Here is a 55,722-nt window from a genome sequence, read left to right on the forward strand (position 1 = left end):
ACCCTCGCGACCATGATCGCCGCGGGCGTGCTGGGCCGCCGCGGCCTCACGTCGACCGCCGAGGGAGTCGCCGCTCTCGGCACCGTCATGCTCGTGCTCGACGCGTGGGCCCTGCGGCTCAACGACCCGAGCGGGCTCGGCTCGACCGACGCGGGCATCTACTGGGGCACAGCGCTGCTCATCGTCGGCGCGACCGCCGCGCTGTGGTCGCGATTCTCGACCCTCGGCATGCCCGGTGTCGCCGCCGCGGCGCTGCTGCCGCTCGGCGCTGCGCTCAGCACGGGGCACCTCGTGCGCGAACTCCTGCCGCCCGCGGGCACGGCCGCCGAAACGGCGGCGACGATCGCCGGCGTCATCGTGGCCGCCGCGTCGTGGATGGTCGTTCCGGCGGGCCGCGCCCTGGCGCGCCGTGCCGCGCAGATCGTGTCTCTCGCCGCGGGCGCCCTGTTCTCGGTGGCCGCCCTGGCTCTGCTGATCGATCTCGACCCAGGCGCTCGGTACTCCCCCGCGATCGCCGGGCTGGTTCTCGCCGGTGCAGCGCTCACGCACGTCGCGACGCTCGCCCCCTCCCTCCGCCGTGCCGCCGCGCGCGACGCCCGCCGGCCGCTCGACACCCTCGCGCTCGCGGCGATCGGCTCGGGTGCGGCGCTCGCGGCGGTAGTCGGCGCCGTGATCTCGGCAGCCCGCTTCGAGCAAGACCGGGTGATCGTGAGCGCCCCGCTCATCGCGGCGACGCTCGTCGCCGTGATCGCCGAGCAGGGCTGGCGCCGTGCGGCTGCCGGTTCGCCCTGGCGGGTCGCGAACGCCTCCGCGACGGTCGCGGCGGCCGCCCTCGGGGCGATCGCGGGAGGCTTGGCGATGGTCGTGGCCGTCGCCGCCTTCGTCGAGGCCGCAACCCAGGGCCTCGAGGTGATCCCGCTCGGCATCGGCGACCCCGTCACCTCCGGCGAACGATCGACGGTGGCCGCGATCGGCGCCCTCGCGCTCGCCCTCGGGCTCGTCGCACTGAACTGGGCGACGCTCGGAGTGCTCGTGCGACGGGCGCGCGCGGTCACCCTCATCGCGGGCATCGTGCTCGTCGCGGCGGTTCCGCTGCTGCCCGCCTGGTGGATCGTGATGCTGGTCTTCGGCGTGCTCGCCATCGGCGCCGCCGCCGGGCTGCGCCCGGCCGGTCGCATCGCCGTTCCGGATGCTCGCCGTGCGATCATCGCCCTCCTCATCCCGCTCAGCACGGGTGCCGCGCTCGGCGCCTTCCTCACCGGGTGGGCCGTGCCGCGCGGGTGGGTCGTGGGTCTCGTCATTGCGCTGCTCGCGATCGTGGTCGCCCGCCCCGCCACACCGCTCGTGCCGCTGCGCGCGGGGTTCCTCGCCCTCGCGACCGCTCTCGTGCTCAGCTCGATGCCCGAGCTCGCGGGTGATCTCGCCCGCACCGCACCAGCCCTGCAGCTGAGCCCCGGCAGCGCCGTGCTCGCGGCGGTCGCGATCGTCATCGCGGCGAGCCAGCTCGGGCGGCTCGCCGCTCTCGAACGCTCCGTCGTCGGGGTGGTCGCCCTCGTCGGGGGCGTGATCGCGGCACTCGCCGTCGACCTCCCGGCGCTCGATGAGGCCACCACCCTGGCACTGGTCGTCGCGGCGCTCGCTCTCGTCGCCGTGCGGGGCGGCACAAGCGAGCGGCTGATCGCTCGCGCGCTCATCCCGATCGCGGCCGCTCGCGCGATCGTGCTCGCCGTCGACGGGCGCGCACTCGACCCGGCCGTCGTCGCCGCCATCGCGATCGGTGCCCTCATCGTCATCGCGACCGTCGCCCTGCTCGTCGCGCCCGCGCACGACTCGGCTGGGCGCGCGCTCGACGCCCGCACGCGCTCCGTGCGCGGGACCGTCTCCAGCGGGAGCTTCCCCCGGCTCGTGGGCGATGTCGGCGCTGCGCTCGCGGGCGCCGTGCTCGTGCTCGACACCGCCGTGCGCACCGCCCGGCCCGAGCTGCTCTGGCTGCCGGTGCTCGTGTTCGCCGTGCTTGCGCTCGTCATCAGCATCAGTCGCGACGGGCTCATCGGCTCCGCCTCGCCGCGGCGGTTCATCGGCTGGGTCGCGCTCGGCATCGCCACGATCGCGCTCTGGATCCGCCTCGCCGACGCGGGCGAGACCGCCCCCGACCCCTACGTGCTGCCGCTCGCCGGGGCGATGCTGCTCGTCGTCGCCGCGAGCGCCGTGCTCGGCCGCCGCCGCGCATCCGCACCGCCGCGCTCAGCGGCGCCGCTCACCGGCGCGGCGCTGCTCGTCGCCCTGGTCCCCTCGGCGGTGCAGAGCGTCGAGGGCACGGATGCTCGCGTCATGATCGTCGCGATCGCGGCCGTCGCGCTCACGGTCGTGCCGCTGCTCGCCGAGCGCCGCATCGATGCGCGCCTGCCCGGCATGAGCACGGCGCTGGTCGCAGCAGGGCTCGCGGCCCTCGCCCTGCTCGCTCTCGCCCACACGCTCGACCTGATCGTGGCCGCGGGCGGCAGCGCGCTGGGCGGTGGCGACCTCGTGCGCGCCGCCCTGATCGTGATCGTGCCGAGCGCGGTGGCTGTCGCGGCCCGCGTGCTCGCCGACGGTCGGCTGCGCGATGCGGCGACCGCCGCGATGATCGGCACGGCGGCCCTGTGCGCGGGCGCCCTCGGGCTCGTGGGCGCAGTCGACCCCGTCGAGTTGGTGAGCATCCCCCTCGCGCTGGCCCTGCTGGCGATCGGCACGATGCACTTCGACGCCGCGCCCGCCGCGCGCAGCTGGCCGTGGCTCGGCCCGGGCGTGGCCGTGCTGCTCGTGCCGTCGCTGCTCGCGATCGATGGGGCGGGCGAGCCGCTGTGGCGGGCCGTGGCTCTCGGCATCGCCGCCGCATCCGTGTTCGTCGCCGCACTCTGGAGACGGCTGCAGGCCCCCTTCGTCATCGGCGGCGTGGTGCTGCTCGTGCACCTCCTGGTGCAGAGCTGGCCGCTGCTCGACCTGGTCGGCCGGTCGGTGGAATGGTGGCTGTGGCTCGGGCTCGCCGGCGTGCTCATCATCGCGATCGCGGCGCGCTTCGAGCGTCGGATGAAGAACGTGCGCGATGCGGCGACTCGCATCAGCCAGCTGCGCTGAGCCCTGTCAACCCCCAGCGGGCTGCAGAGCGCCTGTTCTACGGTGGACGGATCTCATCCCCACGAAGGAAGGACGTTCTCCATGGCCACCGTCACCGCCGCGCCCAAGGGCGCCACGACCGCCGCTCTCACGAAGGGCGTCGCTGAACACCTCACCCCCGTCGTCATCGACCTCATGGCGCTCGCCGTCGAAGGTAAGCAGGCGCACTGGCACGTGCGCGGCGTGAACTTCATGCCCGTGCACGAGCTGCTCGACGCCCTCGTCGATCACGCCCGTGAGTTCAGCGACCTCGCCGCTGAGCGCATCGTCACGCTCGGCCAGCCGCTCGACGCGCGCGTCGCGACGATCGGCGCCTCGACGACGGTGCCCGCCGTGAGCGAGGGCTTCCAGTCGACGGATGCGCTCATCGCCCAGGTCATCGCCGGCATCGACGCGACCCTCGTCACGCTGCGCACCGCGATCGACGAGCTCGACGAGATCGACCCCGTGAGCCAAGACCTCGCGATCGCGATCACCGCCGCGCTCGAGAAGGACCGCTGGTTCCTCTTCGCCCACATCGCGAAGTAGTTCGCACGCGGGGCGGCGCCGAGTTAGACCTCGAGCGCCGCTTCCGCGCGCAGGGGCGCATCGGCGTGCGTGACGCGCCCCGCGAGCATCGTCAGCGCCACCGGCATGGTGCGCAGCGACTCCGGCGCGACCGCGAGCGGATCGACATCGAGCGCGACGAGGTCGGCGGGCTCGCCGAGCGCCACGAGGGTGCGGGTCGAGGCCGCGAGCGCCTCGACGACCGTGATCGACTGCTCGGCGTGGAAGGCCGGCCGGCCGTCGCGCGTGCGGCTCGTCGCCGCCGCGATCGCCACCCAGGGGTCGAGCGGCGCGACGGGGGCGTCGGAGCCGAGCACGATGCGCGCTCCCGCGTCGAGGAACGAGCGCAGCGCGAAGGCGCGGCGCGTACGCCCGGGCCAGTAGCGCTCGGCGACGTCGCGGTCGTCGACGGCGTGCTCGGGCTGCACGCTCGCCGTGACCCCGAGGGTCGCGAAGCGGGCGAAGTCGCTGTCGTGCACGAGCTGCGCGTGCTCGATGCGTCCCCCGCGGCCGAGCTTGGCGAACACGTCGAGAGCCAGACGGTTGGCGCCGTCGCCGATCGCGTGCACGGCGAGCTCGAAGCCCGCCTCGCTGCCCCGGGCGAGCAACGGGTGCAGCTCGCAGGGGGGCACGTTGAGGCGGCCGTAGGCCTCGGCGGGAGCATCCGGATACGGGTCGCAGCAGTAGGCGGTTCGGGTGTTGAGCGAGCCGTCGGTGATGACCTTGAGGGGGCCGACGCTCACGGTGCCGGCGAGCGGCTGCCCCGAGCGCAGGCCGAGCTCGATCGCCCGGTCGAGGTGCTGGGGGTAGACGCCGAACTCGACGCGCAGGGCGTCGAAGCCCGCGGCGACGCGGCGGGCCCAGTCGTCGCGGTTCCAGCGCATCTCGAGGTCGACCACGCCGACGACGCCGCGCGCGGCCGCCTCGGCCGCCGCTTCGGCGACCCAGCGGTCGAGCTCGGCATCGGGGGCGCTGTCGAGCCGGGCGGTGATCGCGAAGGCGGCGTCTTCGCGCAGCACGCCGTCGCCGTCGGCTCCCGACGTGACGTCGACCCCGAAGTGCACGAGCGCAGCGCTGTTGAGCCAGACGCAGTGCACGTCGGCGCTGACCAGCACGATCGGCCGATCGGGCGCGACGGAGTCGAGCAGGGCCGCGCTGGGCGCATCCGGCCACAGACCGTCACGGAAGCCGACACCGACGACGACCGCGTCGCGGGCCTCGCCGCGCGCGAGGGCCGACCGCACGATCGCGGCGGCCTCGGCGGCGCTCTCAGCGGGCGCGAGGTCGATGCGGCGACGGTGCTGCGCCCACTGGGTGAGGTGCACGTGCTCGTCCCACAGCCCTGGCATGATGAAGCGGCCCTGCAGGTCGATGTCGTCGGGCACCGCCGCCTCGATGCCGGCCGGCAGAATGCCGACGATGACGCCGTCGTCGATCAGGATGTCGATCGGGTCGTGGCCGCCGAGCGGTCGCGCATTACGAATCGCGCGCGTCATGGTGTCTCCTCATCTCGCGGGCCAGCCCGGGGTGGTTGTAGGGCCCGTCGCCCTCGAGCTCGTCGATGATGCGCTCGATGACCTCGGGCGCCTTGTTCTGGCTGAGCTTGGCGCGAGCGTCGAACCGCGTCACTCGCACGCGCACCCCGACCGTGCCGAGGGCTACCCGTCGAGAATACTCCGGGTCGAGATGCAGGCCCCGGGGGTTGACGACGTGCCGTTCGAAGTGCTCGGTCAGCTCGGCGAGCGCCTGCAGGTTCTGCTCGTCGGTCAGAATCTCGGGGGTGCCCCAGAGGTGCGCCGTCACGTGGTTCCAGGTGGGGATGATGTCGCCCTCGGCGTACCAGCTCGGCGAGATGTAGCCGTGCGGGCCCTGCACGATGATGAGCACCTCGTGCGATCCCAGCCCGTGCGCCTGCTCGTCGGGCCGACCGACGTGCCCGATGAGCACGATCTCGTCGCCCGTCGACGCCTGCTCGTCGAGCAGGAAGGCGTAGTGCGAGGCGACGATGCCGCTGCCGGGCGGGCTCGAGACGATCGTCATCCAGGGGTTGTCACGGATGAGCTGGCGCACCTCATCGGGCTCGGTCATGAGGTAGTGCGGTGTGTGGCGCATCAGACTCCTGCCTGGCAGCTCGGGCACCAGTAGAGCTTGCGCCCTGCGGCGATCTCGAGGGCGATGCTCGTGCGGCAGATGCGGCACGGCAGCCCTTCGCGCTTGTAGACCCAGTGCCGGTCGGCACGATTGCGCAGGGCGGCCCGCTGGCCCTCGTCGTCGAGGCCGTCCATCGTGAGCATCTGGCCCGTCTCGACGCCCACACCCAGCAGGTAGCGCCAGTCGCGCCACAGGTCGCGGATGACGTCGTCGGGCAGCGCGGCGCCCGTGACGTGCGGGTCGAGGCGGGCCCGGAAGAGGATCTCGGCGCGGTAGACGTTGCCGATGCCGCTCACTACCGACTGGTCCATGAGCAGCAGACCGATCGGCACCCGGCGGCCCCGGATGCGCGCGAGCATACGCTCCTCCCCCGCGTCGGCGTCGTCGACGAGCGGATCGGGGCCGAGCGCATCGATCACCCGTTGCACGCCGGCCGCATCGAGCACCTCGCACGCGGTGGGCCCGCGCAGGTCGGCGACCGCTCGGTCGGTCAGCAGGCGCACGCGCACCTGGCCGACGGGCTCGGGCGGGAAGCCGCTGAGGGCAGCGTCGTCGATCACGCTCTCCTTCTCGGCCTCGGCCATGCGCAAGCGCGTGCGGCGGGGAGCCCCGATCGATGAGAGGGATGCCTCGTGCTCGCCAACGACCGTCGTGCGAGCATCCCGTGCCTCATCGGGGTCGGTGCCGGTCATGTTCGTCTGGCCCATGCGACCATTGATCAGGCTCGGGTAATCCCGACCTGCCGCATCCTCTTCCGCTCCCAACGCACTCGGCACTGGGCGCGCGGTCGCTGTTGCGACCGCGCCAGCGAAATCCCACGCGCCGTAGATGCCGAGGTGCACGCGCAGCCACAGGGCGTCGTCGAACTCGAGGAACATCTGCTTGCCGACGGCGCGCGACTCGGTCATCGTGCGGCCGTCGATGATCGCGGCGCCCTCGGCGAAACGGCCCTGCGGCGAACTGACCCGCACGGGCTCGCCGACGAAGTGCCGCGCGAACTGCCGAGCGATGCGATGGACGGAGTGGCCCTCGGGCACCTTAGATGCTTTCGACTTAGACGCGGCGCTCGAAAGTTCCGCTAGTTTTCGCCCCGCTTAGGAGTCCCAGTTGGTGAATCGAAGCGAGCTGTAAGCGTAAGTCCGCAAGTCGCCATCCCCGTCCAAGAACCCGAGGACTATGTCTCGCGCTTCGGTGCCGCCGTCAATGGTGAAGTCCAAGGGAGCATCTGTGTCGATCATCTTCATCACGACTGCGGGCTTGCCGTAGAGAGGAAACCTCTGGTTCTTCATCCTAGGCTTCCACTGAACAAGCTGCCCGGGGACGAATGACTCCCGCGACTCATAGTCTTGGAATACCTCGCGTAGCGCCGTCTCGTAGTTGGGGCTGCTCGAGAACTCTATGTAGTCAGTCTCGTCTCGCCGTCGTTCCGCCTCCATGAGCTGCCAAAACTCGAGAGGCGTCTCAGCGTATTCAGAAGGCTTCTGCGCTTCGCCACTAGATTCGCTCATTCGGACCGCTCACTCCCTTCGAATCAAGATCGTTCATGAACTCCATTGCTGAATCCGCCGCGTCCAGCGCGCGGTATGCGCGACCGAAGTGCTCTGAATCAACCTTTCGAAGCGCAGCCGTGAGGTCTTGCGTTTCAACCTGCCGAAGGTCCATGCGTTGACCATCACCAGAAACAATCTTGTACTGGACGAACACAGGCTTAGATCCCGCGATTCTGACTGACTTCTGCCCGTTTTCTTCTTGAGGGCGCCGGACTAGTCGCGAGGACTCGAGTAGCTCGTCCTCGAGCTTGCGCACGGCACGGTCGAAGAACCAGCGCCCACGCAAAAGCGTCTTCGCATCGCGGAAGTACTCGAAGCGAAGCAGGTCGAGCCTGACCGAGTCCAGATCTGTCTTCGCGATGAGGCCGAGAAGAATGAGGCGCTCTTTCGATTGAACCCCTTCGAGCCGTGCGTAGAGCTGACGCTGAAGCTCCAGTGGCTTCACGTGACCTTGGTCTCGCAGTTGTCGCTTCAGCACACGAGCCATTTGATTCGCAAAGGCTCCAGACCGGAGCAGAAAATCCTCACGAGTTCCGATGGTCCAACGATAACCGCGCCCCGCCACAGGCCACCCGCCCACCGGCAGGCGCACGCCCGGGTCCACCTCATCGTGCATTAGCGCCTGGTGGGCAAGGCTACCGAGAGCCCACACAGTCTCACCGACCTCGATTGTCTTTTGAGCACGCTCGGGAATGTGGACCACGAAGCGCAGGTCGGAGTCTGCGAGCTTCCTCGATTCGCGCGGGAACCACCCGTCGATCGCGCCAACTTCCAAGCTGAAGCCCTGGGACCCAGACCGTCGGACCACCGGGGCCGCGCAAAGAAAGTCGGCCTCATAGCCAAATGGGTCCATGACGAAGCCAACGAGCACATCGTTCATCTTCTGACCCCCTTGTCCAGAAGATACATCGTCGCCGCTTTGACTGGGTCTGGACTTTCCTCAGAGAGTCGGCGGAATCGCTTGGCAATGTCCAGAGCCTCGGCGGAATCGTGTGCGCCGAAAGTGGACAGCCACTCCATGAATCGCCTACGGTCGCCCGGGCCGAGCGTCACCCTCCGGATTCTCGGAGTCGCGGGTAGCGTGCGCATCTTGTGAACGCGTGCTTCCCAGAACCATGCCTGCGCGCTTGTGCAGGCTTCCAGGTCTACTTCATCCAAGAAATGGTGACCCGGCACTCGCGCTTCAACGTAGCCTGCGAACCTACGAAAGGCCTTCCTAACCCATGTCAAGAATGGAACCCAGTACCTGTCGTGCTCGAAACTATGCAGCTGAACGAACAAGCGTCGCTCGTTCCTTCCCGCAGCCTTCTTTAGCGGTATGTATCCCAGCGCAAGTCCGCCTGTATCGAAAGGCGAAACGTGAACGTATCGGCTATCGACTACGTCATCCACCGCAAAGACGGTCACATGCTGACCGAAGTGCGGATGAGGAGCGTTGACGTAGAAGTACACACTGGGGTCAAGATCGAGCAGTCGCTCCGCCTCGACCGTTGAGTCAGTGGAGCCGATAGAGAGGAAATTCCCTGTGAACCTGTGAAAGAGCAGTTCCGGCCAGGCCTCAGCAGTTTTGGGAACGGTGGCAGCCGCGACTGTCTCAATGGCTCGAGCTCCCTGTACCCAGAGTTCTCCTCGAGGCCGACGACTGCTCACATTAGGAATATACAAGCTCCAACTAGCTAGACGATCTCGTGCCCGGCGATCGCGCCGGTGGTCTCGTACTCGGAGAGCTGGGCGATGCGGCGCGCGTGGCGCTCCTCGCCCGGGTACGGCGTGCCGATGAAGAGGTCGATGAACCGCAGCGCCTCATCGACCGAGTGCTGGCGGGCGCCGATGGCGATCACGTTGGCGTCGTTGTGCTCGCGGGCGAGGGTCGCGGTCGCCTCGCTCCAGACGAGGGCGGCACGGATGCCCTGCACCTTGTTGGCCGCGATCTGCTCGCCGTTGCCCGACCCGCCGAAGACGATGCCGAGCGCCTCGAGGCCCGCCGCCTGGTCGCGCGCGACGGCGCGGGCGGCGTTGATGCAGAAGCTCGGGTAGTCGTCGAGCGCGTCGTAGTGCTGCGGCCCGTGGTCGTGCACCTCGTGCCCCTGGGCGGCGACGTGCTCGCGCACCGTCTGGCTGAACTCGAGGCCGGCGTGATCGGTCGCCACGTGGATGCGCATGGGTCGATTCTACGAGGGCAGGACGTTCGCCCCTGTCGTCGAGAGAGCCCCAGTGCCAGGCTGGCGCCACCGATTCGAGAGGAGTCACCACCATGACTCGCACCTACGTCATCACGGGCGCGGCGAGCGGCATCGGAGCCGCCACTGCCGCGCTGCTCACCGGCCAGGGCCACCGCGTCATCGGGGTCGATCTGCACGACGCCGACATCACGGCCGACCTCACCACGCACGAGGGCCGCGCGGCGCTCGTGCGCCACGTCACCGAGCTCAGCGGCGGCCGCATCGACGCGGTCGTCGCCAACGCGGGGCTCGCGACCGAGTCCACCGCCACCGTCGCGGTGAACTACTTCGGTGCGCTCGCGACGCTCGAGGGTCTTCGGCCGCTGCTATCGGGGGCGGATGCTCCGCGCGCAGTGGCCACGGCATCCATGGCCTCGCTCTTCCCGGTCGACGACGAACTCGTCGACGCGTGCCTCGCGCACGACGAGCCGGCCGCGCTGCACCGTGCGCAGCAGCTGCTCGACGAGGGAAAGGGCGGCCTGATCTACGGCTCGACGAAGCGCGCGCTCGTGCGCTGGATCCGCCGCAACGCCGCAACGCCCGAGTGGGCGGGAGCGGGGATTCCGCTCAACGCGGTCGCGCCGGGCATCATCCGCACACCGATGACCGACTCGTTCACCGCCACGGAGGAGTCGTCGAAGGCGATTCTCGAGATGGTGCCGATGCCGCTCAACGGCATCGCCGACCCCGCCGTCGTCGCGAACCTGCTCGGCTTCCTCACGAGCGTCGAGAACTCGCACCTCTGCGGGCAGATCGTGTTCGTCGACGGCGGCAGCGACGTGGTGATCCGGGGCGACAGCACCTTCTAGGCGCTACGCGATGTAGATCTTGCGCAGGGTCTCGAGCACGCGCCACTCGGTCTCTTCCCCGTCGTCGAGACGGCCGACCGAGCCGGCGCGCAGCTCGACCTCAGAGCCGTCGCCGCGGCGCAGGATGGCGTGGCCGCGCAGCACGATGAAGACCTCGTCGACCTCGACGTCGGTGACGGTGCCGGGTGTGATCTCCCACACACCGACCTCCCAGTCGTCGAGCTCGGCGAGCGCGGCGATGCCGGTCGTCGGGTCGCCGTCGACCACCTGGTCGGGGTCGACGGGCTCGTGCTCGAGTTCGAGCTCGAGGGCCTGCAGCACGGTGGCGGCGTCGAGGGGAAGGCTCACGAATCGAACCCTAGACCCACCGCGTCGAGCGTGCGCAAGAACACATTTCTCTTTCCCGAATTGTGATCTGCGCGGTCGAGCGCCCAGCGCACCGACTGCACGGCCGGGTAGGTGGCCGGCTCGGGCGGGAACGGCAGCGGCATGCTGCGCACCATGTCGAGCGAGGTGCGCTCGGTCGTCTCGCCCGCGAGTTGATCGAGCATGACGTTCGCGGCGAAGCGCGTGGCGGCGACACCGAGCCCCGTGAACCCCGCCGAGTAGGCGACGCGCCCCTGGTGGGCGGTGGCGTGGAAGGCGCAGAAGCGGCTGCACGTGTCGATGACGCCGGCCCAGCGGTGGCTGAACCGCACACCCTCGAGCTGCGGGAAGGTCGTGAAGAAGTGGCTCGCGAGAGTCTCGAACGACTCGCGGCGGTCGTCGTACTCCGGGCGGATGCGCCCGCCGAAGTGGTAGATCGCGTCGTATCCACCCCACAGGATGCGGTTGTCGGTACTGAGGCGGTAGTAGTGGAACTGGTTGGCGCTGTCGGCCACGCCCTGCCGACCCTGCCACCCGATCGAGGCGAGCTGGGCATCCGTCAGCGGTTCGGTCATGAGCACGTAGTCGTAGACCGGCACGGTGTGCAGGCGGTAGCGCTTGAGCAGGGAGGGGAACGCGTTGGTCGCGAGCGCCACGCGTGCGGCCCGCACAGTGCCGCCGCCGCGCACGCTGAGCGTGACGGCGTCGCGCTCGGCGCTGAGGTCGCTGACGGGGCTCGACTCGAAGATCTCGACCCCCGCATCGAGGCACGCGCGCATGAGGGCGATCGCGAGCTTTCCGGGATGCACGAGCGCCGTATCCCGCGTCGACCACAGCCCGCCCTCATAGGTCGGCGAGGCGATCTGCGCGCGCATCGCGGCGGCGTCGAAGAACAGTTCGTGCTCGCCGTCGTGCGCGGCCGCGAGCTCGGCCACCTGGTAGGGCTCGGTCGCGACGGCGATGGATCCGACGCGCTCGAAGTCGACCGCCCAGCCCTCGCGCTCAACCGTGGCCTCGATCTCGTCGAGGTTCTGCATGCCGAGCCGGTCGAGCGTGGCGAGCTCGTCGGGGAACCGGGTCTCGCCGTTCTTAGCGCCGTGCGTGAGGGTGGCTTCGACGAAGCCGCCATTGCGGCCGCTCGCGGCCCAGCCGATGCGCTTGCCTTCGAGCAGCACGACGCGGGCGTCGGGGTCGCGCTGCTTCGCGAGCAGCGCCGTCCAGAGGCCCGTGTAGCCGCCACCGACGACGGCGAGGTCGGCCGTCTCACGGCCGGTGAGCGCGGGGCGAACCGGCCGTTCGGGCAGGTCGTCGAGCCAGAACGGCTGCAGCCGCGAACCCTCGAGGCTCTCGGCGATCAGGCGGGCGTCGGGGCGGCTGCGCTCGAAGACGGTCGTGTGCATGCGCTCATGCTCTCACGAGTTGTCCACCTGGACAATACTGGGCCGACCGCCACGACCCCGACCTAGACTGGCGATCGTGCCGCAGACGGAACAAGGACGCACCGAACAGTGGATGCACGCGCTCGACCAGGCGCGCCGCCCCGAGACCGACCCCGCCGAGTGGGCGCGGTTCGCCGCCCGCGTCGAGGCCGAGGCCCCGCGCCTGACGAGCCTGCTCACGCGCATCTACGGCGCCGGCCTGCACCTCGACACCGAGCTCGCCGCGCTCGTCGACCTGCTCGCGACCTCGTGGCAGCAGCGCCCCACCGAGCTGCGGGCGCTCGACGACGCGCGCCTCGCCGACCCCGACTGGTTCCAGTCGAACCAAATGCTCGGGGGCGTCTGCTACGTCGACCGCTACGCCGAGAACCTCGACGGCGTGCGGGCGCGCATCCCGTACTTCAGAGAACTGGGCCTGACCTACCTGCACCTCATGCCGCTCTTCGCGGCGCCGGAGGAGAACAGCGACGGCGGCTATGCCGTGTCGAGCTACCGCGCCGTGAACCCCGCCCTCGGCGACATGGCGCAACTGCAGAGCCTCGCCGCCGAGCTGCGGGCCAACGGCATCGTGCTCGTGCTCGACTTCATCTTCAACCACACGTCGAACGAGCACGAGTGGGCCCGGCGCGCGATCGCCGGTGAGCGGGAGTTCGAGAACTACTACTGGGTCTTCGACGGCCGCGAGCAGCCCGACGCCTTCGAGGCGACGGTGCGCGAGATCTTCCCCGACGACCACCCGGGCAGCTTCGTGCCCTTCCCCCGCCGCGACGGCACCGTGCCGAGCCGGGAGGAGGCCGAGCGGTGGATCTGGGCGACCTTCCACACCTTCCAGTGGGATCTCAACTACTCCAACCCCGCCGTGCTGCGCGCGATGGCGGGCGAGATGCTCTTCCTCGCCAACCAGGGCGTCGACATCCTGCGCATGGACGCGGTCGCCTTCATCTGGAAGCAGCTGGGCACGAGCTGCGAGAACCTGCCCGAGGCGCACCTGCTCATCCAGGCCTTCACGGCGGCCCTGCGCATCGCGGCGCCCGCCGTGATGTTCAAGAGCGAGGCGATCGTGCACCCCGACCAGGTCGTCGAGTACATCTCGGTCGACGAGTGCCGCATCAGCTACAACCCGCTGCAGATGGCCCTCATCTGGAACTCGCTGGCCACGCGGGATGCCCGGCTGCTGCAGCAGGCCCTCGACCGGCGCCACAATCTGCCCGAGGGCACCGCGTGGGTCAACTACGTGCGCAGCCACGACGACATCGGGTGGACCTTCGCCGACGAAGATGCCGCCGAGCTCGGCATCGACGGCTTCGAGCACCGGCGGTTCTTGAACAGCTTCTTCGTCAACCGGTTTCCGGGCAGCTTCGCCCGCGGCATCCCCTTCCAAGACAATCCGAAGACGGGCGACTGCCGCATCTCGGGCACGACGGCCTCGCTCGCGGGCCTCGAGGCGGGCGACGCCGGAGCGATCGGCCGCATCCTGCTCGCCCACTCGATCGTGCTCTCGACCGGCGGCATCCCGCTGCTGTACCTCGGCGACGAGGTCGGCCAGCTCAACGACCCCCACTGGGCCGACGAGCCGGGCCACGCCGACGACAGCCGCTGGGCGCACCGGCCGACCTACCCCGCCGAGCGCTACGCGCAGCGCACCGACGCCTCGACCGACGCCGGCCGCATCTATTCGGGCCTGCAGCACCTCATCGCGGTGCGCCGCGCGACCCCGGAGTTAAGCGGGGGCACCCTCATCGGCTTCGACACCAAAAACCCGCACGTGCTGGGCTACCAGCGGCCGGGGCCCCAGGGGCCGGTGGTCTGCTTCGCCAACGTCGCCGACGAGCCCCAGACCATCGACGCGCTGACACTCTCAGGCCTGCCCGCCACCATGACCGACCTGCTGACGGATGCCCGCCACGACCTGCGCGCCGGCCTCACCCTGCCCGCCCACGGAGTGGTCTGGCTGCGCGGCTGAACACAGGGCCATACGTGCTGGCACCTGCCGGTTCTGTGGACTGTGCCGAAACGAAGCTCGGCCCAACGCAGGCAGACAAGATCTTCGCGCGCCATGAAATTTGGGACAGGTCAATCACGACCTAGTCCAGAGGGCCGACAGCACCGATCTCGTCGAGCCCCAGCCGCTTGAGGCGCCGATTGGCGATCACCAGTCCAATGACGGCCAAGACGGCCACGATGGCGCACGTCCAGGCGACTACAGGCTGTGTCCTCACTGTGATGATCATCACTGTGCTCGATAGGCCTGCAACGACAAGAAGAGTTCGCGCCACAACCAATGTGACTCTCGCCGCCGCTTTCGACACTGTGGCTTCCTTCTCCATGAACTAGCAATCACAACGAGATTCCGTGGTTTCAATTCTTGTCTATGCATTCTCACGCTGTATGGGGAAGCGCAACGGGTCATGCAAGGCATGAGCCTGTTGCTTTGGCCCCGGGCTCAGAGATTAGCCCTCAGACGAAGCCGCACTACGCTGAAAGCGCATGGCCACGAGCCGCGCATCCCGAATCCCGTGCTCATCAGCACACTGCCCCAAGGAGGCTGCCGCCGTGCCCGCAGAGAACCTGACCCGCGTCGAAGCGCACGAGCGCAGGGCCCTCGTCGAGACCGAGAGCTACGACGTCTCGCTCGACCTGACCACGGGTGACGAGGTGTTCCGGTCGACGTCGACCGTGACCTTCTCGGCCACCGCGGGCGCGAGCACGTTCATCGACGCCGTCACCCGCACGGTGCACAGCGTCACGCTCAACGGGGTCGCGCTCGACGCGGCCGCCGTGGCCGACGGCACGCGCATCCAGCTCGACGGACTCGCCGAGCACAACGTGCTCACGGTCGTCGCCGACCACGAATACACGAACTCCGGCGAGGGCCTGCACCGCTTCGTCGACCCCGTCGACGGCGAGGTCTACCTCTACTCGCAGTTCGAAGTGCCCGACAGCCGCCGCGTGTTCGCGGTCTTCGAGCAGCCCGACCTCAAGGCGACGTTCCGCTTCACCGTGACCGCCCCCGCCAGCTGGATCGTCGTCTCCAACTCCCCCGTCAAGAGCCGCACCGAGAACGGCGACGCCGCCACGACTGTCTTCCAGACCACCAAGCGCATCTCGAGCTACATCACCGCGATCATCGCGGGGCCCTACCAGAGCGTGCACAGCGAGCTGACGAGCAGCGACGGCCGCAGCATCCCGCTCGGCATCTACGCCCGCGCGAGCCTCTTCGAGTACCTCGACGCCGACTACATCTTCGACATCACGCGCAAGGGCTTCGAGTACTTCGAGTCGAAGTTCGGCGTCGCCTACCCCTTCGAGAAGTACGACCAGCTCTTCGTGCCCGAGTTCAACGCCGGGGCCATGGAGAACGCCGGTGCCGTCACCTTCACCGAGGTCTACGTGTTCCGCAGCAAGGTGACCGACGCCGTCAAGGAGCGCCGCGTCGTCACGATCTTGCACGAGCTCGCCCACATGTGGTTCGGCGACCTCGTGACGATGAAGTGGTGGAACGACCTGTGGCTCAACGAGTCGTTCGCCGAGTGGGCGTCGACGATCGCCACGGCTGAGGCCACCGAGTGGCACGAGGCGTGGACGACCTTCCAGGCCATGGAGAAGAGTTGGGCCTACCGGCAAGACCAGCTGCCCAGCACGCACCCCGTCGTCGCGACCATCAACGACCTCGAAGACGTGCAGGTCAACTTCGACGGCATCACCTACGCCAAGGGCGGCAGCGTGCTCAAGCAGCTCGTCGCGTGGGTGGGCCAAGACGCCTTCTTCGCGGGCGTCGGCCAGTACTTCCAGAAGCACGCCTGGGGCAACACCGAGCTCACCGACCTGCTGAGCGAGCTCGAGGCCACGAGCGGCCGCGAGCTGTCGACGTGGTCGCAGCTGTGGCTCGAGACCGCGGGCGTCAACACCCTGCGCCCCGAGCTGACGGTCGACGAGGCCGGCGTCATCACGAGCTTCGCGGTGCTGCAGAGCGCGCACCCCGACTACCCGACGATCCGGCCGCACCGCATGGCCGTCGGGTTCTATGACCTCGTGGATGGTGCGCTCACGCGCACGCACCGCCTCGAGCTCGACGTCGACGGCACCCGCACCGAGGTGCCCGAGCTGGTTGGGATGCCGCGCCCGTCGCTCATCCTGCTCAACGACGACGACCTCGCCTACGCAAAGATCCGCCTCGACGACGACTCGCTCGCCGTCGCCATTGAGCACCTGTCGAAGATCGAGAACCCGCTCGCCCGCTCGCTCGTGTGGGGCTCGGCGTGGGATTCGACGCGCGACGCCGAGACCGCCGCACGCGACTACGTGCGCCTCGTGCTCGGCAACATCGCGACCGAGACCGAGTCGACCACCGTGCGCACGACCCTCACGCAGCTGCTGACCGTGGCCCGCATGTACGTCGAGCCCACCGCGCGCCCGGGCATCATCGCCGAGATCGGCGACGCCTTGTGGTCGCTCGCGCAGAGCGCCGAGGCGGGCAGCGACAGCCAGTTCCAGTTCGTGAAGTTCTTCGCCAATGTCGCGAGCACGCCCGCCCACGTCGAGACGCTGCGCGGGCTGCGCGACGGCTCGATCACGCTGCCCGGCGTCACGATCGACACCGACCTCGAGTGGGAGCTGCTGGAGGGGCTGGCGCTCAACGGCGCCGCATCCCACAGCGAGATCGAGACCGCGCTGGAGCGCGACAACACGTCGAATGGCCAGCAGGCGGCCGCGCGCAGCGCCGCCGCCCTGCCGAGCGCCGACGACAAGCGCGCCGCCTTCGACTCGCTCGTCGCGCGCGACGATCTGCCGAACGTCGTCGTGCGCATGACGACCATGGGCTACACGCACGTCAACGACCCGGCCTCGCTCGAGGGGCTCGTGCAGCCGTACTTCGACGCGCTCACCGAGGTGTGGTCGAGCCGCACGCACGCGATCGCCGAGTACATCGTGCTGGGCCTGTACCCGGCGCCGCTGGCCTCGCAGGAGCTCGTGGATGCGACGCGCGGGTGGCTCGACGCGAACACCGACGCGGCCCCCGCGCTGCGGCGCCTCGTCACCGAGAATCTCGCGGGCGTCGAGCGCGCGCTCGCCGCGCAGGCGCGCGACCGGGTCTAGCCGATGATGCTGACGACCGGCACCGACGACGGCACGGGCGTCGACTGGGCTGCCGCCTGGCGCGGCATCACCGACTTCCTGACCACCTACGAGGCGCCGTTCCGCATCGTCGGCGTCATCGTCGGCGCGGTGGTGCTGCGATGGGTGCTCGTCGTCGTGATCCGCCGGGTCGTCGACCGCGTCGTCTCGGGCGTGAAGAAGGCGCAGAACGTCGACGACACGGTCGAGCTCAGCGCCTCGCCGTTGCACGCCGTGCGCGTCGTGCAGCGCACGCGCACGATGGGCACGGTGCTCAACAACCTCGTCACCTGGGCGATCGTCGCGGTGGCGATCGTGCTCGTGCTGGGCGAGCTGGACTTCTCGGTCACGGCACTCATCGCCTCCGCGGGCATCCTCGGCGCCGCCCTCGGTTTCGGTGCCCAGAACGTCGTGAAAGACATGCTCAACGGTCTCTTCATGGTGTTCGAAGACCAGCTCGGCGTCGGCGACATCGTCGAGCTGCAGTCGACCCAGGGGCCGGTGGGCGGCGTCGTCGAGATCGTCGGTGTGCGCGTGACCCAGATTCGCGACGTCGGCGGGGTGCTCTGGTACGTGCGCAACGGCGAGATCATCAACGTCGGCAACAAGTCGCAGGGCTGGGCGCGCGTCATCATCGACCTGCCCGCGCCCTACACCTCGAACGTCGACGAGGTGCAAGAGGTCATGCTCGCCACCGCCAACGCGATGGCCGACGAGCCCGAGTTCAAGCGCAAAGTGCTCGAGCCGCCCGAGATCTGGGGCATCGAGTCGATCTCGGCCGAGGCCCTCGTCATCCGCCTGGTCATGAAGGTGCGCTCGGGCGACCAGTTCGACATGGCGCGCGCCCTGCGCCTGCGGCTCAAGCTCGCCCTCGACGAGCTGGGCGTGGCCGTGCCCTCGCTCAACCGCATCGTCATGGACGGCATCGACGCGCGCGAGGCCTCGCGCGCGAGCCGCCGCCCCGTCACGCCGCCGGAAGACAGCGACCTGTGATGGCCGCTGTGAAGGAGGACTGACGCATGGTCGAACTCGGCCAGCGCAACGCTGACGACCCGCAGAGCACCTTCTATGAGCAGGTGGGCGGCCACGAGACCTTCGAGCGGCTCGTGCGGCGGTTCTACGAGGGTGTCGGGGCCGACCCGGTGCTGAAGCCGATGTATCCGGACGACGACATGGAGGGCGCCATCTGGCGCCTCACGGCCTTCCTCGAGCAGTACTGGGGTGGCCCGGGCACCTACAGCGAGCAGCGGGGTCACCCGCGACTCCGCATGCGCCACAACCCCTTCCACATCAATCCGGATGCCCGCGACCGCTGGCTGGGCCACATGCGCGCCGCCGTCGAGAGCCTCGCGCTGCCGCCCCTGTTGGAGGCAACGCTGTGGGATTATCTGGAGCGAGCCGCCTTCGCCATGGTCAACACGTTCGAGGAGACATAAGTGACCGACGCCGCCCCCCAGCCCGACCCGTATCGGCCCGACCCCTACACGCCGGCCACCCCCGCCGCGCAGTTGCGCGCCCCGGAGGGCACCGACCCCTCCACCCCCTGGATCTGGCTGATCCTGGTCATCCCGATCGTGCAGTTCTTGCCCGTCTTCCTGATCGACTGGGAGTCGTTCATCGTCGCGAGCATCACCGACACGACGGGCCTCGGTGCCACCGCCGCGCTCTTCTCCCCCGGCTATGTCGCGCTCATCGCGCTCGGCTGGATCGGCAATGCGCTGCTGATCTGGTTCGCCTACCTCGACTGGCGAGAGCTGAAGCGGCGCGGTGTGCCGCAGCCGTTCCACTGGGCCTGGATGTTCCTCGTGCTCGCCGTAAGCTACGCGGTCTACCCCATCGGCCGCGCGGTCGTCGCGAAGCGACGCACCGGCCGCGGGCTCGACGTCATGTGGATCACGATCGCCACACTCGTCGCCGGCCTCGTGGCCGGGGTCGTGCTCAGCATCGTGCTCGTGCAGCTCACGATCGACAACCTCGACCTGGTGACGTTCGGGCCCTAGCGAGATGAGCACCCCCCTGAGCGACGCGATCATCGTCGGCGCGGGCCTCGCAGGCCTCGTCGCCGCCGCCGAGCTGGTGGATGCCGGCAAGCGGGTCACGATCGTCGATCAAGAGCCTGAGGCGACGTTCGGCGGGCAGGCGTGGTGGTCGTTCGGCGGGCTGTTTCTCGTCGACAGTCCTGAGCAGCGGCGGATGGGCATCCGCGATTCGATCGAGCTCGCCCGGCAGGACTGGGCCGGCACCGCGGGCTTCGACCGGCCGGAGGACGACCACGCGCGAGCCTGGGCAGACGCCTACCTCGAGTGGGCCGCGGGCGAGAAGCGCGCGTGGCTGAAGCAGAAGGGCATCGGGCTCTTCCCGGTCGTCGGCTGGGCCGAGCGCGGCGGCGACACGGCGACGCGGCACGGCAACTCGGTGCCGCGCTTCCACATCGTGTGGGGCACGGGCCCGGCGATTCTCGAGCCCTTCCTCGCGACGGTGCGACGCGGGGTGGATGCCGGCCTCGTCACCCTGCTCTTCCGTCACCGGGTCGACGCCCTGACCGTGACCGACGGGCGCGTGGTCGGCGTCAGGGGCAGCATCCTCGCCCCCGACGACGCGGAGCGGGGCGCGCCCTCCACCCGCGTCGAGGTCGGCGAGTTCGCGCTCGAGGCGAACGCGGTCGTCGTGGCCACCGGCGGCATCGGCGGCAACCACGACCTCGTGCGGGCGTCATGGCCCGAGCGGCTCGGCACTCCCCCGCAGCACATGGTGAGCGGCGTGCCCGCGCACGTCGACGGCCGCGGGCTCGGCATCGCCGAGGCGGCCGGCGCGCGCCTGATCAACGGCGACCGCATGTGGCACTACGTCGAGGGCATCCAGAACCACTCGCCGGTGTGGGCGCAGCACGGCATCCGCATCCTGCCCGGCCCCTCGAGCCTGTGGCTCGACGCGACCGGCCGCCGCCTGCCCACACCGCTCTTCCCCGGCTTCGACACGCTCGGCACGCTCGCGCACCTGCGCACGACCGGCCATGACCACAGCTGGTTCGTCACGACGCAGTCGATCATCGAGAAGGAGTTCGCGCTCAGCGGCAGCGAGCAGAACCCCGACCTCACGGGCCGCAGCGTGCGCGAACTGCTGCGGCAGCGGCTCGGCAAAGGCGCGACAGGCCCGGTCGAGGCGTTCAAGGAGAAGGGCGCCGACTTCATCGTGGCGAGCTCGGTCGACGAACTGGTCACCCGCATGGCGGCCCTCGAACCGGATGCCCCGCTCGACGTCGCCCGCGTGCGCGACGAGATCGCCGCGCGCGACCGCATGCTCGACAACGCGTTCGGCAAAGACGCCCAGCTGACGGCCATCCGCGGCGCGCGGAAGTACCGGGGTGACAGGCTCATCCGCGTCGCGCCGCCGCACCGGTTGACCGACCCGAAGCACGGCCCGCTCATCGCCGTGCGGCTGCACGTGCTGACGCGCAAGAGCCTCGGCGGCATCCAAACCGACCTCGAGTGCCGCGCGCTCGACGCGACGGGCACGCCGATCGACGGGCTCTACGCGGTCGGCGAGGCCGCCGGATTCGGGGGCGGCGGCGTCCACGGCTACCGCTCGCTCGAAGGCACCTTCCTCGGCGGGTGCCTGCACACGGGGCTGCGAGCGGGGCGAGCGATCGCCCGCAGCTAGCCCGCCAGCGACCAGGCGCTCTGCTTGACGAGCACGTGCCCGCGGGCGGTGCTCAGGCGGATCCAGGGACCCGTCGCGAACTGCTGCACGAGGTCGTCGCCGAGAAACCCCAGGCTCTCGAGCGCGAAGGCCGTGCCGGCCGGCAGGTGCTCGGCCTCGGGCAGAGGGCGCCCCCACACCTCGCTGCGCACGCGATGCACGATCTGCTCACCCGTGCCCTCAGGAATCGCCGTCGCGACCTCCTCGATGCCCGCGCGGGCCGCGGCCGCGAAGCCCGTGGGCGCGAGCGGGGCCATCCGCTGCCAGCCGCCACGCGGAGGCGAGATGCCCGCCCACACGATCGTGCTCACGGCGGCCGGCAGGCCGATCGTGACCGGGGTCGTCGGGTCGGCGCCCTCCGTGATCGCCGCGAGCGCGGCATCCACCCGCACCTGCAGCGACCGGATGGGCACCACGACATCGAACGCACCCTCGGCCAGTGCCAGCGTGCGCAGACCGAGCACGGTCGGGCCACGGTCGAGCAGGCCCTTCGGGGTGATGACGGCGACATACACGGCGAGCACGCCGCTGTCGGCGATCAGCCGCACCGCACCGGCCTCGTCGAGGCGCGACGCACGCGCGAGCAGCACCGAGAGATCCTGCGCGGCGGGGAGTGAGGAGAGGGTGAACGACGCGTTCATCGCTCTCTAGACTACGCGGGTGACCGATACCCCTCGTGACCCCGTGTTCACTGAGCCCATGGTCGGCGACCCCGTCGCCGACATGCTCGCTGCTCTCACCCTGACCGACACAGAGGCCCGCACGCGGGAAGACATCTTCACAGCGCCGAGCCTGTGGACCCCGCAGCGCCGCGTCTTCGGCGGCCAGGTCGCGGCGCAGGCCGTGCTCGCGGCGATGCGCACGGTCGAGGCCGACCGCTTCATCCACTCGATGCACGGGTACTTTCTGCGGCCCGGCGACGACGAGCAGCCCATCACGTTCTCGGTCGACCGCATCCACGACGGCCGCTCGTTCTCGACGCGGCGCACCCAGGCGTACCAGAACGGCGCGCCGATCCTCTCGATGATCGCGAGCTTCCAAGACGTCGACCCCGGCCTCGAGCACCAGGCGACCATGCCCGCCGGAATCCCCGACCCCGACGACCTGCCGAGCGCGCGCGAGATTCTCGGCCCCATCGACCACCCCGTCGCGCAGTACTGGGCCAACAGCCGACCGTTCGATCTGCGGCACGTCGAAGACCCCATCTACTTCGCCCCCGGGCCCGAGGCCGTCGCGCACCAGGCCGTGTGGTTCCGCACGACGGCGCCGCTGCCCGACGACGAGAACCTGCACCGCGCGGCGCTCGCCTACGCGAGCGACTACACGATCCTCGAACCCATCCTGCGCCGGCACGGCGCCACGTGGGCGACGCCCGGGCTGAAGATGGCGAGCCTCGACCACGCGATGTGGTGGCACCGCTTCGCGCGCGTCGACGACTGGCTGCTCTACGTGCAAGAGTCGCCGAGCGCCCAAGGCGGCCGCGGGCTGTCGCAGGGGCGCATCTTCACCCGCGACGGGATGCTCGTCGCGAGTGTCGCGCAAGAGGGCATGGTGCGCATCCCCGAGGCGTGACCCCCTAGCGGTGTGCGCGAGCGGCCTTGAGCACCCCGTCGATGCACTCCCAGAGAGCGATCGCCCCGAGCGCGATCGCCGCGACCACCATGGTCTGCTCGCCGAGCCGCAGAAGCTCGGGCACGTCTGCTAGCTGAGCCGAGAATGCCGGGTTCACGAAGGAGTCGGTGAGCAGGAGCACGATCATCGGTACGGCGAACGCCAGAGTGAGCACGATGTTGCCCACCGCGAGCCCCAGGCTCCATACACGACGGCGGTAGAGCACGATCGCGAAGACGAGCTCGGCCACAAGCACGACGACGAAGTACGGAATCCACCACGCCCAGAGCTCGGGCGCCAGGAACGGGATCGCGGCGCCGTCGGCGTCGCGGAAGGCCGGGAAGGCCGTTTGGGCGACGAGCCCCGCCACGAGGAACAGCAGCCCGAGAACACCCCCGACGAGCACATCGACCCCGACCTGCGGTTTCGCCGACGAGTCGGGCAGGCGATCAAGCGACCACGCGACCACTGGGCGATCACCCGCACCCGTGCGCTCGATCAGCGCGAACACGACCGTCACCCAGAAGACCAGCGCGATTCCGACGCTCATGACGGTGCCGACGACGTTCGCCACGATCTCGAGCGGGCCCGACCCAGCGAGCGCCTGCGCGATGGTGAGAGCACCCGCCACGATGGGCAGCACGATGCTCAGCAGCACCGTCAGCAGCCGGCGCCAGTCGAGGTACACGGCAGGGCCGATGAGGTGCAGCGGCTGACCCGCGTAGCCCGCGGCGAGGCGGTCGGGGTCGCCGAGCGCGGTGAGGGCATCCCGTTCAGCGGTCTCAGGGGCGGACCCGGCCTCGACGCGCGCCTCGATCTCATCGGTGATGGATGCCCGCAGCTCGGTCGCCACGTCAGAGCGGCCCTTCTCAGGCAGTCGGCGCACGACCGCGGCGACGTAGCGCTCGGTCAGGGTGGGGGTGGTCACGATGCTCCTCCTTCAGAAAGACGCACGAGGGCGTCGGTGATGCGGCGGGATTCGTCGAGCAGCCGGGAGGCGAGGGCCTCGCCCTCGACGCTGGTGCGGTAGAACTTGCGGGGCCGGCTCTCGTCGGTGTTCCACTCGCTCGTGAGCAGCTGCTGGCTCTCGAGTCGGCGCAGCAGCGGGTAGAGCGTGTTGGCGTCGACATCGACCCCGGCCTCGGCAAGCTGCTCGAGCAGCGCGTAGCCGTAGCCGGGCGTGCGCAGGGCGAGCAGGCTCGCGAGCACGACCGTGCCGCGTCGCAGTTCTTGCAGGTGGCCAGCGTCAAGGGCCGACAGTTTAGGGGACGAAGTGCTCACGGCCGACACGTTACTGTGTGTCACACAGTATTGTCAACGAAACATCGTCGTGTTGAATCACTGTGTCAGAGCGGGCCGCTAGCATCGGCGCGTGCGCCTCGCCCCCGACCTGCCCGCCGGGCGGATCGACCGATCGGGCTATGAGCTCGTCGTCGACGAGCGCTTCACGGGCCCCGACCTCGACCCGGCGCGCTGGCTGCCGCACTACCTGCCGCAGTGGAGCACCCCCGAGCGCTCAGCCGCGCGGTACGCGCTCGGCCCCGAGGGGCTCACGCTGCGCATCGACCACGACCAGCCCGCGTGGAGCCCGGAGTACAACGACGAGCTGCGCGTCTCGAACCTGCAGACCGGCGTTCGATCGGGGCCAGTGGGCAGCGGCTCGGGCCAGCATTCCTTCCGCGAGGGGCTCGTCGTGCGCACCGCGCAGCCGGAACGTCGACTGTGGCTGCCGCACCACGGCCTCATCGAGGTGCGCCTGCGGGCGTCGCCGCACCCGCGCGCGCTCACCGCGCTGTGGCTCATCGGGTTCGAGCACGTGCCCGAGCAGTCGGGCGAACTGTGCCTCGTCGAGATCTTCGGCCGCGACATCCGCCCCGACGGCTCAGCACGCGTGGGCCTCGGCATCCACCCCTTCGCCGACCCCGCCCTGCGCGACGACTTCGTGCAGGTCGAGACTGCGGACGACGTGCGCGAGTGGCGCACCTACTCGGTCGAGTGGATGCCCGGCGCGGCGCGCTTCTTCATCGACGACGTGCTCGTGGCCGAGGCCGACCAGTCGCCCGCGTACCCCCTGCAGCTCATGCTCAACCTCTACGAGCTGCCCGACGGCACACCGCGCGATGCGGCGGAGTACCCGCTCGAGGCCGGAGTGCAGTGGGTGCGCGAGTGGCAGCTTCGCTGACTACTGCTGCCGGAAGACCAACGGTGCCTCCACGAACGGCGACCACGCTGCGCGCTCCAAGTCGTCGATGCGTCGCGGAGCACCCGACTCGCGGTCGGCCAGCACGATTGTCGTGGCGGCGCGCACATAGAGCGTGCGCGGTTCGTGACCGACGGGGCTGTAGACCTCGTAGCAGACCTGCAGGCTCGCTCCGCCGAGCTTGCCGATCCACAGCTCGACGTCGAGCGGCTCGCGGTGGAACGGGATCTGCGCGCGGTACTCGATCTGCTGGCCGGCGATCAAGGTGATCGAGTCGGCGCCCGGACCCGTCGTCAGCACCGCGGTCGGGGCACCCGTCGTTCCGCCGCCCCAGAAGGCGGCGATGCGCGCCTCTTCGAGCAGCGTGAACATCCGCGCATTGTTGACGTGCGCGTAGGCGTCGAGATCGCTCCACCGCAGGGGAACAGCGACGTGCAGCCGGGTCATCGAGTCTCGCCGCGCGTCAGTCGCGCGTGAGCTTGCGGTAGGCCGAGCGGTGCGGCTTGGCCGCCTCGGGGCCGAGGCGCTCGATCTTGTTCGCCTCGTAGGCCTCGAAGTTGCCCTCGAACCAGTGCCAGTACGACGGGTTCGCCTCGGTGCCCTCGTACGCCAGGATGTGCGTGGCGATGCGGTCGAGGAACCACCGGTCGTGCGTGATGACCACCGCGCACCCGGGGTACTCGAGCAGCGCGTTCTCGAGGCTGCCGAGCGTCTCGACATCGAGGTCGTTGGTGGGCTCGTCGAGCAGCAGCAGGTTGCCGCCCTGCTTGAGAGTCAGCGCGAGGTTGAGCCGGTTGCGCTCACCACCCGAGAGCACTCCCGCCTTCTTCTGCTGGTCGGGGCCCTTGAAACCGAACTGCGAGACGTATGCCCGCGACGGAATCTCAGTCTTACCGACCTGGATATAGTCGAGGCCGTCGCTCACGACCTCCCACAGCGTCTTGTTCGGATCGATGCCGCCACGGCTCTGGTCGACGTACGAGATGTCGACGGTCTCGCCGATCTTGAGGGTGCCGCCGTCGAGCTCCTCGAGCCCGACGATGGTCTTGAACAGCGTGGTCTTGCCGACGCCGTTGGGGCCGATGATCCCCACGATGCCGTTGCGCGGAAGAGTGAACGAGAGGCCGTCGATGAGCACGCGGTCGCCGAAGCCCTTCTTGAGCTTCGTCGCCTCGATCACCTGCGATCCCAGGCGCGGGCCGACGGGGATCACGATCTCCTCGAAGTCGAGCTTGCGCGTCTTCTCCGCCTCCGAGGCCATCTCCTCGTAGCGCGCGAGGCGGGCCTTCGACTTGGCCTGACGACCCTTGGCGTTCGAGCGCACCCACTCGAGCTCGCTCTCGAGGCGCTTGGCGAGCTTCGCGTCTTTCTTGCCCTGCACCTCGAGGCGGGCCGCCTTCTTCTCGAGGTAGGTCGAGTAGTTGCCCTCGTACGGGTAGAGGCGGCCGCGGTCGACCTCGGCGATCCACTCGGCGACGTGGTCGAGGAAGTACCGGTCGTGGGTGATGGCGATGACGGCACCGGGGTACTTCTGCAGGTGCTGCTCGAGCCACAGCACGCTCTCAGCATCGAGGTGGTTCGTGGGCTCGTCGAGCAGCAGCAGGTCGGGTTTCTCGAGCAGCAGCTTGCACAGCGCTACGCGGCGCTTCTCACCACCAGAGAGGTGGGTCACCATCTCGTCTCCGGGCGGGCAGCGCAGAGCATCCATCGCCTGCTCCAGCTGCGAATCGAGATCCCAGCCGTTCTGCGCGTCGAGCTCCTCCTGCAGCGTGCCCATCTCGGCCAGCAGAGCGTCGAAGTCGGCGTCGGGGTCGGCCATCGCGAGCGAGATCTCATTGAAGCGGTGCAGCTTATCGGCGAGCTCGCGCACGCCGTCCTGCACGTTCTCGAGCACCGTCTTGGTCTCGTCGAGCTCGGGCTCCTGCATGAGGATGCCGACGGTGTAGCCGGGGCTGAGGCGCGCCTCGCCGTTCGAGGGCGTGTCGAGGCCCGCCATAATCTTGATGATCGTCGACTTTCCGGCCCCGTTGGGGCCGACCATGCCGATCTTCGCGCCGGGGAAGAACGACATCGTGACGTCATCGAGGATGAGCTTGTCGCCGACCGCCTTGCGGGCGCGGACCATGGTGTAGATGAATTCGGCCATGCCCCTCAGTCTAGAGAGAGCGTGCGACCTACCAGGCACCGGCCCGAGCCGAGCACGTCGGCGAGCTCGGTCTGCAGAGTGCCCTGCGCGACCTGGCCGAGCAGGCACTGCCCGTCGATGAGAACGGAGAACAGGATCGAGTCGGCGGGATCCCCCACGCGCGTCGTATCGGCCGTGACCTCCATCGCCGCGCGGTCGAAACCGGCAGCGACGAGGGTGTCGACGATGGCGAGGCTCGCGGGCTGCGGAGTCGTCGCCAGCAGCTGCTCGATGACGAACTCGAGGTACGGCCGGTTCTGCCCTGCCGTGCCACCCGGAACGAACTCGGGATCAGCCGTCGGGGTCGGTGAGGGTGTTGCCGTCGCTGGCGATGCTGACGGGGTGCCCACCGGATCCGGTGCATCCGCCACGCACGCGGAGAGAGCGATCACGACGACCAGCGCCGCCGCTCCGAGGGGGGTGACCCGCGATGCGGGGGATGCTCGTCTCACCATTCCCGCCTCGCCTCCTCCCCCCGTGGTCGCACCCTGCGACCACCGCACGATCCTACGGTGCCGCACCCGGCGAGCCCGGCCGTTCGCAATACGAACACGACCGGAGGCCGTGCCCTTGCGACGCTCCAGCGCTCAGAGCATGATTCAGACACGGAACACGGCGGGTGGTGATCGGGGGATCACCGGGGGCCCGCGCTGAACCGGTGGTTCGGAATCGTTCGGGTCGATTCCGAGCTCCTGCGATGAACGGTCGTTCCTGGTCTCTTCGGGTGAGACCAGGGACGACCGTCGTCGTTCAGCCACAATGGTGGTCGACCCCGAGCTGCGGCACCCGCTCGGCAGACGCAGAGGCGGATACCCGGCGATGACCGTACGCGAGGCGCTCGGCGGCCCTTGGGCGGCCCACTGGCTCCTGCTCGTCGCCTTCCTGCCCCCCAGCACCCTCCTCGTGCTGCTCCGCGAGACGGTGACACCCTTCCCCGAGTGGTGGTGGCCCCTGGTGTCGGCGCTCGCCCAGCACCTCGTGACCGCCGCCGTGATCGTGATCGGCGCGGCCATCGCCCGGCGCGTCCACGCGATCATCCCGGTCGCGACGATCCTGGCGATCTGGGCGCTCGGTGCCGGGCTCCGCGGCATCGTCGCAGGCGCGATCGCGCAGGAGGTGGCCGGAGTCGACCCGGAATTCCTCACGCGCACGGCCGTCTGGAGCATCGTGAGTCTGGTGTGGGTGCCGCCACTGGTCTACGCGATCGCCCAGTTCGAACGTCGTCGCCTCATCGTCGGCGCTCTGGATGTGACCGAGTTCGAGCTCGAGCACGAGCGACCCCGAGCCAGCGCCTCCAGCGCCGACGTTCAACTGAGACTGCGGCACGCCATCGCCGAGTCGCTCGCTCCCGCCCTGCGCGATCTGGAAGCCAGCCTGGAGGCCAGCCGCACGTCGCTCGACCGGGCGTCGGTAGCCGAACTGAGCCTCCGGCTCTCGCAGCTGCACGACGACACGGCTGACCTCCTCGACTCGGCGCGCTCGACGGCCGCCCCTCCCCCGCCCGCTCGGGCGTCTGTGCGTCGAGCGCTCGAGATCCCGCCCCGCCGACCCTGGCTCACCGCCCTGCTCGTCGCGATCGCCACCACGACCCTCGTCGTCTTCGACGTGTGGCGCATCTTCGGACCTCTGGCGGCCATCGAGGTCGTCATCTCGACCATTACCGCCGCCATCCTCATCGGCGCCGTGCCCGCGACTGTCGCGGTCGTGAGCCCGCACGCCCTGATCGCCAACGGACAGAAGACGACAGTCGTCGCCACCCTGCTCGGTATCCTCGCCGCGACCTATCTCATGCTCAACAGCGGCATCGACCCGATCACGTGGCACGGGCTCCTCATCGTGCCCCTGCTCGCCATCGGACTCATCATCGCCAGCGGCACCTACCTCTCGGCCATCGTCCTGGCAGATTCGAACGAGGACGCCGACGCGCGGCTCGCGTCGCTGCAGCACGAGCTCGACGCTCTGCGCGAGCACAACGAGCAGCTTGTCGACCGCGAGCGGAGCCGGCTCTCCGAACTCATGCACGGGCCTGTGCAGGGGCGCATCGCGGCCTGCATCATGGCGCTGAACTTCCACGCGACCAGCGACACCGACGCTCACCAGACGCAGAACCTGATCGACTCGGTGCTCGATCACCTGCGGGCCGTCTCGCGCGATCTCGCGCAGATCGCCGCCGGGGTCGGTCGGGCATCCCCCTAACGGGGGTGCGGCCCAGGACGTACGGCCCTGTCGGCGCTGCGCCGCACCGCCGTACACTTCAGCCATGACCACGCCCGAAGGGTCGCCGGCATCAGTGCTGATCGCCGATGACGACTCTCTCGTGCGCGGAGTGCTGCGCATGGCTCTGACACGCGCCGGTTATGTCGTGTTCGAGGCGCGGGATGCCGACGAGGTCATCGCTGCGGCGGCGGAGCACACTCCCGACCTCGTCGTGCTCGACATCAACATGCCCGGAGGAACCGTGCACGACACCCTGGGGTCGATGCGCGAACGCGAACCCGACCTACCGGTGCTCGTTCTCAGCGGCGAGCTGCGTCCCCCTGCCGATCTGACCGGTCCGGCGAGCGACTTCGCCCGCAAGCCCATCGACCTCGACGACTTCCTTGATCGCGTGCGCCGACTTCTCGAGAACTCCCGCGGTACGGCGTGATTCCCGATCCTGTCGCTTCCCGGCTCGATGAGATCGTGCGGGCGCTGCGCGTCGCCCTGCGGGAGAGCCCCGACGCGGCGTTCGTGCTCGACCTCGAGGGCCTGTTCCTGATGGCGAATCGCACGCTGTGCGCGTCGTTGCGCGTCGAGGAGCGAGAGCTCATCGGCCGGAGGTTCGCCCTCGCGGCGCGGTCGACCGACCCCGAACGGATCCTGTCGAACTTCCACGCCGCGCTGAGCGGCTCGCCGTCGCGGTATCGCGGATCGGGGACGCGCCCGAACGGCGAGCCCTTCGTCGCGGAAGTCACGCTGTTGCCAATCCGGGTCGACGGCGTCGTACTCGCCGTGCTCGGCACCGCCGTCGACCTCACCGAGGCCGACCGGCACGATGTCGAAGCCCGGCGCGGGGAAGAGCTCGTGCGGCTCGCCGGACGGATCGCCCAATTCGGTGGTTGGTCTGTCGACGCCGAGACCCGGATGGTCGTGCTGTCGGAGGGGGCGCGACGCATGCTCGGCCTGCCCGACGACGTCACCGATCTGACCGCCGACGCCTGGGCCATGCACCCCGATGAATCGCGGGAGGGCGTCAGCGACCTCCTCGAACGCTGCTTGACCGACGGTGAGCCGTTCGACTTCGAGACGGTCATGGTGACGGCCTCGGGCGAGCGGCTGACCGTGCGCACGCTGGGCGAGGCCGACGTTCTGGCCGACGGAACGATCGTCGGAGCCCACGGCGCCATCTGGAACGTCTCAGACACGGTAGCGGCACGAGAGCGGGAGCGGGAGCTCGAGTCGCGCCTGAGCGCCACGCTCACGTCGATCTCCGACGGCGTCTACTTCCTCGATGGCGAGGACCGCCTCTCGTACGCAAACCCGCGCGCACGCGAGATGCTGCGGTTCGACGAGGAGCAGTTGCGCAGCACGCCCCTGTGGGCGCTCTTCCCGGAGGCAGTAGACGCCGGCTACCGCGACGCGTTCGACCGTGCTCGCGCCTCGGGTGAACGGGTGATGCATCGCGCGTACTACGAACCGTTCGATCGATGGTTCGAGACCACGGCGTATCCGGCCGGCGACGGCCTCGCCGTGTACGTGCGCGACGTGACCGAAGACGAGCGCGCGCGCGAGACCGTGCGGCGCACCCAGAAGCAGCTCGCGCAGCAGGCAGCGCTGCTCGACCGGGCGAGCGACGCGATGCTCCTGCGTGAGCTCGACGGAACCGTGACCTACTGGAACGCCGCGGCCGCCACCCTGTACGGCTGGGCGGCCGAGGAGGCCGTCGGGCGCAGCGTGTTCGAGCTCATCGGAGTCGAGGCCGAGGCCCGCACGGCGGCGCTCGGCGAACTGATGCGCACCGGAACCTTTCTCGGAGAGCTCGAGGAGCGCACGCGCGACGGCCGGACTGTGATCGTCGACTGCCGCTGGCAGCTGCTCTACGACGAGAACGGCGAGCCGCAGTCGATCTTCGCCGTCAACACCGATATCACCGAATACCGTCGCGAGCAGGATGCTCGGAGCCGGGCGCAGCGGCTCGAGAGCCTCGGCACGCTTGCGGGCGGCATCGCACACGACCTCAACAACATGCTCACTCCCGTGCTGATGGCGGTGCAGATGCTCGAGCTCGACGAGCAGGACCCGTTCCGTCGTGAACTGCTGTCGACCATGGAGACCTCGGTCAAGCGGGGGGCCGACATGATCAAGCAGGTGCTCTCGTTCGCTCGAGGCGTCGATGGTCAGCGGGTCGCCGTGGACATCGACGCGCTCCTCGACGAGCTCGTGGCCTTCGCCCGCGACGTGCTGCCGAAGTCGGTCACCGTGGAGGTCGAGCGAGCCGACGAGCTGCCGGCGACGATCGGCGACCCGACCCAGCTGCTGCAGGTGCTCGTGAACCTCGTCACGAACGCGAAGGACGCGATGGATGGCGCGGGGCACCTGCGCATCTCAGCCTGCACGCTCGAGGTCGACGACGATTACCTCTCCGTCAGTCACGCCCCGGCACCCGGCCGGTACATCACCGTCGCCGTCGAGGACGACGGGCACGGCATGCCCGCGGCGGTCATCGAGAAGATCTTCGAGCCGTTCTACACGACCAAGACGCAGGGCAAGGGCACGGGCCTCGGCCTCGCGACCTCGCTCGCGATCGTGCGCAGCCACGGCGGCTTCATGCAGGTCTACAGCGAGCCTGATCGCGGTACACGGTTCATGGTGGGCCTGCCCGAGTCTCGTGTGGAGACCGACGGAACCGTCGCCGCTCCCGCCAGCCGTACCGCGCTTCCCCACGGGAACAACGAGCTGGTGCTCGTGGTCGACGACGAGGAGTCGATCCGTCGCGTGACGACCCGCACCCTGGAGGCGCACGGCTACCGCACGATCTCCGCGGCCGATGGCCGAGCCGCCATCGACCTCATCGAGAACGGCGGGCAGACGGTCGACCTGGTGCTCACCGACATGATGATGCCGGTGATGGACGGCGCGGCGACGAGCGCCTACCTCGAGGAGCATCACCCGGACATCCCGATCATCGCCTCGAGCGGACTCACGTCGGGGAGCAGTGAGTCGCGCGCCGTGGGAATGGGGATCGCGCGGTTCCTCGCGAAGCCGTACACGACGGGCCAGCTGCTGCGGGCCGTTCACGATACTCTCCGCGAATACCGATCGAACGACGAGGAGACCGAGTGACCGAGCCGGAGACCCGCCAGTTGCGTGTCGTGATCGCCGACGACGACGCCTTCACGCTCTCGCTCGTCAGCGGCGGGCTGGAAGCCAAGGGCTTCGCGGTGACGGCGGCGACGTCGGTCGCGCAAGCGCTCGAGGCGGTGCGCGCGGTCGATCCGCACGCGGTGGTCAGCGACTTGAACTTCGGCACGGTCGAGACGGGGTCTGAGCTGCTGCAGCAGGTCGCGGAGGAGTTTCCGTGGGTGGGGCTCGTCGTGCTGACGTCGCACCGCTCCCCCGAGCTGGCGGTCGCGAACCCAGAGAAGATCCCCCCCGGGGCCGTGTATCTCGTGAAGTCGCAGCTCGGGCGCATCGACGACCTCGCCGAGGCGGTGCACCGGGCGATCTCCGGGCAGACGGACGATGATGGGCTCTTCGACGACGAGCGGCCGGATGACGGCGTGCCGACGGTGACGGCGGCGCAGGCCGACGTGCTGCGCATGCTCGCGGAGGGCGCCTCGACCCGTGCGCTCGCTGAAGCTCGAGGGACGACCGTGCGAGCGGTCGAGACGATGCTCAACCGGCTGTTCGTGGCGCTCGGTCTCGACACGGGCGAGAACGCGAACCCCCGCGTCGCGGCCGTGACGATGTGGCAGCGCGGGGGGATCCGCGTTCGATAGCGGCGTGCGCGCCGCTCGCCGACCGATTCAGAACGGGGTGGATGCCCCGCTCGCCGCGAACGCGGGCTCGACCTCATCGGTCTCGAGCACCGCGGCCGGCCCGGCATCGGCCGTCGCGCCCGACGGGTCGGCCGTCTCGAACGAGTCGGCGGTGCCGGCACCGTCGGTGCTCTCGCTCTTCGCCGCGATCACGCTGCGCGTGAACGTCGCCCGACCCCACGTCAGGTCGTGCCCGATCGACTCGGCGTCGATCTCGATCGTGGTGCCCGACTTCTCGCCGCTCTCCCAGTCGCGGATGCGCACACGGCCGGTGACGATCACACGCTGACCCTTCTCGACCGAGCTCGCGACGTGCGTGCCGAGCTGGCGGAACGCGGTGATGGTGTACCAGTTGGTGTCGCCGTCGACCCAGCTGTTCTGCGTGCGGTCGAAGCGGCGCTGGTTCGACGCGAGGCGGAACGAGGTGATCGTGAGGCCCTCGCTCGTGACGATGTGGCGCGGGCTCGTGGCGACGAGGCCCGTCAGGGTGATGATGTCGGTCATGGCGTGCTCCTGAGGGATCGGTGACGACGCCGGATCGGGCGCCGGGTGGGCGCCGACGGTTCGTGCCGGAGAACGCCGGCGCCCGGGGCGAGCATGCTCGATCGCCGGCACCGCCGCCGTACCGAGCATCCGGTCGCGGGAGAACGCCCGACGGGTCGGGGGTGGGGAGGAGCGCCGGTCGCGACTGCTACGACGAGCTCCAGTGCGCCGCGTGCAGTCGGTCGAACGACTCGAGCAGCAGGTCGAGAGTGAATTCGAACTCGAACTGCTCATCGCACGCGCCGGAGGGACTCCGGGCGGCTGAGTCGAGCGCGATCGCCGCTACGTGGGGGAAGTGCTGGGCCATCGCCGCGACCATCGCGCGCTGAGCCTCCGCCTCGACATCGGTCGGTGGGGGCGGCGCAGTGTCGCCGGGGCGCGGTGGCGGCGACGCGAACGCCTCGGGGCTGAACCCCCAGATGCGATGACCGAGGGCGTGCATCGCGTGGTGCACGAGATCGTACGAGAGGCCGCCGCGCGCGAACTCCCCGGCGAGGGCATCCATGTGACCCAGCACAATCGGGGTGCGCCGAGTGGCGGCTTCGATGGCAGTGCGCAGCCAGGGATGCTCGAGCAGGGCATCCCGCGCCGACAGCACGCGCTGCCGCACCGCCTCCCGCCAGTCGAGGCCAGCCTCCGGCGGCCGGTACCCCGCGACAACGAGGTCGATCATGCCGCTGACGAGATCGTCCTTGTCGGCGACGTGCTTGTAGAGGGCCATGGGCACGACGCCGAGCTCGGCGGAGAGGTGCCGCATGCTCACCGCAGCCAGACCCTCACGATCGGCGAGGGCGACGGCCGCCGTGAGCACCTGGGTTCGATTGAGGGGTGGAGCCGTGCGCGCCGTCGCCGCTCGCGCGTCGGCCGGCGTCACGAGAGTCTCCTGCTTGACATGGTGTACAGCGTACGCCTATCGTGACGGACGGCCAAGGTGTACGCCGTACACCACCCCGGCCGGACATCCCGAAAGGACACCATGACCACCGACCGCCGCCTCGCCCTCTGGGCGGGCATCTTCTATCTCGCGACCTTCATCACGTCGTTCCCTGCCCTCGCCCTGAAGACCCCGCTGCTCGCCGGCGAGACCGAACCGGGGCTGGCCGCCTGGGGTCTCGTGTTCGAGATCACGCTCGCGTTCACCTGCGTCGGTACGGCGATCGCGATCCTGCCCCTCGCTCGCCGGGTCAGCGAGACCCTCGCGGTCGGCTTCGTCGTCTCACGCACCATGGAGGCCGGGGTGATTCTCACCGGGGTCGCGGCCGTTCTCGCTCTGATCACCCTGGGCCCGACTTCTGCCATCGCTCCCGCACTCGTCGAGCTGCACGACGCGGCATTCCTGCTCGGCCCGGCATTCATGTCGTCGATCAACGCCTTCCTGCTCGGCACGATCATGCTGCGCGGCCGCCTCGTGCCGCGCATCATCCCGATCATCGGGCTCATCGGGGCCCCGCTCCTGCTGCTCTCGTCGTACGGTGTCGTGCTGGGCCTCTGGGAGCAGACCGGCACGGTCGGCGCTCTCGCCGCCGTGCCGATCGCTCTGTGGGAGTTCTCGCTCGGCGTGTGGCTGATCGTGAAGGGCGTGCGGATGCCCGCGCCGACCCCGAGCGCCGCTACGACTGCGTCCGCGCCCGCCACCGCAGCTCGCTGATGACCGCGCGAGGGGCTCTACAGCGCTGCCGACCAGCGCTGCGAGCCTCTCGACGAGGCGTGAACGACAGCGCCCAACGGCGGTCGTACGCTGGTCACATGGCCGACACCAATGACGCGTACCGCGCCGCCTCGAATCGATATGACCTGCTCGACTACGCGCGGGTGGGCCGCAGCGGGCTGCGGCTGCCGCGCATCTCCCTCGGCCTGTGGAACAACTTCGGCGACGACCGCCCTCTCGAGACCCAGCGCGCGATCCTGCGCCGCGCCTTCGACCGCGGGGTGACGCATTTCGACCTCGCCAACAACTACGGCCCGCCCGCGGGGAGCGCCGAGGAGAACTTCGGCACGATCCTGCACGACGACTTCATGCCCTACCGGGACGAGCTCATCATCTCGAGCAAGGCGGGCTACTACATGTGGCCCGGGCCGTACGGCGAGTGGGGCTCGCGCAAGTACCTGCTGAGCTCGCTCGAGGCGAGCCTGCGGCGCATGCGCCTCGACTACGTCGACATCTTCTACAGCCACCGCCCCGACCCCGAGACGCCGCTCGAGGAGACGATGGGGGCCCTCGCCACCGCGGTCACGAGCGGCAAGGCCCTCTACGCCGGCATCTCGAACTACGACGCGCAGCAGACGCGCGACGCGCACCGCATCCTCGGCGAGATGGGCATCCCCCTGCTCATCCACCAGCCCCGCTACAACATGTTCGATCGGCGCATGGAAGACGGCCTGCTGGATGCCCTCGCCGAGCTCGAGCTGGGCAGCATCGTCTTCTCCCCGCTCGCGCAGGGGCTGCTCACCGCTCGGTACCTCGACGGAATCCCCGCCGACTCGCGCGCGGCCGAGGGTCGCTGGATCAGTGGCGACAACATCGACGAGGTCTACCTGGGCCGGGCGCGCGCGCTCAACGCGATCGCCGAGGCGCGCGGCCAGTCGCTCGCCCAGCTCGCGCTGCTGTGGGTGCTGCGGCACCCGCAGGTGACGAGCGCGCTCATCGGGGCGAGCAGCGTGCGCCAGCTCGACAACAGCCTCGACGCACTCGAGGCCCCCGCACTGACCGCTGACGAGCTCGCCGCGATCGACCCGCACGCGGTGCACGGCACCGGCGCGAAGAACTAGTCGACGCTCGTGGGATACCTGTACGCCCTGCTCGCCGCCGTGCTCTTCGGGGCCAACGGCAGTGTGACGAAGGTGACCATGGAGGCGGGGCTGAGCCCCGCGCAGGTCACCGAGTTCCGCCTCGTCGGCACGGCCGTCATCGCCGGGCTCGTGCTGCTCGTCGTCGATCGGCGAGCGTTCCGCCTGCCGCGAGCGCAGTGGCCGGTCATGCTGTTGCTCGGCATCGTCGGCGTCGCACTGCTGCAGGCGACGTACGCCGCCGCCGTGCAGATCCTGCCCGTCGGCATCGCGCTACTGCTCGAGTACACGGCCGTGCTCATGGTGGCGCTCGTGGCGTACTTCGTGCTCAAGGAGCCCGTGAAGGCCCGCCTGTGGGTCGCGATCGGCTTCGTGCTCATCGGCCTCGCCGTCGTGGCGCAGGTGTGGGCGAGCACGCTCGACGTCATCGGGGTGCTGCTCGCCCTGGCAGCCGCCGTGTGCCTCGCCGTGTACTTCCTCGTGGGCGAACGGCAGGTGGCGCGCATCTCTCCGCTCGCGGTGTCGTTCTGGACGATGAGCATCGCGGCCGTCTTCTGGAGCTTCGTGAGCGGCTGGTGGGAGCTCTCGCCGAGCATCCTCGCGACCCCGGTCGACATCGGCGGCGCCGGCGGCGTGCTCGAGGTTCCGATGGCCCTGCCGCTCGCCTGGAACGTGCTGCTCGGCTCGTTCGCGCCCTTCCTGCTGAGCCTTGCGGCCCTGCGGCACCTGCCGGCCACCGCGGCGGGCATCGTCGCCTCGAGCGAGGTCATCTTCGCCTTCGCTGTCGCGTGGCTGTGGCTCGGCGAGACCCTCGACGCCGTGCAGATCATCGGGGCCGCGATCGTGCTCGTGGGCATCATCCTGGCCCAGACCGCCCGCGTAGGAAAGGTCGTCGACGCCGACCTGGCGCTCGCGACCGGACCGATCGCCACCGTGCCGACAGTAGAGAGATCCTCGCGCGAGTAGCCGTGTCCCCCGTTCGGGGGTAGTCTGCACCGCATGGACTGGGGGAACAGTTTTCTGCAATGGCTGGCATCCGACGAGGGGTGGCGGGTGCTTTCGGGCGCCATCATCCCCGCGACGGCGATCGTGATCGCGGGGGCGATCGCGGCGCTCATCGGGCGCGGCTCGACGAAACGGCTCATCACGCTGCATCAGCGGGAGGCCCTGACCGCGGCGATCGGCGGGTTCCTGCTCGCCGGCCGGCGAGCCGCCGCGTGGAACTCGCTGGGCGATATCGAGCGCGCGCAGCTCGACCATCTCATCGCCGAAGCAGAGACACGCATCCGGCTGCTGCCGATCGCGGGGGCCGGCCTGGCCGCCACCTGGTCCGCGCACGAGCTCGCCGCGATGAAGCGCGACTCGGCCGGCTTCCAGTTTCAAGCGCAGCAGACGCTCGGCGAGTACCGTGACCGGCTCGTGGCGTGGAGCGAGAAGCCCCGCTCGGCCAAGAAGCTGTTCGGCGCCGATCTCGAGCGCTGGCAGTTCGAGGTCGACGAGACGCCGACCGAGCCCGCCGCTGGCACCGACGCCCCCGGCCAGACCTGGGTCGCGACGAACGAGTCGCTCGAGCGCTCGCCCCTGACGCCCGAACCGCCCACCGCGGTGGCGACGGCCACCGGCAGCATGCCGCTCATCATCACGACGCCCATGCCTGCCAGCGTGGTGCGCGAGCGCGTGCTGCCGTCGTCAGGCGCGTAGCGCGCCCTCGGCGGTCAGTGCGTCGCCTCGTAGGCGCGCCGCGACCACATCGACACGTGGTGGTGCATCTCGGGGATGAGCGGCTCGTGCTCGGGCTTCATGAGCACGCTGCGCATGATGCGCGCCCGCTCGGCGTCCTGCTCGAGCTCGATGCCCCGCGCCCGCAGCTGCCCGGGCGTGACGACGTAGGTCGCGAGGTGCGTCTGCTGCGGTCGCGCGGTGTCGGCGGCCATCTCGAAGATCGCGTGGCTCACGCGATCGAGCTCGGCCATCGTGCGCACGCGGGGCAGGTACGTGATGATGTCGAGCTCGGGGCGCTGGTAGGGCTGCAGGATGTCTGACGCGGCGATGAGCCCGTGCCAGGTCTGCGCGGCGCGGTAGCCGGGCAGCACGATCGCGCCGAGCCCCTGCATCGTGAGCGGGAACACCTTGAGCGTGGCCCACAGCGCGGCGGCGCTCGCACCGGCGCGTGAGCATTCGAGCTGGATCTCGCCGAAGTGCCGCTCGGTGCTCGCGAAGTAGGTGTACGGCGACTCGTGGTGGTAGAACCGCAGGATCGACTGGTCGTTGAACAGCACGGCGCCGCAGCCGTAGGGCTGCAGGCCGTGCTTGTGCGGGTCGACGACGACCGAATCGGCCTGCGCGATCGCGCGGAAGTGACGCGCCGTCTCGGGCTCGAGCTCGTCGGCGATGATCGCGAAGAACCCGCCGTAAGCGGTGTCGACGTGCACGCGGGCGCCGTGAGCGCGCGCGAGCGGGATGATGTCGGCGAGCGGGTCGACAGCGCCCAGGCCCGTCGTGCCGAGGGTTGCCACGACGACGCCGATCCGGCCGGTGCGCAGCTCGCGCTCGAGCGCGTCGAGGCTCATGCGCCCGTCGGCCTCGGTCGCGATGCCCACCGTGTCGATGCCGAGCACCTCGCCCATGCGCGAGTGCGTGTAGTGGGCATCCGCTGAATGCGCGATCGCCTTGCCGGGCGCGATCTCGCGGCTCACCCAGAGCGCCTCGAGGTTGGCGGTCGTGCCGCTCCAGGTGAGGTGGCCCATGTAGTCATCGGGGTACCCGAACATGGCGGCGAGCTGGTCGAGCACCTCATGCTCCATGGCCGTGGTGGCACGGCTCGCGTCGATCGAATGGTTGTTGGGGTTGAGCTGCATCGTCGCGAGGTAGGCGGCGACCGCGACAGGATGCGGCGGCTTGAGCATCTGCCCCGCGTACTGCGGGTGGAAGTAGGGAAAGTTGTCGTCGAGGCGCGCGACGAGCTCGCCGAGCACGGCCTGCACGTGGTCGGGGTCGACGTGCTGGCTGGGATGGACATCCCACTCGCCGTACGTGTCTTTCAGGGTCTGGATGCCCTGGATCGGCTGCGGGAGCAGCTCGGCCAGGGTGACGGCACGCTTGTGGCCCACGCCGCACTCCTTCGTGTCGGGGATGTGCGTGCGAGTCTACTGCGCGATCGTTCGGGGGCGTACGACCCGTCGGTGTGATCGCGCTTCGTTGCCCGTAGTCACTCGGGATGCTGCTCGGTGCGGTTGCGCGGATCCGTCGACGGGGCTTTCCCGTCCTTCCGCGTGGCATACGAGAACAGCGCGAGGCCCGCGACGATCGCGCCGGCACCGATGCCGTACGACATGACGTCGGCGGCCCTGTTCGCGTCGACGAGCACGCCGACGAAGATGACGGCGATTATCGCGACGACGACGCCGACGAGCTTCGACTTCAGGTCGTCGAGGTTGGTGACCCGCAGCCAGGCGGGCACCGGCAGATCGGCGTCGACGAAGAGCTCGTAGAGGCCGTAGCCGATGACGAGCAGCACCGTGCCGAGCAGGATCGCATCGATCGCCGTGAGCACGTCGACCGTCGTGGTCTTGAGGTCGGCCCCGAACCAGACGGTGTCGATGATCACCACGACCGTGGCGACCGACCCCTGCAGCATGAGCAGGATCCCGCCGAGGATGGCGGCCACGGCCGGGAGCGCCACGACGAAGCGGGTGGCACCGAGAATGCGTCGCATGCGCCGATGCTACGTCCTGCTGGCTCCGAACCAGTCGAGCAGTGCGGCGACGAACTGCTCGGGCGTCTCCTCCTGCGGCAGATGGCCCGCACGCGGGATCACGACGAGCTCGGCCGCGGGCAGCAGCGTGGCCAGCCGCTCGGTGTCGGCCGTCGGCACGACGGTGTCGGCGTCACCCGTGATGAGCAGCGTCGACACGGTCAGGCCGTCGAGGCCGTCGGCGAGGCCGTTGTCGCGCGGTGCCGCCGTGAATCGCCACAGCCCCGCCTCCCAGCCGATCACCGTCAGCGGTGCGCGGTAGCCGGCGCGCACCGCATCGGTCACGGCCGCCGGGTCGACGAAGCTCTGCTCGAGCAGCTGCTCGCCCGAGGAGGCGATGCCCTGCACGAGCAGCGGCCCGAGGCGGTCGAACTGCGGCACGGCGAGCGCGGGAGCGAACCAGGCGGGCACCCCTCCCGTGGTCAGCACGGCCGGCGCGACGAGCACGAGAGCCTCGACGCGGTCGGGGTTCAGCCGGGCGAACTCCCCCGCGATGAGGCCGCCCGCCGAGTGGCCGACAAGGATCACATCGCGGGCATCCGCGAAGCGCTCGAGAACCGCGTCGAGGAGTGCGAGGTTGCCGGGCACGCCGTACGGGTTCTCGCCCTCCCAGTCGGTCGGACGTTCGGTGAAGCCGAACGCGGGCCGGTCGTAGGCGACGACGTCGCCGAGCGCGGCCAAGGGCTCGATGACCTCCCGCCACGAGAAGGTGCTCGCGCCGAAGCCGTGCAGCAGCACGATCACCGGTGCATCGGCGCTCTCGCCCGTGTACGCGGCCGTCTCGACGTGCACGCTCAGCCCGCCGACCTCGACGAACTGCGCTCCCGGGCCCGCGGCCTCCCGCTCCGTCAGGGTGCCCGTGGTCTCGACCGGCACCAGGAACGGCACGATCAGGAACGCGAGGATGCCGCTCGCCAGCGCGATGAGCATGACCCGCCGGAAGCGTCGCATGCCCTCACCCTACGCACGCTGCGCCGCAGGAGCGGCGATCCGAGCAACCCGGCATGAGACCGCGAAGCGCGACGACCGCGCTGGTCGCGCGGAAGCGGACGCTGCGCCGCAGGAGCGACCGACGAGCAACCCGGCATGAGACCGCGAAGCGCGACGACCGCGGCTCGTCGCGCGGAAGCGGACGCTGCGCCGCAGGAGCGGCGGCGCAGCCATGAACACTGCGCCCCCGGCAGGAATCGAACCTGCGGCCAAGAGATTAGAAGGCTCCTGCTCTATCCGCTGAGCTACGGGGGCTCTCTGTCAGGGTAGCGGAGGGCGTCAGTCGAGCGCCTGCGCGAGCGCGGTCAACAGGCGAGGCAGGGTGGGAACTCCGGAGGCCCGCAGCACCTCGCCACCGTCGCGGTCGTAGATGATCGTGGTCGGCGTGCTGGTGATGCCGAGCTCGGCGGCGCGGGTCTGGTGCGCCGCGACATCCCGCTCGTCGACGTCGAGGTCGGGCACGAGCCGCTGCGCTTCGGCGACCACCTCGCGCGCCCGATGGCACGGGTCGCAGAAGGCGGAGGTGAAGAGTTCGAGGCGCACGCTTCCAGGGTACGCCGGGCTCCGGCCCGCGGATGCCGGTCGGGCCGAGCCGGTAGACTGCCCCGGTGAGTTCAACGACCGATCGCCTCGTCTGGATCGACTGCGAGATGACGGGGCTCGATCTGGCGGTCGACGACCTCATCGAGGTGGCGGTGGTCATCACCGACTACGAGCTCGAGCCCGTGCATCCCGGCTTCAGTGTCGTGATCGCGCCGACGGAGGCGGGCCTGGCGAACATGGGCGATTTCGTGCGCGAGATGCACGCCGCGAGCGGACTGCTGGATGAGCTCGATTCCGGGATCGCGCTCGAGGCGGCCGAGCAGCAGGTGCTCGCCTACATCACCGAGCACGTGCCGACGGCGGGGCAGGCGCCGCTCGCCGGCAACACGATCGGAACCGACCGCGCCTTCATCGCCCGTTCGATGCCGAGCGTCGACGCGCACTTGCACTACCGCTCGGTCGATGTCTCGAGCATCAAAGAGCTCGTGCGCCGCTGGTTCCCGCGCGTGTACTTCAACGCCCCCGCGAAGAACGGCGGCCACCGGGCGCTCGCCGACATTCTCGAGTCGATCCGCGAGCTCGAGTACTACCGGCGGGCGGGCTTCGTGGCCGACCCGGGGCCGACGTCGGAGGAGGCGCAGGCGCACGCCGACGAGGTCGTGCAGAAGTGGGCGCCCCGCCTGTAATAGACTGTCGTGTCGGCCATCGCGAGGTGGCCAGCATGGTGGGTATAGCTCAGCTGGCAGAGCGCCTGGTTGTGGTCCAGGAGGTCGCGGGTTCAAGCCCCGTTACTCACCCCAAGTTCTGCCCCTCGGTTCGGGCCGCTCCGGCCTGTTCTGCCGGGCTTGTCAGCGTCGGCGGGCAGACTGGTCGCATGGCCGCGAGCATCCCCTCGACACCGCAGACCGGCGGGCAGTTGCTCGAGCGCGAGCTGCACGCCGCCGAGGTGCCGTGGCAGGTCGTGGTGTGGAACGACCCCGTCAATCTCATGAGCTACGTCTCGTGGGTCTTCCGGCGGCATTTCGGGGTGGATGCTCCGACCGCCGAGCAGCTGATGATGCAGGTGCACACCGAGGGCCGGGCGACGCTCGCCCACGGCAACCGCGAGCACATGGAGCGCCACGCCGAGGCGATGCACGAGTACGGCCTGTGGGCCACGGTCGAGCGGGCGCCGGGCTCGTGAGGATCACCGTGCCGACCGATGACCCGGCGCTGGTCGGCCTCGTGCTCGTCGAGCCGGAGGAGGCACGCATCCTCGTCTCGCTCGCCGACCAGTTGCAGGCGCTGCTCGCCGACGCACTCGAATCGCCCGTCGACGATGACTCGGCCGTGCGCCGCGTGCTGCCCGACGCCTACCGCCACGAGCCCGAGCTCGCCGACGAGTGGCGCCGGCTCAGCCGCCGCGGCCTCGTCGACCGCAAGATCGGCTTCGCCCGCACCCTCTCGACGGCCCTCGCCCCCATCGCGCATGAGGGTGCGGCTCGCACCGTTCCCCTGACGATGGAGGCCGCCCTCGACTGGGTGCGCGGCATCGGCGACCTGCGCCTCGTCATCGCCGACCGCATGGGCATCATCGTCGACGGCGACGAGGGCACGTTCGGCGAGCCCGGGCTGCGCGACGTCTACGACTGGCTCGCCTGGATGCAAGACGGCCTCGTGCAGGTGCTCGAGGCGCGCGAACCGGAGGCGGAGCCCGCCGGCGGAGGCGCACCGTGACCGACGACAGCGCATCCCCCGCCCTCGATCTCGACGCCGAGGCCTTCGAGGCGATCGTGATCGACGAGCTCGACCGGCTACCCGATGAGATGGTCGACGGGCTCGACAACCTCGTCTTCGTCGTGGAAGACCGCCCGGAGGACGGCTCGCTCGAGCTGCTCGGCCTGTATGAGGGCACCGCGATCACCGACCGGGGTCAGTACGGCTTCGGCGAGCTTCCCGACCGCATCATCCTCTACCGCGAGCCCCTGCTCGCCATCGCCGAAGGCGATCTCGAGACGCTGCGCGACGAGATTCATGTGACTCTCGTGCACGAGATCGCCCACTTCTACGGAATCGACGACGACGAGCTGCACCGACTGGGGTGGGCGTGAGCGCCGGGCGGCGCGTGCGCGGCATCGTGAGCGGGATGCTCGCGCTCGCGGTGGTCGTCGGTGTCGTGTACGGCGCCGCCGCGCTGCTGAGCCCCGTGCCGCCGTGGCACGTCGAGCAGACGCTCAGCGCCGCCGATGTCGACGCGGCGTGGGGCGACGAGCTGGCCCTGGGCGCCACGGGGTCGACCGCCGTGAACGCCTCGAGCGGATCGGTCGTCACCGCCGGCAGCGCTGAGCCTCGGCCGATCGCGGGCGCCGCCAAGCTCGTGCTGGTCAGTGTGGTGCTCGCCGCCGAGCCGCTGCAGGTCGGCGGGCCGGGGCCGGCCATCACGATCGATCAGGCCGCCGTCGCCCGGTTCCGCGAGCTCGATGCCGCCGGGGCGCGCACGGTCGACGTGGAGTTCGGGCAGACCTGGACGCGCCGCGACCTCATCGCGGCCACCCTCATCGGCTCGGGCAACAACACGGCCGAGCTGCTGATCGACACGGTGTTCGGCGACCTCGACGGGTACCTCGCGGCCGCGCGGGCCTGGCTCGACGAGCAGGGGCTGACGAGCACGAGGGTCGTCGACGGCACGGGGCTCGACGCGGCCTCGCGCTCGACGGCGGTCGACCTCGCCCGACTCGGTCGGCTCGCGCTCGAGAATCCGGTGCTCGCCGAGCTGCTCACGACCCGCCCGGCCGTGACCTCCGCGGGTGCCCGCGTGAGCGACGAGGCGGCGTTCGTCACCGAGCTCGGCACGATCGGGCTCGTGCGCTCGTACACCGACGCGGCGGGCGTGTGCGTGCTGCTGGCGGTGCCGGTGGGCGACGAGACCATCGTCGTCGCGATGCTCGGGCAGCCCGGCTACCCGGCGGCCGAGGCCGCCGCGGAGTCGATCATCGCCGCGCTGAGCACGGCCGTACGCCCCGTCGAGATCGTCGCCGCCGGGCAGGTCGTCGCGATCGCCCGAACCCCCTGGGGCCAGTCGACCGAGCTCGTGGCGACCGAGAGCGTGTCGGTGACCTCGACCGCGCTCGACGGTCTCGGCGTGCGCCTCGAGGCGGCGGCGCGATCGACGATCGTGCGAGGCGCCGACGCGGGCAGCATCGTCGTCACGGCGAACGGCGTCGACCAGATCGTGCGCCTCGAGTCGACGTCGGCCATCACCGAACCGGGCATCGCCTGGCGGTTCGCCGACCCGCTCACGGTCATCGAGCGCTGGACGCGCTGAGCCCGTCGACGACCTCGTCGGCGACGCCCCGGGGGTCGTGCAGGGCGGCGTGCTGCTCCTCCTGCCGCGCCCATCGTTGCCAGTTGCGGGCGAACACCTCGCCGTCGCGCGCGATCGCGCGACGGCGCCGTTCGGCATCATCGGCGAGGTCGACCCAGACGGCGTGGTGCGCGAGCGCACGGGCGGCGGGGCTGATGGCCCCGCATCCCTCGATGATCAGGTCGCGATGCGGGTCGAGCGCGTGCCAGGAGCCCGGCTCGTCGTCGACCCAGTTCCACGACCGCCAGCGGGGAGGGCGGCCCTCGGCGAGCGCGCGCAGCACGTGCTCGAGCACGTGGGCCTCGCCCGCCTCGAGTCCGTCCCAGCCCGGATACACGTCGTCGAGGCTCAGCAGCTGAGCACCCGTGCGCGCCGCGAGCGCCGTCGCATAAGTCGTCTTGCCCGAGCCGGAACGGCCGTCGATGAGTGTGATGCGGGGGCGCCCCGGCGGGCTGCCGACCCCGCGCTCAGGGGAGGACACTCGTGAACTCCCCGGTGAGCACCGCGGCGGCGACCGCGACGATCGAGATGGCGATGCCGATGATGACGACGACGGTGTCGGATGCTCGCCACGGCGACGGCCGCACCCACGTGCGCGGGCCGGGGGCGCCGACGCCGCGCACCTCCATGCCGATCGCGAGCGCCGACCCGCGGCGGATCGACAGCACGAGCAGGGCGAACACCAGGCCGAGGGCGCGCCGCACCCGGCCGCGATCGCCGATGCCGCGCGCGCGCCGCGCCCGCTCGAGGAGGCGCGCGTCGTCGCGCAGCACGGTCAGCAGGCGCAGCGCGGCGACGCCCCCGAGCACGAAGCGACTGGGCAAGCGCAGGTTCTGGCCGAGGGCATCCCCCAGCCGCGTCGCATCGGGCCGGGCGAACAGGGCGATCGCCGGAATACCGATGGCGAGGATGCGCAGCAGCGTGGCGAGGGCGAGCTCGAGCGAGCCGTCGCTGATGCGCACGAGCAGGAACTCGGCGTAGACGGTGCCCGAGGCGCGGCCGTACAGCACGACGGTCGCGGCCGCGAGCGGAGCCGCGATCAGCACGGGTGCCGTGCGGCGCAGCAGGGTGCGGAACGGGATGCCCAGCAGAGGGATGAGCAGCAGCTGCGCCCCGAGCGCGACCGCGGCGGAGACGACGTCGAGCGTCGTGACGAGCAGCAGGGCCGGCACGAGCGAGGCCGCGATGGCGGCGACGGGGTTGAGCCGCTCGCCGAGCGGCGCGCGACCCACCGCACCCGAGCCGGCGACGCTCCCCTCAGCGGGGCTCGCCTCGCTCGACGCTGTCCGCCTGCCCCGGTCTGTGGGCGCTCTGCCCGGCGTGTCGCCGACGACACGCTGATCCGGCAGCGATTCACCGGAGGGAACGGACACGGCCGGGAGTGCGACCTCGCGCGCCCCGAGCGCCGCGATGAGCTCGCGGTCGTGCGTCGCCATGACGACGGCTCCCCCGGCGTCGCGGTGCGCGGCGAGCAGCGCCGCGAGCTCGGCCCAGGTGCGGGCGTCCTGCCCGAAGCTCGGCTCGTCGAGCAGCAGCACGGCGGGCGCGGCGGCGAGCGCCGTCGCGACCGACAGCCGCCGCTGCTCTCCGCCGCTGAGCGCGAACGGGCTCACCGCGGCGAGATGTCGCAATCGCAGCCGGTCGAGCAGCGCGTCGACCCGCGCCACGTCGACGGCGCCGACGGCGAGCTCGTCGCGCACGGTCGCGGCGACGAACTGGTGCTCGGGGTTCTGGAAGACGACCCCGAACCGCCCGACGAGCTCGCTCGAGCTCCAGTGTGCGGGGTCGCCCGAATCGAGCGCCTCGATCGTTCCCCCTGCGGGCGGCAGCAGGCCCGCGAGCGTCAGCAGCAGCGTGCTCTTGCCCGCGCCGTTGGGGCCGGTGAGGGCGACGACATCGCCCGCGCGCACGCTGAGGTCGAGCCCGCCGTCGAGCCCGATCACGGCGCCCCCGGCGGGCTGCACGGCGAGGCCCGTGGCGCGCAGCAGCTCGGCGCCCGCTGCCGCGATCGAGGCGGCCGGATGCTCAGGGCCGCGCCCGGGAACCCACACGCCGCGCTCCGCAAGCCGCTCCCCCTGCGCGCGCAGCACGTCGGCGACGGGCCCGTCGGCCACGACCCGCCCGGCATCGAGCACGACGACCCGGTCGACGAGCGGCGCCCACACGTCGACGCGGTGCTCGACGACGACGAGGGTGAGCCCGCGGTCGGCGACGAGCGCGGCGACGGCGGCCGCGACCTCGCGCACGCCGTCCGGGTCGAGCTGGGCGGTGGGCTCGTCGAGCAGCAGCGCGGCGGGGCGCATGGCGAGAACCCCTGCGAGCGCGAGCCGCTGCTGCTGCCCGCCCGAGAGCCGGCGGCTGTCGGCCTCGGCGAGCGCCGCGAGGCCGACGGCCTCGAGCGCGCGCGGCACGCCGTCGAGAATCTGCGGGGCCGCATGGCCGAGGTTCTCGGGGCCGAAGGCGACGTCGGCGGCGGCGCGGGCGAGCACGAGCTGGGCATCCGGATCCTGCAGCAGTAGGGCGACGCGACCGCGCACGGCCTCGACGTCGCGACCGTCGACGGTGAGCGCACCCTGCTGGTCGCCCTCGTCGGCCCCGCCGAGCACACCCGCCCACGCCTGCAGCAGCGTCGACTTGCCGCTGCCCGAGGCGCCGAGCAGCAGCACGCGCTCGCCGGGCTGGATGGTCAGGTCCAGATCGATGAGCACGGGGGCGGCGCGCCCGGCCGGGGTCCAGCTCCAGCCGTGCGCGCCGAGTGCCGCCGCGGTCGCGGTGGTCACGCCTCCGATCATGCGTCCTCGACGGCCGCGCTCGTGACCGGAGCGGCCGGAACGGGTGCCGCTGCCTCGCGACCCGCGGCGAACCGCGCCAGGGCGCCCGTGCGGGCGAGACCGCGCACGAGCAGCCAGCTGCCGAGCCCGGCGATCACTGCGCCGGAGACGATCGCGCTCACGGCGTAGACCACCATGAACTCGGGCCGGGTGCCGGCGTAGTAGAACGTGAGGTCCATGACCACGAGACCGACCCCCGCGCCCATTCCCGCGAGGATGGCGGGCAGGAGCCCCCACGCGCGGTACAGCAGGATGGCGAAGACGATCTCGGCCCCGAGCCCCTGCACGAGGCCCCAGGCGAGGGCCGTCCAGCCCCACATGCCGCCCAGCAGCGCTGACACGGCGGCGGCGACGAGCTCGCCGTAGAGAGCCGCGCCGGGCTTGCGCACGACGAGGCCGACGAGCACCGCCGGGAAGAGCCAGACGGCGTACATGAGCGCCTGCAGGCCCGGCAGCGCCACCTCGAGCGGCGCGGTGACGGGCGAGTAGACGAGGTTCCACAGCGTCATGACGAGGCCGCCGGCGACGCCGAGCACGCTCGCGACGACGATGTCGACGACGCGCCACCGCAGGGTGGCGCGGGGGCGGGTGGAGCTGGATGGTGCGGTCGTGACCATGAGTCGTGCCTTTCGCTCTGTGCGGGAGCGAACCAGGCGCGCCCGCAGATCGGGTTGGCACGGGTGCGAGAAGTCCTCCCTGCGCCGGCATGATCCGGATCAGGTTCGACGGTCGAAGCGTGAGTGCGCTTCCTCTCAGCCCGGTTCACCGGACTCCCGTGTACAGGCGAGAGTGTACGCCAGTTCGCCTAGGATCGCGGCATGGAACTCGCCTTCTCCCCCGAGCTGCTCGTCGCTTTCGCCACGTTGCTCGTGCTCGAGATCATCCTCGGCATCGACAACGTCATCTTCATCTCGATCCTCGCGGCGAAACTGCCCCCCGAGCAGCAGAACAAGGCGCGTGTCCTGGGCCTCTCGCTCGCGATGATCATGCGCATCCTGCTGCTGTTCGCGGCGAGCTGGATCATCAGCCTCACGAACGATCTGTTCGAGCTCTTCGGCATGGGCTTCTCGGGGCGCGACCTCATCCTGATCCTCGGTGGGCTCTTCCTGGTCTACAAGGCCGTCGTCGAGATCCACGAGAAGCTCGAGGGCGCGGAAGGCCACCAGCAGGTGTCGGGCAAGAGCGTGACCTTCGCGGGCATCATCGTGCAGATCCTGCTCATCGACATCGTCTTCTCGCTCGACTCGGTCATCACCGCGGTCGGCATGGTCGACGAGCTGTGGATCATGATCGCCGCTGTCGTCATCGCGATCACGCTCATGCTGTTCACCGCGAAAGCGATCAGCGACTTCGTCAACCGCCACCCCACGGTCAAGATGCTCGCCCTCGCCTTCCTCGTGCTGATCGGCACGACGCTCATCGCCGAGGGCTTCGACGTCAAGATCGACAAGGCGCTCATCTACGGCCCCATCGCCTTCGCGATCATCGTCGAGGTGCTCAACCTCGTCTATCGCGGGCGCCAGGCGAAGCGTCGCAACGAGAGCATCGAGCCGGTCGAGCTGCGACCCTTCCTCGTGAAGGACGAAGCCCCCGACGACGTGACCCCCGTGCCCCTGGGCGGGGCCCGCCGCCGTACCGTCGACGAGCAGAACCACCCCGACGGCGCGCCATGACCCTCGGCTCCGAAACCCTCGACGCGCTCGTCGAGCGCATCATGCAGCGCGCCGAGGGTCTCGATGAGGGCTACCGGCGCGTGGGGCTGCTCGTCTCGGCCGCGCAAGCGGTGACCGAGAGCCTCGAGCTCACCACGCGGCTGCAGCGCATCGTCGGTGTCGCCCGAGAGCTCGTCGGTGCCCGCTACGGCGCGCTCGGCGTGCTCGCTCCCGACGGCGGACTCGAGCGGTTCCTGCACTCGGGCTTCACCGACGAGCAGGTGCGGCAGCTCGGGGCCCCGCCGAGCGGGCGGGGAATCCTCGGCGCCGTCATCACCGAGGGCCGCAGCATCCGCATGGAGCACCTCTCGCACGACCCGCGGTCGGTCGGATTCCCGCCCCACCACCCGCCCATGGACTCGTTCCTCGGCGTGCCCATCCACGTCGAGGGCACCGTGTTCGGCAATCTCTACCTCACCGAGCACCGCGAAGGCCCGTTCGACGACATCGACGAGGCGATCATCGCCGCGCTCGCCGCGATGGCGGGAACGGCGATCGCGAACTCGCGGCTCTACGAGCAGTCGCAGGATGACCGGCGCTGGCTCGCTGCCTCCGAGCGCCTCACCCAGCGGCTGCTGTCGGGCGAGGTCGAGCCCGACGACCTCGAGGCCATCACGACGAGCGTGCGCGAGCTGACCGGCGCACCGTACGTCGTGGTGGTCGACGCGGCCGGCGACGACGGTGCCGCGGGTGCCGCGCTCGCCCTCGCGCAACTCGCCGACCCCGGGCAGCTCGGCCCCGTTCTCGTGGTGCCGCTCGAGGGCGGAACCGGAGAACGTGCCGTGGCCGGGCTGGGTATCGCCCGCGGCCCGCACGGGCATCCGTTCACGGACGCCGACCGCGAGACCGTCGCGCGATTCGCCCGCTCGGTCGCGATCGCTCGAGAGCTCGCGCGCGCCCGCATCGACGAGCAGTGGGTCGCCCTGACCGACGAGCGCGACCGCATCGCGCGCGACCTGCACGACCACGTCATCCAGAGCCTGTTCGCGGTCGGGCTGTCGCTGCAGAGCGTGGTCGGCGACCCGTCGACCCCCACCGGCGCGCGCATCGCCACCCAGGTCGACGCGATCGACTCGACCATCCGGCAGATCCGGCAGGCGATCTACCGCCTCTCGGCGCCGCCGAGCGCGGGCACGTACAGCTTGCGCGCGCGCATCAACACCCTCGTTCGCGAGACGCTCGACGGCGAGTCGCTCGACTCGCGGCTGGAGTTCAGCGGACCGGTCGACACCCTCGTCGACCTCGGGCTGGGCGACGAGGTCTGCGCGGTCATGCGCGAGGCGATCTCGAACGTCGTGCGGCACGCGAGCGCGACCCTCGTCGAGGCGAGCGTCGCCGTGCGCGGCGCGCAAGTGGTGGTGCTCGTGCGCGATGACGGCGTGGGCATGCCCGAGACCGATCGGCGGAGCGGGCTGGCCAATCTCGCCGCCCGCGCCCGCGAGCGCGGTGGCGACTTCACGATCGAGGCTGTGCAGCCGCATGGCACGGCCGTGCGCTGGAGCGTACCCTGGGAGTCACGATGACCTCTCCTGTGCGCGTGTTCCTGCTCGACGATCACGAGATCGTGCGTCGCGGCATCGCCGACCTGCTCGAGCAGGAGGACGGCGTGACGGTCGTGGGCGAGGCCGGGGTCGCGGCGGGCGCGGCCAGCGCCATCCTCGACTCGGGCGCGACGGTCGCCGTGCTCGACGGCCGACTGCCCGACGGCAGCGGCATCGACGTCTGCCGCGACGTCAAGTCGGCGCGCCCCGACATCGGATGCCTCATCCTGACCTCGTACGACGACGACGAGGCCGTGCTCGCCGCGGTGCTCGCGGGCGCCAACGGCTACCTGCTGAAAGAGGTGCGGGCGACGGGCCTCGTCGACGCGATCCGCCGCGTGTCGGCGGGCGAGACGCTGCTCGATCCCGCGCTCGCCGAGGGTGTGCTGGCGCGCGTCACCCAGTCGGCTCCCGCTTCCCCCCTCGACGGCCTGACGCCGCGCGAGGGCGAGATCCTCGCCCTCATCGCCGAGGGCCTCTCGAACCGCGAGATCGGCGCCCGGCTCTTCCTCGCCGAGAAGACCGTCAAGAACTACGTCAGCGGCATCCTGTCGAAGCTCGGCATGCAGCGGCGCACCCAGGCGGCTGTGCTCGCCGCCGAGTGGATGCCGAAGAACCCTCCCCGCCGCTGACCCGAGGCGAGCGCCTCAGGAGCGGTGCGCCTCGTCCGGTGAACCGGCCGCGAGTCGCGCCGTGAGCTCCTGGTGGCCCCAGCGCAGGCCCTTCGCGATCGGGTACACCGCGAGGAACACCCAGGCCGGCGCGCGCAGCGCCCGATTGCGCACGTTGTGGTGCGTGTAGGTGCGGTCGAAGCGCCCGACGTACGAGACGTAGTCGCGCGGGCTGTCCTCCACCCGTCGGGCCGACATCCCCGTGACCATCGTGGGCACGTAGACCGCCTTCAGCCCCGCGTCGTAGAGGTGCACCGAGATGTCGATGTCCTCGTGGAAGAGGTCGTCTTCATCGCGGCAGACCTCGTCGCGGATCGCCTGCCAGGCGGTGGCCCGCAGGGCCATGTTGCTGCCGAAGACGAAGTGGTACTCGCGGGCGAGCCGCAGCATCGCGCGCCGCAGCGTGTCGTCGGCGCGCAGGCCGAAGCGCCGCAGCGGCATGTCGTAGTAGAGCACGGGGCCGGTGGCCGCGGCGACGCCCGGGTCGGCGAACGCCTTCTGCACCTCTTCGACCCAGTTCGGCTCGAGCACCGAGTCGGCGTCGATGCGCCCGATGACCTCACCGGTCGCCGCGTCGAGGCCGAGATTGCGGGTCGGCACGAGCCCCTGCTCGTCGAACTGGCGCAGGAGGGTGAGCGGAGCATCCGGATTCGCCGCCTGCACCTCGGCGACGATCGCGGCCGTGCGATCGGTCGAGCGGTTGTCGACGACGATGATCTCGTGGGCGGGCACCGTCTGCGCCAGGGCGGCCTCGACGCAGGCGAGGATGCTCGCCTCCTCGTTGTAGGCGGGCACCACGATCGACACGGTGGGCAGCGGGGCTGCGACGCGAGCGTTCACGCGACCGGCTCCGCAGCGGGCCCGGCGCCGACGGGCGCCGCGAGCAACGACACCGTCACCGCCCCACCCTTCGTGGCCTGCGTTCCGACCAAGCGGAAGCCGAGCCGCTCGTGGAAGGCGAGACTGCCCGGGTTGGGTGGGTCGAGGTTGACCTCGCACGTGACCTCGTGCCGACCCTGCTGCCGAGCGGCGGCGAAGACGGCGGCGTAGAGCACGGCCCCAAGCCCCGTGCCGCGTTCGGCGGCGTCGATCACGATGCGGTCGACGTACAGGTGGTCGATGCCCCGCCCTTCGAAGAACACGTAGTTCTCGCTCTCGTAGGCGGCCCCGGGCTGCATCGCGATGACGAAGCCGACGAGGCGGCCTGCGCGCTCGAGCCCGAGGGCAAGACCGGCGAGGTCGATGAGCCGGGCGAGGTCGTCGGGTGCCGTGACGGGCACGGCGGGAGCCGCGGCGTCGTTGAGCACGGCGAGAGCGGGGGCGTCCGCGGCGGTGAGGGGCCGCAGGGTGAGCCCATCGGGCAGTGCGGGCGCGGCAGGGGGGTGGGTCACGACGAGGATCCTGTTCTGCGGGGTGGGCCGAACCGGCTCGCATCAGGGTAACAAGGTGCGTGCGCCGCTAGGGTCGCCCCATGACCGACGCTTCCCTGCCCGCTGCCCGAGACACCGATGTCGAGCTGCTCGTGATCGGGGCCGGCACCGCCGGACTCGTCGCGGCGAAGACCGCCGCACGGTTCGGCGCGAGCACGCTGCTCGTCGAAGTGCATCGGATGGGCGGCGACTGCCTGTGGACGGGATGCGTGCCGTCGAAATCGCTCATCGCCGCGGCTGACACGGCCGCGCGCGCCCGTGACGGCGAGCGCTACGGTGTGCACGTCGACGGGGTGCGCATCGACTTCGCCGCCGTCATGCGCCACGTGCACGCGGCGATCCACGAGATCGAGCCCGCCGACTCGGCCGAGACCGTCGAGGCGACGGGCGCCCGCGTCGTGATGGGCCGCGCTCGGTTCACCGGGCCGCGCACCGCCGAGGTCATGCCCGCCGACGGCGGCGACGCCATCACCGTGCGGTTCCGTCAGGCGATCATCGCGACCGGCTCGGCCCCCGACGTGCCCGAGCTTCCGGGCATCGAGGGGGTCGCCGTGCTGACGAGCGACGACGTGTGGGATCTGACCGAGCAGCCCGAACGGCTGGCCGTGCTCGGCGCGGGCGCGATCGGCTCAGAGCTCAGCCAGGCCTTCGCCCGCCTGGGCACTCGCGTGACGCTCGTGCAGCGCAACGCGCGTGTGCTGCCCAAGGAGGATCCCGACGCCTCGGCTCTCGTGGTCGCCGCCATGCAGCGCGACGGCATCGATGTGCGGGTGTCGACGACGGTCGAGCGGGTCGAGGCGGGCGCCGACGGGCGGGCGGGCATCCTGCACCTCTCCGACGGCACCGCGGTGCCCTTCGACCGCCTGCTCGTCGCCCTCGGTCGCACGCCGCGCATCGCCGGCCTCGGTCTCGAGGCGGCGGGGGTGCGCCTCGACGAGCGCGGCTACGTCGCCGTCGACAGCGCCCTGCGCACGAGCAACCGCCGCATCTGGTCAGCGGGCGACGTGAGCGGACTGCCCCAGTTCACCCACATCGCGGGGGTCAACGGCAGCCTCGTGGCGACGAACGCCGTGCTCGGCCTGCGGCGGGCGGTGGATGCTGATGCCGTGCCGCGCGTGACCTTCACGCACCCCGAGGTCGCCGCCGTCGGAATGTCGCCCGCTGATGCCGCCGCCGCGGGCTGCGTCGTGCGCGAGGTGCAGCACGCCCACACCGACCGCGCGATCGCGGAGGGCGAGATGGCCGGATTCACGCGCCTCGTCGTCGACGCGAAGGGGCGCGTGCACGGCGCGGTGATCGTGGGGCCGCGTGCCGGCGAGTCGATCGGCGAAGCGGCGCTCGCGGTGCGGCAGGGCATCTCGACGAGCGCGATCGCGAGCACGACGCATCCGTATCCGACCTACAGCGACGCGCTCTGGAACGCGGCGATCGCCGACGTGCGGGTGCGCCTGGAGCGCGGAGCGGTCGCCGGTGCCATCAGGATGCTCGCCCGCTGGCGCCGGTTCACCACGCGCTAGAACCCTCGAGGCGGGGCGTGCTCAGCGGAGGGCCCGGTAGCCGGCGACCATGCGCTGCACGGCGCTCACGCCGACGAGGGCCGCCCAGCCGATCGCGATCGGCGCCGCCCAGAACGGCAGTATGAGCCACAGCGCGTGCACGACGATCGTCTCGGTGCCCTCGGCGATGCGGCCGAGGAACGACAGCGATCGACCATCGTCGACCTGCCGCCCGGTGCGCTCGGCGATCGACGAGAACGCCAGGAACGCGGCGCCGTTGATGTAGTACGCGAGCAGCACGGCGAGGAACGGCCACCAGGGTGCGTCGAACCCGGCGGTCGCCCCGACCGCGACGCCGACCACGGTCGCGCCGTAGACGACGAAGTCGGCGGTGATGTCGAGAAAGCCCCCGGCCTCGCTGCGCGGCGCATCGGCGGGGAGCGCGGCCCGTCGACGACGGGCGAGCGCACCGTCGAGCCCGTCGATCACGCGCGAGAGCAGCCAGAGCACGAGCGCGATCGCCCACGCCTGCAGGCCGGCCGCGACCGCCGAGCCGAGCCCGATCGCGAGACCGGCGAGCGTCAGCCCGTCGGGGGTGATGCCGGGGCGGTCGAGAGCGCGCGCGAGAGCATCCACGGGGCGGGCGATCAGGGCCCGCATCGGGCGATCGAGCATCAGTCCTCCTGAGCGGGCGGTCGCGGGGTCGACGCGGCAGCGGCCGCGGCACTGCGGCGTATTCGGCGCCCGCGCTCTGCCCCGATGGCTCCCCCCAGGGTGAGCAGGCCCAGCACGCCGATCGCGACCCACGCCGGCCAGCTGAGCTCGAGCCCGAACGCCCCCAGGGCGACGTAGGCGACCGTGCCGGGGATGATGCCGAGCGCGGTGCCGAGCGCGTAGTCGCGGCGGCGCACCGCGGTGAGGCCGGCACCGTAGTTGATGGCGGTGAACGGGATGACCGGGATCAGCCGCACGCCGATGACCGCCGCAAGCCCGCGCCGGCGCACGAGCTCGTCGA

The 55,722-nt window shown here is 70.5% G+C and carries 56 protein-coding genes, 2 tRNA genes and 1 riboswitch (1 of these 59 only partly in view); of the genes, 29 read left to right on the forward strand and 29 right to left on the reverse strand.

The window, feature by feature from the left end; genetic code table 11:
• The coding region (locus tag ACTIE9_RS06155; RefSeq protein ID WP_439564701.1) for an SCO7613 C-terminal domain-containing membrane protein at positions 1–3,117 on the forward strand (3,117 nt) is incomplete at its 5' end.
• 81 nt (positions 3,118–3,198) lie between these two features.
• Entirely contained in the window at positions 3,199–3,684 is a 486-nt protein-coding gene (locus ACTIE9_RS06160) for a Dps family protein (protein WP_439564702.1), read from the forward strand.
• A gap of 23 nt (positions 3,685–3,707) precedes the next feature.
• Here ACTIE9_RS06160 and ACTIE9_RS06165 read toward each other — a convergent pair whose 3' ends face one another.
• The 7 genes from ACTIE9_RS06165 to ACTIE9_RS06195 are packed head-to-tail and all read right to left on the reverse strand — an operon-like array spanning position 3,708 to position 9,565.
• Entirely contained in the window at positions 3,708–5,198 is a 1,491-nt protein-coding gene (locus tag ACTIE9_RS06165; protein ID WP_439564703.1) for an amidohydrolase, read from the reverse strand.
• Complete coding sequence (locus ACTIE9_RS06170) at positions 5,179–5,814, reverse strand: FMN-binding negative transcriptional regulator (RefSeq protein WP_439564704.1); 636 nt, start codon at positions 5,812–5,814, stop codon at positions 5,179–5,181. Before ACTIE9_RS06170 ends, ACTIE9_RS06165 begins: the two co-directional genes overlap by 20 nt.
• Complete coding sequence (locus tag ACTIE9_RS06175; protein ID WP_439564705.1) at positions 5,814–6,890, reverse strand: Fpg/Nei family DNA glycosylase; 1,077 nt, start codon at positions 6,888–6,890, stop codon at positions 5,814–5,816. Before ACTIE9_RS06175 ends, ACTIE9_RS06170 begins: the two co-directional genes overlap by 1 nt.
• 57 nt (positions 6,891–6,947) lie before the next feature.
• Positions 6,948–7,361, reverse strand: coding sequence for a hypothetical protein (locus tag ACTIE9_RS06180; RefSeq protein WP_439564706.1), 414 nt, complete (start codon positions 7,359–7,361; stop codon positions 6,948–6,950).
• A complete protein-coding gene (locus ACTIE9_RS06185; RefSeq protein WP_439564707.1) occupies positions 7,348–8,283 on the reverse strand; it encodes a hypothetical protein in 936 nt (311 codons plus the stop codon). Before ACTIE9_RS06185 ends, ACTIE9_RS06180 begins: the two co-directional genes overlap by 14 nt.
• On the reverse strand, positions 8,280–9,053 hold the full coding sequence (locus ACTIE9_RS06190) for a hypothetical protein (RefSeq protein WP_439564708.1): 774 nt from the start codon (positions 9,051–9,053) through the stop codon (positions 8,280–8,282). Before ACTIE9_RS06190 ends, ACTIE9_RS06185 begins: the two co-directional genes overlap by 4 nt.
• A 26-nt stretch (positions 9,054–9,079) precedes the next feature.
• On the reverse strand, positions 9,080–9,565 hold the full coding sequence (locus ACTIE9_RS06195) for a ribose-5-phosphate isomerase (protein ID WP_439564709.1): 486 nt from the start codon (positions 9,563–9,565) through the stop codon (positions 9,080–9,082).
• A 92-nt stretch (positions 9,566–9,657) separates the two neighbouring features.
• Here ACTIE9_RS06195 and ACTIE9_RS06200 point away from each other — a divergent pair, with 92 nt between their 5' ends.
• A complete protein-coding gene (locus ACTIE9_RS06200; protein WP_439564710.1) occupies positions 9,658–10,434 on the forward strand; it encodes an SDR family oxidoreductase in 777 nt (258 codons plus the stop codon).
• 3 nt (positions 10,435–10,437) lie between these two features.
• Here the strand turns inward: ACTIE9_RS06200 and ACTIE9_RS06205 are convergent, their stop codons facing one another.
• Together ACTIE9_RS06205 and ACTIE9_RS06210 are read right to left on the reverse strand one after the other, a co-directional pair.
• A complete protein-coding gene (locus ACTIE9_RS06205) occupies positions 10,438–10,782 on the reverse strand; it encodes a cupin domain-containing protein (protein WP_439564711.1) in 345 nt (114 codons plus the stop codon).
• The gene (locus ACTIE9_RS06210) at positions 10,779–12,200 is read right to left on the reverse strand and encodes an NAD(P)/FAD-dependent oxidoreductase (RefSeq protein ID WP_439564712.1); all 1,422 of its coding nucleotides are present in this window, start codon (positions 12,198–12,200) and stop codon (positions 10,779–10,781) included. The genes ACTIE9_RS06205 and ACTIE9_RS06210 overlap by 4 nt, the downstream gene beginning before the upstream one ends.
• Positions 12,201–12,312: 112 nt before the next feature.
• Here ACTIE9_RS06210 and ACTIE9_RS06215 point away from each other — a divergent pair, with 112 nt between their 5' ends.
• The 6 genes from ACTIE9_RS06215 to ACTIE9_RS06240 all read left to right on the forward strand — a co-directional run bounded on the left by ACTIE9_RS06215 (position 12,313) and on the right by ACTIE9_RS06240 (position 21,014).
• On the forward strand, positions 12,313–14,202 hold the full coding sequence (locus tag ACTIE9_RS06215) for an amylosucrase (RefSeq protein ID WP_439564805.1): 1,890 nt from the start codon (positions 12,313–12,315) through the stop codon (positions 14,200–14,202).
• A 590-nt stretch (positions 14,203–14,792) separates the two neighbouring features.
• Positions 14,793–17,336, forward strand: coding sequence for an aminopeptidase N (gene pepN, locus ACTIE9_RS06220; protein ID WP_439564806.1), 2,544 nt, complete (start codon positions 14,793–14,795; stop codon positions 17,334–17,336).
• Positions 17,337–17,339: 3 nt separating this feature from the next.
• Positions 17,340–18,347, forward strand: a complete 1,008-nt coding sequence (locus ACTIE9_RS06225; protein WP_439564713.1) for a mechanosensitive ion channel family protein — start codon at positions 17,340–17,342, stop codon at positions 18,345–18,347.
• 26 nt (positions 18,348–18,373) lie between these two features.
• The gene (locus tag ACTIE9_RS06230) at positions 18,374–18,790 is read left to right on the forward strand and encodes a globin (RefSeq protein WP_439564714.1); all 417 of its coding nucleotides are present in this window, start codon (positions 18,374–18,376) and stop codon (positions 18,788–18,790) included.
• On the forward strand, positions 18,791–19,354 hold the full coding sequence (locus ACTIE9_RS06235) for a hypothetical protein (protein WP_439564715.1): 564 nt from the start codon (positions 18,791–18,793) through the stop codon (positions 19,352–19,354).
• Positions 19,355–19,358: 4 nt separating this feature from the next.
• Positions 19,359–21,014 (forward strand): FAD-binding dehydrogenase, encoded by a 1,656-nt coding sequence (locus tag ACTIE9_RS06240; protein ID WP_439564716.1) that lies wholly within the window; start codon positions 19,359–19,361, stop codon positions 21,012–21,014.
• Here the strand turns inward: ACTIE9_RS06240 and ACTIE9_RS06245 are convergent.
• Positions 21,011–21,694 (reverse strand): hypothetical protein, encoded by a 684-nt coding sequence (locus ACTIE9_RS06245; protein ID WP_439564717.1) that lies wholly within the window; start codon positions 21,692–21,694, stop codon positions 21,011–21,013. The two genes, ACTIE9_RS06240 and ACTIE9_RS06245, sit on opposite strands and share 4 nt — an antisense overlap.
• Positions 21,695–21,752: 58 nt before the next feature.
• On the opposite strand from ACTIE9_RS06245, the gene ACTIE9_RS06250 reads away from it, so the two are divergent.
• Positions 21,753–22,625: an acyl-CoA thioesterase gene (locus ACTIE9_RS06250; RefSeq protein ID WP_439564807.1), complete on the forward strand. Its 873-nt coding sequence runs from the start codon at positions 21,753–21,755 to the stop codon at positions 22,623–22,625.
• A 4-nt stretch (positions 22,626–22,629) separates the two neighbouring features.
• Here the strand turns inward: ACTIE9_RS06250 and ACTIE9_RS06255 are convergent, their stop codons facing one another.
• The gene (locus ACTIE9_RS06255; RefSeq protein ID WP_439564718.1) at positions 22,630–23,592 is read right to left on the reverse strand and encodes a permease prefix domain 1-containing protein; all 963 of its coding nucleotides are present in this window, start codon (positions 23,590–23,592) and stop codon (positions 22,630–22,632) included.
• Positions 23,589–23,945 (reverse strand): PadR family transcriptional regulator, encoded by a 357-nt coding sequence (locus tag ACTIE9_RS06260; RefSeq protein WP_439564719.1) that lies wholly within the window; start codon positions 23,943–23,945, stop codon positions 23,589–23,591. Before ACTIE9_RS06260 ends, ACTIE9_RS06255 begins: the two co-directional genes overlap by 4 nt.
• Positions 23,946–24,036: 91 nt before the next feature.
• Between ACTIE9_RS06260 and ACTIE9_RS06265 the strand changes: the two genes are divergently transcribed.
• Positions 24,037–24,846 (forward strand): glycoside hydrolase family 16 protein, encoded by an 810-nt coding sequence (locus tag ACTIE9_RS06265; RefSeq protein ID WP_439564720.1) that lies wholly within the window; start codon positions 24,037–24,039, stop codon positions 24,844–24,846.
• On the opposite strand, the gene ACTIE9_RS06270 is transcribed toward ACTIE9_RS06265, so the two are convergent.
• The 3 genes from ACTIE9_RS06270 to ACTIE9_RS06280 are packed head-to-tail and all read right to left on the reverse strand — an operon-like array spanning position 24,847 to position 27,552.
• A complete protein-coding gene (locus ACTIE9_RS06270) occupies positions 24,847–25,311 on the reverse strand; it encodes an acyl-CoA thioesterase (RefSeq protein ID WP_439564721.1) in 465 nt (154 codons plus the stop codon).
• Positions 25,312–25,327: 16 nt separating this feature from the next.
• Positions 25,328–27,010 carry an energy-dependent translational throttle protein EttA gene (gene ettA, locus ACTIE9_RS06275; protein WP_255159051.1) on the reverse strand — a complete coding sequence of 561 codons (1,683 nt, stop codon included), beginning with the start codon at positions 27,008–27,010 and terminating at the stop codon, positions 25,328–25,330.
• A 5-nt stretch (positions 27,011–27,015) separates the two neighbouring features.
• On the reverse strand, positions 27,016–27,552 hold the full coding sequence (locus tag ACTIE9_RS06280) for a DUF6993 domain-containing protein (RefSeq protein ID WP_439564722.1): 537 nt from the start codon (positions 27,550–27,552) through the stop codon (positions 27,016–27,018).
• 316 nt (positions 27,553–27,868) lie between these two features.
• On the opposite strand from ACTIE9_RS06280, the gene ACTIE9_RS06285 reads away from it, so the two are divergent.
• The 4 genes from ACTIE9_RS06285 to ACTIE9_RS06300 all read left to right on the forward strand — a co-directional run bounded on the left by ACTIE9_RS06285 (position 27,869) and on the right by ACTIE9_RS06300 (position 33,027).
• Positions 27,869–29,245, forward strand: a complete 1,377-nt coding sequence (locus ACTIE9_RS06285) for a hypothetical protein (protein WP_439564723.1) — start codon at positions 27,869–27,871, stop codon at positions 29,243–29,245.
• Positions 29,246–29,309: 64 nt separating this feature from the next.
• Complete coding sequence (locus ACTIE9_RS06290) at positions 29,310–29,696, forward strand: response regulator (RefSeq protein WP_439564724.1); 387 nt, start codon at positions 29,310–29,312, stop codon at positions 29,694–29,696.
• Positions 29,693–32,371: a PAS domain-containing protein gene (locus tag ACTIE9_RS06295; RefSeq protein WP_439564725.1), complete on the forward strand. Its 2,679-nt coding sequence runs from the start codon at positions 29,693–29,695 to the stop codon at positions 32,369–32,371. Before ACTIE9_RS06290 ends, ACTIE9_RS06295 begins: the two co-directional genes overlap by 4 nt.
• The gene (locus ACTIE9_RS06300; RefSeq protein WP_439564726.1) at positions 32,368–33,027 is read left to right on the forward strand and encodes a response regulator; all 660 of its coding nucleotides are present in this window, start codon (positions 32,368–32,370) and stop codon (positions 33,025–33,027) included. The genes ACTIE9_RS06295 and ACTIE9_RS06300 overlap by 4 nt, the downstream gene beginning before the upstream one ends.
• A gap of 27 nt (positions 33,028–33,054) precedes the next feature.
• Here ACTIE9_RS06300 and ACTIE9_RS06305 read toward each other — a convergent pair whose 3' ends face one another.
• Both ACTIE9_RS06305 and ACTIE9_RS06310 read right to left on the reverse strand, forming a co-directional pair.
• On the reverse strand, positions 33,055–33,570 hold the full coding sequence (locus ACTIE9_RS06305; RefSeq protein WP_439564727.1) for a single-stranded DNA-binding protein: 516 nt from the start codon (positions 33,568–33,570) through the stop codon (positions 33,055–33,057).
• Positions 33,571–33,757: 187 nt separating this feature from the next.
• A complete protein-coding gene (locus ACTIE9_RS06310; protein ID WP_439564728.1) occupies positions 33,758–34,483 on the reverse strand; it encodes a TetR/AcrR family transcriptional regulator in 726 nt (241 codons plus the stop codon).
• Between the two features lie 102 nt (positions 34,484–34,585).
• Between ACTIE9_RS06310 and ACTIE9_RS06315 the strand changes: the two genes are divergently transcribed.
• From ACTIE9_RS06315 to ACTIE9_RS06330, 4 genes are all read left to right on the forward strand, one after another.
• The gene (locus ACTIE9_RS06315) at positions 34,586–35,257 is read left to right on the forward strand and encodes a DUF4386 domain-containing protein (protein ID WP_439564729.1); all 672 of its coding nucleotides are present in this window, start codon (positions 34,586–34,588) and stop codon (positions 35,255–35,257) included.
• Between the two features lie 98 nt (positions 35,258–35,355).
• Positions 35,356–36,378, forward strand: coding sequence for an aldo/keto reductase (locus ACTIE9_RS06320; RefSeq protein WP_439564730.1), 1,023 nt, complete (start codon positions 35,356–35,358; stop codon positions 36,376–36,378).
• A 9-nt stretch (positions 36,379–36,387) separates the two neighbouring features.
• Complete coding sequence (locus tag ACTIE9_RS06325; protein ID WP_439564731.1) at positions 36,388–37,362, forward strand: EamA family transporter; 975 nt, start codon at positions 36,388–36,390, stop codon at positions 37,360–37,362.
• 33 nt (positions 37,363–37,395) lie between these two features.
• Positions 37,396–38,097 (forward strand): hypothetical protein, encoded by a 702-nt coding sequence (locus ACTIE9_RS06330; protein ID WP_439564732.1) that lies wholly within the window; start codon positions 37,396–37,398, stop codon positions 38,095–38,097.
• Between the two features lie 14 nt (positions 38,098–38,111).
• Here ACTIE9_RS06330 and ACTIE9_RS06335 read toward each other — a convergent pair whose 3' ends face one another.
• From ACTIE9_RS06335 to ACTIE9_RS06355, 5 genes are all read right to left on the reverse strand, one after another.
• A complete protein-coding gene (locus ACTIE9_RS06335; protein ID WP_439564733.1) occupies positions 38,112–39,506 on the reverse strand; it encodes a pyridoxal phosphate-dependent decarboxylase family protein in 1,395 nt (464 codons plus the stop codon).
• Positions 39,507–39,604: 98 nt separating this feature from the next.
• Complete coding sequence (locus tag ACTIE9_RS06340) at positions 39,605–40,111, reverse strand: YqhA family protein (protein ID WP_439564734.1); 507 nt, start codon at positions 40,109–40,111, stop codon at positions 39,605–39,607.
• Positions 40,112–40,120: 9 nt separating this feature from the next.
• On the reverse strand, positions 40,121–41,101 hold the full coding sequence (locus tag ACTIE9_RS06345) for an alpha/beta fold hydrolase (RefSeq protein WP_439564735.1): 981 nt from the start codon (positions 41,099–41,101) through the stop codon (positions 40,121–40,123).
• Between the two features lie 221 nt (positions 41,102–41,322).
• A tRNA-Arg gene (locus ACTIE9_RS06350) sits at positions 41,323–41,395 on the reverse strand.
• Positions 41,396–41,419: 24 nt separating this feature from the next.
• Positions 41,420–41,683 (reverse strand): thioredoxin family protein, encoded by a 264-nt coding sequence (locus ACTIE9_RS06355; RefSeq protein ID WP_439564736.1) that lies wholly within the window; start codon positions 41,681–41,683, stop codon positions 41,420–41,422.
• 65 nt (positions 41,684–41,748) lie between these two features.
• Between ACTIE9_RS06355 and orn the strand changes: the two genes are divergently transcribed.
• The 6 genes from orn (at position 41,749) to ACTIE9_RS06385 (ending at position 44,987) form a co-directional block, all read left to right on the forward strand.
• A complete protein-coding gene (gene orn / locus ACTIE9_RS06360) occupies positions 41,749–42,369 on the forward strand; it encodes an oligoribonuclease (protein WP_439564737.1) in 621 nt (206 codons plus the stop codon).
• A gap of 38 nt (positions 42,370–42,407) precedes the next feature.
• A tRNA-His gene (locus tag ACTIE9_RS06365) sits at positions 42,408–42,483 on the forward strand.
• A 74-nt stretch (positions 42,484–42,557) separates the two neighbouring features.
• Complete coding sequence (gene clpS, locus ACTIE9_RS06370) at positions 42,558–42,866, forward strand: ATP-dependent Clp protease adapter ClpS (RefSeq protein ID WP_439564738.1); 309 nt, start codon at positions 42,558–42,560, stop codon at positions 42,864–42,866.
• Positions 42,867–42,874: 8 nt separating this feature from the next.
• Complete coding sequence (locus tag ACTIE9_RS06375; RefSeq protein ID WP_439564739.1) at positions 42,875–43,399, forward strand: DUF2017 family protein; 525 nt, start codon at positions 42,875–42,877, stop codon at positions 43,397–43,399.
• Positions 43,400–43,488: 89 nt separating this feature from the next.
• A complete protein-coding gene (locus ACTIE9_RS06380) occupies positions 43,489–43,773 on the forward strand; it encodes a metallopeptidase family protein (RefSeq protein WP_439564808.1) in 285 nt (94 codons plus the stop codon).
• Positions 43,770–44,987, forward strand: coding sequence for a hypothetical protein (locus tag ACTIE9_RS06385; RefSeq protein WP_439564740.1), 1,218 nt, complete (start codon positions 43,770–43,772; stop codon positions 44,985–44,987). The genes ACTIE9_RS06380 and ACTIE9_RS06385 overlap by 4 nt, the downstream gene beginning before the upstream one ends.
• Here ACTIE9_RS06385 and ACTIE9_RS06390 read toward each other — a convergent pair.
• The 3 genes from ACTIE9_RS06390 to ACTIE9_RS06400 are packed head-to-tail and all read right to left on the reverse strand — an operon-like array spanning position 44,965 to position 48,474.
• Positions 44,965–45,507 (reverse strand): ATP-binding protein, encoded by a 543-nt coding sequence (locus ACTIE9_RS06390; protein WP_439564741.1) that lies wholly within the window; start codon positions 45,505–45,507, stop codon positions 44,965–44,967. The genes ACTIE9_RS06385 and ACTIE9_RS06390 overlap by 23 nt on opposite strands.
• Complete coding sequence (locus ACTIE9_RS06395; protein WP_439564742.1) at positions 45,494–47,806, reverse strand: ATP-binding cassette domain-containing protein; 2,313 nt, start codon at positions 47,804–47,806, stop codon at positions 45,494–45,496. The genes ACTIE9_RS06390 and ACTIE9_RS06395 overlap by 14 nt, the downstream gene beginning before the upstream one ends.
• Positions 47,807–47,814: 8 nt before the next feature.
• Positions 47,815–48,474: an ECF transporter S component gene (locus ACTIE9_RS06400; RefSeq protein ID WP_439564743.1), complete on the reverse strand. Its 660-nt coding sequence runs from the start codon at positions 48,472–48,474 to the stop codon at positions 47,815–47,817.
• A 59-nt stretch (positions 48,475–48,533) separates the two neighbouring features.
• A riboswitch (TPP riboswitch) is annotated at positions 48,534–48,644 on the reverse strand.
• Between the two features lie 31 nt (positions 48,645–48,675).
• Here ACTIE9_RS06400 and ACTIE9_RS06405 point away from each other — a divergent pair.
• The 3 genes from ACTIE9_RS06405 to ACTIE9_RS06415 are packed head-to-tail and all read left to right on the forward strand — an operon-like array spanning position 48,676 to position 51,742.
• Positions 48,676–49,530, forward strand: a complete 855-nt coding sequence (locus tag ACTIE9_RS06405) for a TerC family protein (protein WP_439564744.1) — start codon at positions 48,676–48,678, stop codon at positions 49,528–49,530.
• On the forward strand, positions 49,527–51,092 hold the full coding sequence (locus ACTIE9_RS06410) for a GAF domain-containing protein (RefSeq protein WP_439564745.1): 1,566 nt from the start codon (positions 49,527–49,529) through the stop codon (positions 51,090–51,092). Before ACTIE9_RS06405 ends, ACTIE9_RS06410 begins: the two co-directional genes overlap by 4 nt.
• Positions 51,089–51,742, forward strand: a complete 654-nt coding sequence (locus ACTIE9_RS06415) for a LuxR C-terminal-related transcriptional regulator (protein ID WP_439564746.1) — start codon at positions 51,089–51,091, stop codon at positions 51,740–51,742. Before ACTIE9_RS06410 ends, ACTIE9_RS06415 begins: the two co-directional genes overlap by 4 nt.
• A 15-nt stretch (positions 51,743–51,757) precedes the next feature.
• Here the strand turns inward: ACTIE9_RS06415 and ACTIE9_RS06420 are convergent, their stop codons facing one another.
• Together ACTIE9_RS06420 and ACTIE9_RS06425 are read right to left on the reverse strand one after the other, a co-directional pair.
• Positions 51,758–52,621: a glycosyltransferase gene (locus tag ACTIE9_RS06420; protein WP_439564747.1), complete on the reverse strand. Its 864-nt coding sequence runs from the start codon at positions 52,619–52,621 to the stop codon at positions 51,758–51,760.
• Positions 52,618–53,172: a GNAT family N-acetyltransferase gene (locus ACTIE9_RS06425; RefSeq protein ID WP_439564748.1), complete on the reverse strand. Its 555-nt coding sequence runs from the start codon at positions 53,170–53,172 to the stop codon at positions 52,618–52,620. The genes ACTIE9_RS06420 and ACTIE9_RS06425 overlap by 4 nt, the downstream gene beginning before the upstream one ends.
• An 80-nt stretch (positions 53,173–53,252) precedes the next feature.
• Here ACTIE9_RS06425 and ACTIE9_RS06430 point away from each other — a divergent pair, with 80 nt between their 5' ends.
• Entirely contained in the window at positions 53,253–54,728 is a 1,476-nt protein-coding gene (locus ACTIE9_RS06430) for a dihydrolipoyl dehydrogenase family protein (protein WP_439564749.1), read from the forward strand.
• Between the two features lie 21 nt (positions 54,729–54,749).
• On the opposite strand, the gene ACTIE9_RS06435 is transcribed toward ACTIE9_RS06430, so the two are convergent.
• On the reverse strand, positions 54,750–55,382 hold the full coding sequence (locus ACTIE9_RS06435) for a CDP-alcohol phosphatidyltransferase family protein (RefSeq protein WP_439564750.1): 633 nt from the start codon (positions 55,380–55,382) through the stop codon (positions 54,750–54,752).
• Positions 55,382–55,722: the end of a TVP38/TMEM64 family protein gene (locus ACTIE9_RS06440; protein WP_439564751.1), read on the reverse strand. 397 nt of this gene lie beyond the right edge of the window; the window shows 341 of its 738 coding nt (coding positions 398–738); its start codon lies off the right edge, out of view; it ends in the stop codon at positions 55,382–55,384. The genes ACTIE9_RS06435 and ACTIE9_RS06440 overlap by 1 nt, the downstream gene beginning before the upstream one ends.

Origin of the sequence: Microcella sp. (assembly GCF_051860105.1) — a bacterium.
Classification (GTDB): Bacteria; Actinomycetota; Actinomycetes; order Actinomycetales; family Microbacteriaceae; genus Microcella.

What these genes read in the sequence shown, in the direction of transcription:
- ACTIE9_RS06315 (WP_439564729.1), top strand. Translation starts at nt 34,586, where the DNA reads ATGACCACCGACCGCCGCCTCGCCCTCTGGGCGGGCATCTTCTATCTC.
- ACTIE9_RS06170 (WP_439564704.1), bottom strand. Translation starts at nt 5,814, where the DNA reads ATGCGCCACACACCGCACTACCTCATGACCGAGCCCGATGAGGTGCGC.
- ACTIE9_RS06245 (WP_439564717.1), bottom strand. Translation starts at nt 21,694, where the DNA reads ATGAACGCGTCGTTCACCCTCTCCTCACTCCCCGCCGCGCAGGATCTC.
- ACTIE9_RS06195 (WP_439564709.1), bottom strand. Translation starts at nt 9,565, where the DNA reads ATGCGCATCCACGTGGCGACCGATCACGCCGGCCTCGAGTTCAGCCAG.
- ACTIE9_RS06240 (WP_439564716.1), top strand. Translation starts at nt 19,359, where the DNA reads ATGAGCACCCCCCTGAGCGACGCGATCATCGTCGGCGCGGGCCTCGCA.
- ACTIE9_RS06410 (WP_439564745.1), top strand. Translation starts at nt 49,527, where the DNA reads ATGACCCTCGGCTCCGAAACCCTCGACGCGCTCGTCGAGCGCATCATG.
- clpS (WP_439564738.1), top strand. Translation starts at nt 42,558, where the DNA reads ATGGCCGCGAGCATCCCCTCGACACCGCAGACCGGCGGGCAGTTGCTC.
- ACTIE9_RS06160 (WP_439564702.1), top strand. Translation starts at nt 3,199, where the DNA reads ATGGCCACCGTCACCGCCGCGCCCAAGGGCGCCACGACCGCCGCTCTC.
- ACTIE9_RS06185 (WP_439564707.1), bottom strand. Translation starts at nt 8,283, where the DNA reads ATGAACGATGTGCTCGTTGGCTTCGTCATGGACCCATTTGGCTATGAG.
- ACTIE9_RS06230 (WP_439564714.1), top strand. Translation starts at nt 18,374, where the DNA reads ATGGTCGAACTCGGCCAGCGCAACGCTGACGACCCGCAGAGCACCTTC.
- ACTIE9_RS06290 (WP_439564724.1), top strand. Translation starts at nt 29,310, where the DNA reads ATGACCACGCCCGAAGGGTCGCCGGCATCAGTGCTGATCGCCGATGAC.
- ACTIE9_RS06165 (WP_439564703.1), bottom strand. Translation starts at nt 5,198, where the DNA reads ATGACGCGCGCGATTCGTAATGCGCGACCGCTCGGCGGCCACGACCCG.
- ACTIE9_RS06415 (WP_439564746.1), top strand. Translation starts at nt 51,089, where the DNA reads ATGACCTCTCCTGTGCGCGTGTTCCTGCTCGACGATCACGAGATCGTG.
- ACTIE9_RS06270 (WP_439564721.1), bottom strand. Translation starts at nt 25,311, where the DNA reads ATGACCCGGCTGCACGTCGCTGTTCCCCTGCGGTGGAGCGATCTCGAC.
- ACTIE9_RS06430 (WP_439564749.1), top strand. Translation starts at nt 53,253, where the DNA reads ATGACCGACGCTTCCCTGCCCGCTGCCCGAGACACCGATGTCGAGCTG.
- ACTIE9_RS06250 (WP_439564807.1), top strand. Translation starts at nt 21,753, where the DNA reads ATGGTCGGCGACCCCGTCGCCGACATGCTCGCTGCTCTCACCCTGACC.
- ACTIE9_RS06305 (WP_439564727.1), bottom strand. Translation starts at nt 33,570, where the DNA reads ATGACCGACATCATCACCCTGACGGGCCTCGTCGCCACGAGCCCGCGC.
- ACTIE9_RS06330 (WP_439564732.1), top strand. Translation starts at nt 37,396, where the DNA reads ATGGACTGGGGGAACAGTTTTCTGCAATGGCTGGCATCCGACGAGGGG.
- ACTIE9_RS06210 (WP_439564712.1), bottom strand. Translation starts at nt 12,200, where the DNA reads ATGCACACGACCGTCTTCGAGCGCAGCCGCCCCGACGCCCGCCTGATC.
- ACTIE9_RS06380 (WP_439564808.1), top strand. Translation starts at nt 43,489, where the DNA reads ATGGTCGACGGGCTCGACAACCTCGTCTTCGTCGTGGAAGACCGCCCG.
- ACTIE9_RS06340 (WP_439564734.1), bottom strand. Translation starts at nt 40,111, where the DNA reads ATGCGACGCATTCTCGGTGCCACCCGCTTCGTCGTGGCGCTCCCGGCC.
- ettA (WP_255159051.1), bottom strand. Translation starts at nt 27,010, where the DNA reads ATGGCCGAATTCATCTACACCATGGTCCGCGCCCGCAAGGCGGTCGGC.
- ACTIE9_RS06180 (WP_439564706.1), bottom strand. Translation starts at nt 7,361, where the DNA reads ATGAGCGAATCTAGTGGCGAAGCGCAGAAGCCTTCTGAATACGCTGAG.
- ACTIE9_RS06215 (WP_439564805.1), top strand. Translation starts at nt 12,313, where the DNA reads ATGCACGCGCTCGACCAGGCGCGCCGCCCCGAGACCGACCCCGCCGAG.
- ACTIE9_RS06285 (WP_439564723.1), top strand. Translation starts at nt 27,869, where the DNA reads ATGACCGTACGCGAGGCGCTCGGCGGCCCTTGGGCGGCCCACTGGCTC.
- ACTIE9_RS06400 (WP_439564743.1), bottom strand. Translation starts at nt 48,474, where the DNA reads ATGGTCACGACCGCACCATCCAGCTCCACCCGCCCCCGCGCCACCCTG.
- ACTIE9_RS06200 (WP_439564710.1), top strand. Translation starts at nt 9,658, where the DNA reads ATGACTCGCACCTACGTCATCACGGGCGCGGCGAGCGGCATCGGAGCC.
- ACTIE9_RS06225 (WP_439564713.1), top strand. Translation starts at nt 17,340, where the DNA reads ATGATGCTGACGACCGGCACCGACGACGGCACGGGCGTCGACTGGGCT.
- ACTIE9_RS06435 (WP_439564750.1), bottom strand. Translation starts at nt 55,382, where the DNA reads ATGCTCGATCGCCCGATGCGGGCCCTGATCGCCCGCCCCGTGGATGCT.
- ACTIE9_RS06345 (WP_439564735.1), bottom strand. Translation starts at nt 41,101, where the DNA reads ATGCGACGCTTCCGGCGGGTCATGCTCATCGCGCTGGCGAGCGGCATC.
- ACTIE9_RS06405 (WP_439564744.1), top strand. Translation starts at nt 48,676, where the DNA reads ATGGAACTCGCCTTCTCCCCCGAGCTGCTCGTCGCTTTCGCCACGTTG.
- ACTIE9_RS06320 (WP_439564730.1), top strand. Translation starts at nt 35,356, where the DNA reads ATGGCCGACACCAATGACGCGTACCGCGCCGCCTCGAATCGATATGAC.